Annotated in this window: 40 protein-coding genes, 1 other RNA gene and 1 pseudogene (1 of these 42 only partly in view); 32 read left to right on the plus strand and 10 right to left on the minus strand. The window is 70.4% G+C overall.

The window, feature by feature from the left end:
- From ACMW4R_RS17205 to ACMW4R_RS17225, 5 genes are all read left to right on the plus strand, one after another.
- Positions 1-411, plus strand: the end of a protein-coding gene (locus ACMW4R_RS17205; RefSeq protein ID WP_418300647.1) for an ROK family transcriptional regulator. 744 nt of this gene lie to the left of the window's left edge; the window shows 411 of its 1,155 coding nt (coding positions 745-1,155); the start codon falls outside the window, past its left edge; it ends in the stop codon at positions 409-411.
- Between the two features lie 137 nt (positions 412-548).
- Complete coding sequence (locus ACMW4R_RS17210) at positions 549-1,907, plus strand: extracellular solute-binding protein (RefSeq protein ID WP_418300517.1); 1,359 nt, start codon at positions 549-551, stop codon at positions 1,905-1,907.
- Positions 1,908-1,909: 2 nt separating this feature from the next.
- A complete protein-coding gene (locus ACMW4R_RS17215) occupies positions 1,910-2,842 on the plus strand; it encodes a carbohydrate ABC transporter permease (RefSeq protein ID WP_418300518.1) in 933 nt (310 codons plus the stop codon).
- A complete protein-coding gene (locus tag ACMW4R_RS17220) occupies positions 2,839-3,735 on the plus strand; it encodes a carbohydrate ABC transporter permease (protein WP_058597111.1) in 897 nt (298 codons plus the stop codon). Before ACMW4R_RS17215 ends, ACMW4R_RS17220 begins: the two co-directional genes overlap by 4 nt.
- 40 nt (positions 3,736-3,775) lie before the next feature.
- Positions 3,776-6,802 (plus strand): alpha-mannosidase, encoded by a 3,027-nt coding sequence (locus tag ACMW4R_RS17225; protein ID WP_418300519.1) that lies wholly within the window; start codon positions 3,776-3,778, stop codon positions 6,800-6,802.
- Positions 6,803-6,938: 136 nt separating this feature from the next.
- Here the strand turns inward: ACMW4R_RS17225 and ACMW4R_RS17230 are convergent, their stop codons facing one another.
- The 3 genes from ACMW4R_RS17230 to ACMW4R_RS17240 form a co-directional block, all read right to left on the minus strand.
- Entirely contained in the window at positions 6,939-7,427 is a 489-nt protein-coding gene (locus tag ACMW4R_RS17230) for a hypothetical protein (RefSeq protein ID WP_418300520.1), read from the minus strand.
- Between the two features lie 4 nt (positions 7,428-7,431).
- On the minus strand, positions 7,432-9,483 hold the full coding sequence (locus tag ACMW4R_RS17235) for a primary-amine oxidase (protein WP_418300521.1): 2,052 nt from the start codon (positions 9,481-9,483) through the stop codon (positions 7,432-7,434).
- A gap of 76 nt (positions 9,484-9,559) precedes the next feature.
- A complete protein-coding gene (locus ACMW4R_RS17240) occupies positions 9,560-11,035 on the minus strand; it encodes an APC family permease (protein ID WP_418300522.1) in 1,476 nt (491 codons plus the stop codon).
- 247 nt (positions 11,036-11,282) lie between these two features.
- Here ACMW4R_RS17240 and ACMW4R_RS17245 point away from each other — a divergent pair, with 247 nt between their 5' ends.
- The 3 genes from ACMW4R_RS17245 to ffs all read left to right on the plus strand — a co-directional run bounded on the left by ACMW4R_RS17245 (position 11,283) and on the right by ffs (position 13,590).
- Positions 11,283-12,782: an APC family permease gene (locus ACMW4R_RS17245; RefSeq protein WP_418300523.1), complete on the plus strand. Its 1,500-nt coding sequence runs from the start codon at positions 11,283-11,285 to the stop codon at positions 12,780-12,782.
- Positions 12,775-13,473 (plus strand): helix-turn-helix domain-containing protein, encoded by a 699-nt coding sequence (locus ACMW4R_RS17250; RefSeq protein WP_418300524.1) that lies wholly within the window; start codon positions 12,775-12,777, stop codon positions 13,471-13,473. The genes ACMW4R_RS17245 and ACMW4R_RS17250 overlap by 8 nt, the downstream gene beginning before the upstream one ends.
- 20 nt (positions 13,474-13,493) lie before the next feature.
- Positions 13,494-13,590, plus strand: an RNA gene (gene ffs / locus ACMW4R_RS17255) — signal recognition particle sRNA small type.
- A 99-nt stretch (positions 13,591-13,689) separates the two neighbouring features.
- Here the strand turns inward: ffs and ACMW4R_RS17260 are convergent.
- The 3 genes and pseudogenes from ACMW4R_RS17260 to ACMW4R_RS17270 all read right to left on the minus strand — a co-directional run.
- Positions 13,690-14,406: pseudogene (locus ACMW4R_RS17260) on the minus strand (hypothetical protein); the annotation flags it as partial.
- The gene (locus tag ACMW4R_RS17265; RefSeq protein ID WP_418300525.1) at positions 14,403-15,035 is read right to left on the minus strand and encodes a DedA family protein; all 633 of its coding nucleotides are present in this window, start codon (positions 15,033-15,035) and stop codon (positions 14,403-14,405) included. The pseudogene ACMW4R_RS17260 and the gene ACMW4R_RS17265, both read right to left, overlap by 4 nt.
- Before the next feature lie 134 nt (positions 15,036-15,169).
- The gene (locus ACMW4R_RS17270) at positions 15,170-15,841 is read right to left on the minus strand and encodes an NUDIX domain-containing protein (RefSeq protein ID WP_418300526.1); all 672 of its coding nucleotides are present in this window, start codon (positions 15,839-15,841) and stop codon (positions 15,170-15,172) included.
- 44 nt (positions 15,842-15,885) lie between these two features.
- On the opposite strand from ACMW4R_RS17270, the gene ACMW4R_RS17275 reads away from it, so the two are divergent.
- The 19 genes from ACMW4R_RS17275 to ACMW4R_RS17365 all read left to right on the plus strand — a co-directional run bounded on the left by ACMW4R_RS17275 (position 15,886) and on the right by ACMW4R_RS17365 (position 43,681).
- Positions 15,886-16,680, plus strand: a complete 795-nt coding sequence (locus ACMW4R_RS17275; RefSeq protein ID WP_058597966.1) for a DeoR/GlpR family DNA-binding transcription regulator — start codon at positions 15,886-15,888, stop codon at positions 16,678-16,680.
- 10 nt (positions 16,681-16,690) lie between these two features.
- On the plus strand, positions 16,691-18,835 hold the full coding sequence (gene pta, locus ACMW4R_RS17280) for a phosphate acetyltransferase (protein ID WP_418300527.1): 2,145 nt from the start codon (positions 16,691-16,693) through the stop codon (positions 18,833-18,835).
- Entirely contained in the window at positions 18,832-20,064 is a 1,233-nt protein-coding gene (locus ACMW4R_RS17285) for an acetate/propionate family kinase (protein ID WP_058597964.1), read from the plus strand. The genes pta and ACMW4R_RS17285 overlap by 4 nt, the downstream gene beginning before the upstream one ends.
- 62 nt (positions 20,065-20,126) lie before the next feature.
- Positions 20,127-20,861, plus strand: coding sequence for an HAD family hydrolase (locus ACMW4R_RS17290; RefSeq protein WP_418300528.1), 735 nt, complete (start codon positions 20,127-20,129; stop codon positions 20,859-20,861).
- 97 nt (positions 20,862-20,958) lie between these two features.
- A complete protein-coding gene (locus tag ACMW4R_RS17295) occupies positions 20,959-23,484 on the plus strand; it encodes a glycoside hydrolase family 65 protein (protein ID WP_418300529.1) in 2,526 nt (841 codons plus the stop codon).
- A 264-nt stretch (positions 23,485-23,748) separates the two neighbouring features.
- A complete protein-coding gene (locus ACMW4R_RS17300) occupies positions 23,749-26,574 on the plus strand; it encodes a DNA polymerase III subunit gamma and tau (RefSeq protein WP_418300530.1) in 2,826 nt (941 codons plus the stop codon).
- The gene (gene recR / locus ACMW4R_RS17305; protein ID WP_058232585.1) at positions 26,574-27,167 is read left to right on the plus strand and encodes a recombination mediator RecR; all 594 of its coding nucleotides are present in this window, start codon (positions 26,574-26,576) and stop codon (positions 27,165-27,167) included. Before ACMW4R_RS17300 ends, recR begins: the two co-directional genes overlap by 1 nt.
- 192 nt (positions 27,168-27,359) lie before the next feature.
- A complete protein-coding gene (locus ACMW4R_RS17310; RefSeq protein WP_058615255.1) occupies positions 27,360-27,896 on the plus strand; it encodes a hypothetical protein in 537 nt (178 codons plus the stop codon).
- 30 nt (positions 27,897-27,926) lie between these two features.
- On the plus strand, positions 27,927-29,627 hold the full coding sequence (locus tag ACMW4R_RS17315) for a protein kinase domain-containing protein (protein WP_418300531.1): 1,701 nt from the start codon (positions 27,927-27,929) through the stop codon (positions 29,625-29,627).
- Between the two features lie 318 nt (positions 29,628-29,945).
- On the plus strand, positions 29,946-30,962 hold the full coding sequence (pstC, locus tag ACMW4R_RS17320) for a phosphate ABC transporter permease subunit PstC (protein ID WP_058615253.1): 1,017 nt from the start codon (positions 29,946-29,948) through the stop codon (positions 30,960-30,962).
- Positions 30,962-32,275, plus strand: a complete 1,314-nt coding sequence (pstA, locus tag ACMW4R_RS17325; protein ID WP_058597899.1) for a phosphate ABC transporter permease PstA — start codon at positions 30,962-30,964, stop codon at positions 32,273-32,275. Before pstC ends, pstA begins: the two co-directional genes overlap by 1 nt.
- Positions 32,272-33,867 (plus strand): phosphate ABC transporter substrate-binding protein PstS, encoded by a 1,596-nt coding sequence (pstS, locus tag ACMW4R_RS17330; protein WP_153001474.1) that lies wholly within the window; start codon positions 32,272-32,274, stop codon positions 33,865-33,867. The genes pstA and pstS overlap by 4 nt, the downstream gene beginning before the upstream one ends.
- 136 nt (positions 33,868-34,003) lie before the next feature.
- Complete coding sequence (locus ACMW4R_RS17335; protein ID WP_418300532.1) at positions 34,004-36,670, plus strand: hypothetical protein; 2,667 nt, start codon at positions 34,004-34,006, stop codon at positions 36,668-36,670.
- A 91-nt stretch (positions 36,671-36,761) separates the two neighbouring features.
- On the plus strand, positions 36,762-37,862 hold the full coding sequence (locus tag ACMW4R_RS17340; RefSeq protein WP_058630341.1) for a hypothetical protein: 1,101 nt from the start codon (positions 36,762-36,764) through the stop codon (positions 37,860-37,862).
- A gap of 29 nt (positions 37,863-37,891) precedes the next feature.
- Positions 37,892-39,454 carry an Ig domain-containing protein gene (locus ACMW4R_RS17345; protein WP_058630342.1) on the plus strand — a complete coding sequence of 521 codons (1,563 nt, stop codon included), beginning with the start codon at positions 37,892-37,894 and terminating at the stop codon, positions 39,452-39,454.
- A gap of 116 nt (positions 39,455-39,570) precedes the next feature.
- Positions 39,571-40,707 (plus strand): hypothetical protein, encoded by a 1,137-nt coding sequence (locus ACMW4R_RS17350; protein ID WP_058598220.1) that lies wholly within the window; start codon positions 39,571-39,573, stop codon positions 40,705-40,707.
- A complete protein-coding gene (locus ACMW4R_RS17355) occupies positions 40,704-41,504 on the plus strand; it encodes a hypothetical protein (protein ID WP_418300533.1) in 801 nt (266 codons plus the stop codon). Before ACMW4R_RS17350 ends, ACMW4R_RS17355 begins: the two co-directional genes overlap by 4 nt.
- On the plus strand, positions 41,501-42,454 hold the full coding sequence (locus tag ACMW4R_RS17360) for a sortase (protein WP_418300534.1): 954 nt from the start codon (positions 41,501-41,503) through the stop codon (positions 42,452-42,454). Before ACMW4R_RS17355 ends, ACMW4R_RS17360 begins: the two co-directional genes overlap by 4 nt.
- Positions 42,455-42,916: 462 nt before the next feature.
- Positions 42,917-43,681 carry a phosphate ABC transporter ATP-binding protein gene (locus ACMW4R_RS17365; protein ID WP_241490578.1) on the plus strand — a complete coding sequence of 255 codons (765 nt, stop codon included), beginning with the start codon at positions 42,917-42,919 and terminating at the stop codon, positions 43,679-43,681.
- A gap of 15 nt (positions 43,682-43,696) precedes the next feature.
- On the opposite strand, the gene ACMW4R_RS17370 is transcribed toward ACMW4R_RS17365, so the two are convergent.
- A complete protein-coding gene (locus ACMW4R_RS17370; RefSeq protein WP_418300535.1) occupies positions 43,697-45,094 on the minus strand; it encodes a threonine/serine ThrE exporter family protein in 1,398 nt (465 codons plus the stop codon).
- A gap of 181 nt (positions 45,095-45,275) precedes the next feature.
- Between ACMW4R_RS17370 and ACMW4R_RS17375 the strand changes: the two genes are divergently transcribed.
- Positions 45,276-46,562 carry an aspartate kinase gene (locus ACMW4R_RS17375; RefSeq protein ID WP_058597211.1) on the plus strand — a complete coding sequence of 429 codons (1,287 nt, stop codon included), beginning with the start codon at positions 45,276-45,278 and terminating at the stop codon, positions 46,560-46,562.
- Between the two features lie 6 nt (positions 46,563-46,568).
- On the opposite strand, the gene ACMW4R_RS17380 is transcribed toward ACMW4R_RS17375, so the two are convergent.
- The 3 genes from ACMW4R_RS17380 to ACMW4R_RS17390 all read right to left on the minus strand — a co-directional run bounded on the left by ACMW4R_RS17380 (position 46,569) and on the right by ACMW4R_RS17390 (position 49,746).
- A complete protein-coding gene (locus ACMW4R_RS17380) occupies positions 46,569-47,339 on the minus strand; it encodes a FadR/GntR family transcriptional regulator (protein ID WP_058614597.1) in 771 nt (256 codons plus the stop codon).
- A gap of 69 nt (positions 47,340-47,408) precedes the next feature.
- Positions 47,409-48,908 carry an APC family permease gene (locus tag ACMW4R_RS17385; RefSeq protein WP_418300536.1) on the minus strand — a complete coding sequence of 500 codons (1,500 nt, stop codon included), beginning with the start codon at positions 48,906-48,908 and terminating at the stop codon, positions 47,409-47,411.
- Positions 48,892-49,746, minus strand: a complete 855-nt coding sequence (locus ACMW4R_RS17390; protein WP_418300537.1) for a carbon-nitrogen hydrolase family protein — start codon at positions 49,744-49,746, stop codon at positions 48,892-48,894. Before ACMW4R_RS17390 ends, ACMW4R_RS17385 begins: the two co-directional genes overlap by 17 nt.
- 130 nt (positions 49,747-49,876) lie before the next feature.
- On the opposite strand from ACMW4R_RS17390, the gene ACMW4R_RS17395 reads away from it, so the two are divergent.
- The 4 genes from ACMW4R_RS17395 to ACMW4R_RS17410 all read left to right on the plus strand — a co-directional run.
- Complete coding sequence (locus ACMW4R_RS17395; protein WP_058597212.1) at positions 49,877-50,947, plus strand: aspartate-semialdehyde dehydrogenase; 1,071 nt, start codon at positions 49,877-49,879, stop codon at positions 50,945-50,947.
- 101 nt (positions 50,948-51,048) lie between these two features.
- The gene (locus ACMW4R_RS17400; RefSeq protein ID WP_058597213.1) at positions 51,049-52,521 is read left to right on the plus strand and encodes a malate:quinone oxidoreductase; all 1,473 of its coding nucleotides are present in this window, start codon (positions 51,049-51,051) and stop codon (positions 52,519-52,521) included.
- A gap of 4 nt (positions 52,522-52,525) precedes the next feature.
- Entirely contained in the window at positions 52,526-53,131 is a 606-nt protein-coding gene (locus ACMW4R_RS17405; RefSeq protein ID WP_058597214.1) for a thymidine kinase, read from the plus strand.
- Between the two features lie 121 nt (positions 53,132-53,252).
- Positions 53,253-53,781 (plus strand): SDR family NAD(P)-dependent oxidoreductase (locus ACMW4R_RS17410; protein ID WP_418300538.1); only part of this gene is annotated, 529 nt, incomplete at its 3' end.

Consider the following 53,781-nt stretch of genomic DNA (forward strand, 5'->3'; position numbering starts at 1 on the left):
TCGATCGAGCCGCGGACGCTCCTCGCCGAAGCCGGGTACGTGCCCGCCGAGACGGGCGACACCCGTCCCGATCTCGACCGGTTGGTCCGGGATGCCGCGGCGGGCGGCACTCGCGCGGGCGACGTCCTGCGCCGCGCGGGGGAGCGGATCGCCCGAGCCCTGGTCGTGACGAACAACCTCCTCGACGTCGACGAGGTCGTGCTGGGAGGACCCGTGTGGGAGCGGCTCTCGGAGGTTCTGGTCGACACCGTGAGCGCGCGTGTCACGTCGGACCCGGTGTCGACCGCTACCCGCGCCATCACCATGCGGCTGTCGCGCGTGGGCGCCGATGTGGCCGCTGTCGGCGCGGCCTGCCTCATGCTGGACGGGGCCTTCGCGGCGCGCCCCGCCCGCATGATGATCGCGATCTGAGCGATCCCCGCGCCTCTCACAGCGTCCCGTGGCCTGATCGTTACCGCGTGTCGTGCGACACGACTTGCCGAGTTAGTCCATTTGATTTATAAAAGGTTCTGGCGACGCGGTGTCTCCACCCGAGCAAAGGAGCTTCCATGAAGAAATCGACGATGGTCGGCGGTCTCCTGACCGTGACGGCCCTGACCGTGGCCCTGGCCGGCTGCTCCGGCGGCAGCGGGGGATCGGGCGACGCGAACACCATTCGCGTGGCGTACCAGACCACGGCGACGTTCAACCAGATGCAGACGCTGATGGAGAACGCGAAGAAGGAGTACGAGGCGGCGCACAAGGGCGTGACCGTCGAGCTCGTCCCGATCCAGGCCGAGGGCGCCGACTACTACACGAAGCTCGCGCTGATGAACAAGTCGGCGAGCACCGCTCCCGACGTCCAGTACGAAGACACGTTCAAGATCCAGTCCGACGCGGCCGCCGGCTACCTCCTGCCTCTCGACGACTACCTCGCGAAGTGGGACGACTGGTCGCAGTTCGCGGAGGGCGCGAAGCAGGCCGGTCTCGGCCCCGACGGCAAGACGTACGGCGTCTCGCTCGGCACCGACACCCGTGGCCTCTGGTACAACAAGGAGATCTTCGCCAAGGCGGGAATCTCGGTGCCGTGGCAGCCCAAGACCTGGGCCGATGTGCTCTCGGCCGCCGAGAAGGTCAAGGCCGCCGACCCCGACGTCATCCCGATCAACGTCTACTCGGGCAAGACCGCGGGTGAGGCGGCATCCATGCAGGGGCTCGAGATGCTGCTGTACGGCACCGAGGACACCCTCTACGACACCGACAGCAAGAAGTGGGTCGTCGGCAGTCAGGGCTTCAAGGACTCGCTGCAGTTCGTCAGCGACGTCTACCAGGGCGGCCTCGGCCCGTCGCTGCAGCAGGCGCTCGACCCCAACATCTTCACCAGCGTGACCGCCGACTGGCTGCCCTCGAGCAAGCTGGCGATCGCCCTCGACGGTTCGTGGCAGTCGGCGGCGTGGGTCGACGGCGGCACCGCCGCGTGGCCCGCGTGGAGCGACACCCTCGGCATCGCCGCGATGCCGACGCAGAAGGGCCAGGCTCCCGGCACGACGAGCATGTCGGGCGGCTGGACGCTCGCGATCGGCAAGAACACCAAGAATGCCGACGCCGCGTGGGACTTCCTCTCCACCGCCGTCAACAAGGACAACGCCACGGCGTACAACATCGACAACAGCCAGATCGCCGTCCGCGCCGACGTGGCCGAGTCCAGCGAGTACCTCGACGCGAACCCGAGCTTCAAGACGTTCTCGAGCTTCGTCGACACGACGCACTTCCGCCCCGCGACCGAGGACTACGACAAGATCTCGAACCAGATCCAGGTCGCGATGGAAGCCGTCATGACCGGGCAGTCGAGCGTCGACGACGCGGCCGCCGCCTACGACCAGGCCGTCATCGGCATCGTCGGCGAAGAGAACACCCAGAAGGGCTGACCGTGACCGCCCTGGCTCAGACCGGGGCGACCGGAACCGGCCGGGGGTCGCGCGCGAGAACGCGCGGCCTCCGGTCGTCGGCCCGGGCGCTCCCTCTCCTGCCCGCAGCCCTGCTGCTGGCGATCTTCCTGCTCGGCCCGATCCTCGTGTCGCTGTGGGGCTCGCTCACCAATGCGACGCTCTCCGGCTCCACCGCCGTGGCGAGCGAGTTCATCGGCTTCGACAACTACACCCAGCTCTTCAAAGCGCCCGACTTCCCCGTCTCGGTGATCAACACGATCGTGTTCGTGTTCTTCTCCGCCGTGATCGGTCAGAACATCCTCGGCCTGACGCTCGCCCTCATGATGCGCTCGGGCAACCGCATCGTCACCGCGGTGGTCGGCACGATCGTCGTGACCGCCTGGGTCCTGCCCGAGATCGTCGCCGCGTTCGCGGCCTACGCCTTCTTCCGCGACAACGGCACGCTCAACGCGATCCTGGCCGTCTTCGGCCTCGAACCCGTCAGCTGGCTCTTCACGATGCCCGTGCTCATGGTCATCATCGCCAACATCTGGCGCGGCACCGCGTTCTCGATGATGGTCTACTCGGCCGCTCTCGCCGACGTGCCACCCGAGATCACCGAGGCCGCCGAGGTCGACGGGGCCAGCGGCGTCAAGCGCCTCATCTTCATCACGATCCCGATGATCCGCTCGACCATCGGCACCAACTCGATGATCGTCACCCTGCAGACCCTCTCGGTCTTCACGCTCATCTTCGTCATGACCGGCGGTGGCCCGGGCAACAAGAGCACGACGTTGCCGATCCTCGCCTACCAGCAGGGTCTGAAGTTCGGCGAGCTCGGCTACGGCACGGCGATCGCCACGATCATGCTGCTCATCGGCGCGATCTTCTCGTTCTTCTACGTCCGCGCCCTGCGCGAGGAGGTCTCGTCATGACCACCACGACCCTCCCCGAGGTGACCGGCCGCACGCGGGCCGCGAAGTCCCCGAAGGCGTCTCTGTCTTCGCCGCGAACCCGCGCCCTGCGCGTCCTGAGCAACACGCTGCTCATCGTCATCGGCATCCTGTTCGTCGTTCCGCTCATCTGGCTGGTGACGGCCTCGCTCGACGCGCAGCCGACGCTCGCGATCAAGATGCCCGAGGTCGTCACGCTCGACAACTTCGCCGCGGTGATGAAGCCCGATCTGCTCTTCCTGCCGCTCTGGAACAGCGTCCTGCTCGCGGGCGGCACGGCCGTCGCCACGGTGGTGCTCGCGTCGCTCGCGGCCTACCCGCTCTCGCGGTACAAGATGCGCGTCGGCAAGCCGTTCCTGTACGCGGTGCTGTTCGGCACGTGCCTGCCGATCACGGCGATCATGGTGCCGGTCTACAGCCTGTTCGTGCAGCTGAACCTCATCGACTCGATCGGCGGGACGATCCTCTTCCTCACCGCGAGCGCCCTGCCGATCGCGATCTGGATGATGAAGAATTTCATGGACGGCGTGCCCGTCGAGCTCGAGCACGCGGCCTGGATGGACGGTGCGGGATCGATGCGCACGCTCGTGCAGATCGTGCTCCCGCTCATGCGTCCCGGCATCGCGGTGGTGTTCATCTTCACGTTCATCCAGGCGTGGGGGAACTTCTTCGTGCCGTTCGTGCTGCTGCTCAGCCCCGACTACCAGCCGGCCGCGGTCAGCATCTTCAACTTCTTCGGGTCGTTCGGAGCCGTGGCCTACGGCCAGCTCGCGGCCTACTCGATCGTCTACTCCCTCCCCGTCCTCGGTCTGTACGTCCTCGTGCAGCGCGGGCTCGGCGGTACCTCGGCACTCGCCGGCGCCGTCAAGGGCTGACCCGTCCCCCCAGACGCCCCCAGACAAGGAAAAAACCGTCATGCACGACCGCACCGCGCTCATCGAGATGCGCATCGAACGCTTCATCCGAGAGCGTCTCGCCCCCGCCGTCTACCGCGCCCGCCAGCCGCTCGAGATCCAGGCGTGGGAGGCCCCGGGCGAGCCCGTGACCTTCGCCGAGGCTCGGGATGCCGATTACCGCCCCTTCGCCATCGGAACGCCCTGGGGCCGGGCGTGGGGGACGACCTGGTTCGCCGTGTCGGGCGAGATCCCCGCCGCGTGGCGCGGCACCGACGGCGCGCTGCCCGAGGGCACCGTCGCCGAACTCGTGATCGACCTGGGCTTCACCGCCGGCCAGAGCGGCTTCCAGTGCGAGGCCCTCGTCTGGAACCGCGCGGGCGCGCCGATCAAGGGCGTCTCGCCGTTCAACAACGCCACCCCCGCCGCCATCGACGCCGACGGTCGGGTCGATGTGCTCGTCGAGGCCGCCTCGAACCCCGACGTCGGCAGCCTCTTCACGTTCGAGCCGACGCACCTCGGCGACCTCGCCACCGCCGGCGACGCTCCTCTCTATACGCTGCGCGAGATGTCCATCGGCCTCCGCGACCTCGCGGTGTGGAACCTCCTGCAGGACTTCCGCCTCCTCCACGGCCTCATCGCCGAGCTCGACGCCACCTCCGCTCGCCGCGCGACCCTCGTCGAGGCGATGGATGCCGCGATCGACGCGGTCGATCCCCACGACGTCGCCGGTACTGCCCAGGCCGGCCGCGACGTGCTCGCCCCTCTGCTCGCCGCGCCCGCGGCATCCAGCGCTCACGTCCTCCACGCCGTCGGTCACGCGCACATCGACTCCGCGTGGCTGTGGCCGGTGCGCGAGACGGCGCGCAAGGTCTCGCGCACGTTCTCGAACGTGCTCTCGCTCATGGACGAGGACCCCGAGTTCGTCTTCGCGAGCTCGTCGGCGCAGCAGTTCGCGTGGATGAAGGAGCACTACCCGGCGCTGTGGGAGCGGCTCAAGGAGCGCGTCGCCGAGGGGCGCTTCGTGCCCGTAGGCGGCATGTGGGTCGAGTCCGACACGAACATGGTCGGCGGCGAGGCGATGGCCCGCCAGTTCCTCGAGGGCAAGACGTTCTTCCTCGAGGAGTTCGGCATCGACACCGAAGAGGTGTGGCTGCCCGACTCGTTCGGCTACAGCGGCGCGCTTCCGCAGATCATGAGAGCCGCCGGCGCGCGCTGGTTCCTCACGCAGAAGATCTCGTGGAACGAGACCAACCGCATCCCGCACCACACCTTCCGCTGGGAGGGCATCGACGGCTCGCGCATCTTCACGCACTTCCCGCCGGTCGACAAGTACAACTCCGAGGTCACCGCGGCCGACCTCGCGCACGCCGAGCGCAACTTCGCCGACAAGGGGCGCGCGCGCACCTCGCTGCTGCCCTACGGCTTCGGCGACGGCGGCGGCGGACCCACGCGGGAGATGACCGCGACGATCGCCCGCACGCACTCGCTCGAGGGTGCGCCGATCGTGAAGCACTCCACCCCGCGCGAGTTCTTCGAGACCGCCGAGGCAGAGTACGCCGACCCGGCCGTGTGGGCGGGGGAGCTGTACCTCGAGTTCCACCGCGGCACCTACACGAGCCAGCTGCGCACCAAGCAGGGCAACCGCCGCAGCGAGCACCTGCTGCGCGAGGCCGAGCTGTGGGCGGCGACCGCGACCGTCCGCACCGGAGCGGCGTACCCCGCCGAGACGTTCCAGCGCCTGTGGCGTCTGGTGCTGCTTCAGCAGTTCCACGACATCCTTCCCGGCACCTCGATCGCGTGGGTGCACCGGGACGCCGAGCGCAACTACGCCGCGATCGCGGCGGAGCTCGAGCAGGTCATCGAGGGAAGCCTCCGCGCGCTCGTGGGCACCGGCGACCGCGCGGTGGTGGCGAACGCCGCCCCGCACCGCCGCGGCGGTGCCCCCGCGCTGGGGATCGCGACGGCCTCGGCCACCCGCGACGTGGCTCCGCGCGTCGAGGGCGAGGGTTTCGTCCTCGACAACGGCATCGTGCACGCCGTGATCGACTCGCGGGGCCTCATCATCTCGCTCGTCGAGGTGGCATCCGGCCGCGAGGTCGTGCCGGAGGGGCAGACGGCCGGGCTGTTCGAGCTCTTCCGCGACACCCCGACGCAGTGGGACGCGTGGGACATCGACGAGACCTATCGCCGTCACGTCACGCCGCTGGATTCCGCCCAGGCGGTGCGCATCGAGGGCGACGCGATCGTGGTCGAGCGTGCCTTCGGCGACTCGCACCTGGTCACGCGCATCGCGCTCGCCGCGGGCGCGCGCGTCGTGCGGTTGTCGATCGACGTCGACTGGCACGAGCAGCAGAAGCTGCTCAAGCTCGGCGTCCCGGTCGACGTGCACACCGACCGCGCGGCATCCGAGATCCAGTTCGGGCACATCACCCGACCGACCCACACGAACACCTCGTGGGATGCCGCGCGCTTCGAGACGGCCGCGCACCGGTGGGTGCGAGTCGGCGAGCCCGGGTTCGGTGTCGCGGTGACGAACGACTCGACCTACGGCCACGACATCACGCGTCACGAGCGCGAGGCGGGCGGCACGTACTCGCTCGTCCGCCTGTCGATCATTCGCGGGGCGCTCTTCCCCGACCCGCAGCAGGACCAGGGCGCACACCACCTCGAGGTGGGCATCGTCGTGGGCGCCGAGGTCGAGGACGCGGTCGTCGAGGGTTACCGCACCAACCTCCCGCTCCGCGTCATCGAGGGCGTCGCCGAGGCCGAGGTGGCACCGCTCGTGGCGGTCGACACCGAGGGCGTGGTCGTCGAGGCGATCAAGCTCGCGCAGGACGGCTCGGGAGACGTCATCGTGCGCCTGTACGAAGCGCTCGGTCAGCGCGCCCACGCTCGGCTGGACGCCGGGTTCGAGGTCGCGGGTGCCATCGAGACCGATCTGCTCGAGCGCCCGGTCGACGCCGCCGCGGTGTCGAGCGTCTCGGGCGGCGCGGTCGAGCTCGACCTGCGGCCGTTCCAGCTGGTCACCCTGCGCCTGAAGCGCTGACCCGGGGCCGTACTCGCACGCGACGGAGAGAGGGCGAGGGGCGAGCGGAGGACGATCTCAGCGGATTCGTCCTCCCTTCGCCCCTCGCCCTCCGCTGGTCACGCGCCTCGCGCGGCGTCGGAACCCGCGACCGACATCACACCGCGGCCACGGCCATGAGGACGACGGATGCCGCCATCGCGCCGATCTGCGCCCGATCGAGCCGCGCGGGCATCCGGCGCATCGCCACGCTCGAGAAGACGGCGTACCCCACCGCCGCACCGACCATCAGCGGGCCCAGAGCGACTCCGTGCGTGTGCGTCGGGGAATGCCCGCCCATCGCGACCTGCAGCCCCGCCATCACGACCATCCCGAGCGTGGTGTGCACCGTCATGAGCGCCGGCACACGCGGCGCCCGACGCTGGCGCGGGCGTCGCCAGACCGCGAGACCAACGGCCGCCACGATCAGCAGAGCCGTCCAGTACACCGGTGCGATCAGCCCGAACACGGCGGCATCCAGCATCGTGAGCAGCATCAGCACGGATGCCGCGACCTCGGGCGGCCGCACCCGCGCGCGATCGGCTGCCAGACAGCAGGCGCCGACCGCGGCGGGGGCGACCGCCCAGGCGTGGAGGATCTCGCTCATCGGTTCAACAGTGGTGCGCGTCGCCGTGCCCGTCGTGACCGTGCGCGCTGTGGTCATGACCGTGCGCGCCGACCGCCTCATCCGCGTGCGGGCCGTGGCCGTGGCCGTCGGCGTGCGCCGTCGGCGCGCAGTGCGTGTTCGCCGGCGCGGGGACGTTCAGGACGGGGTTCCGCTCGAAGAAGTTGTACGGCTTGAGCGTGAACTTGGCGTAGTCCATCGGCATGACCGGCCAATCCTCGTTGCGCGGGAAGTGCGTGAGTCCGAACGTGTGCCAGAGCACGAGGTCCTCGCCGACGAGCGGCTCATCGCCCGCGATGAAGGCCGGGATGCCGGCGCCACCGGGGTGCTGATTGACGAAGTCGCCCGCGGCGTAGCGCTCATCGGGGTCGTACTTCGTCACGAACAGGTTCTTCGTGGCGAACGCCGCGCGCGCGGCGATCGAAGAGTCGTCATCGGCCAGCAGAACCGGGGTCTCGGTCGGGAACAGCATGTACGACGTCGCCTGTCCGCGCTCCGTCGTCTTTTCGGTCGAGGCGATCTGCCACACGCGGTTCACGGCGCCGTCGGCGACGCGGCCCGACACCTTCTCCGACGTGATCGGCGTCACCTTCTTCGTGAAGGCGTTCCCGGCGGGGTTCTCGGCCGAGATCGGCACGCGCACCGCGTCGATCTCATTGACGACGTTCGCGACCCCGTCGACGGTCATGTCGAGCCGCGCCGAGAACAGGTGCTGGTGGTACGGCGCCCCGAGTCCCGGCGCGACCTCCGAGGCGTACGGGTAGCCTTCGCCCGGGTAGGCGGAGGTGAACAGGATGCCGGTGAGCTTGGCCTCGCACTCGATCGTGCCGTCGAGGTAGAGGTACCAGTAGAACCCGTAGTCGTAGTTGCCCACGGTGGTGAAGAACGAGATCACCAGGCGCCGCGAGCGGCGCACTTCGCTCGACCCGGTGAAGATGTCGGTGTGCTTCCAGAGGGTGCCGAAGTCCTCCTCGTGCATGCACACCGCGTTGCGGACGGTGCGCGGCATCCCGTTCTCGTCCGACAGCACGGCGTCGACGTAGGTGATGTCGCCGACGCAGTCGCAGCCGAGCTCGAGTTCGTTCGTGTACCGGCCGAAGAGGTACTCGCCGGTGTCGAAGTAGTTCTGCCAGAAGCGGTTGGGCGCGGGGTCGGCGTAGGGGACGACCATCTCGCTGATCGAGCCGCGGTACATGACGGGGCGCCCGGCGAACGAGAGCTGGCGCAGGATCAGTCCCTCGCGCGTGTCGAAGCCGATGCGGAGGTCCCACTCGCCCCAGGTCACGTGCTCGTCGTCGACGGTGAAGCTCGCGCCCTCGGGCTGGGTGATCACGATCGGCTTGAGCCCCTCCAGCGGCGGGCCCTGCAGCTCGGGGTCGTCGAAGTTGCCGTGCGTCTCGGGGACGGTGAACCCGGGGGTGTCGACGATCTCGATGATTCTCCGGTCGGCGACGTCGATATAGGCGGTGAGGCCGTCGACGGGGTGCGCCCACGGGTGGTCGGCGGGGTGGTCCTGACGGAACGCGAAGGTGCGCAGCACCCGGCGCCCCACCTCGTTCTCGTAGCCGTAGTGGCCGGCTGAGAGCGGCACGAGCACGACGTCGGCGGTCGTGAGGCCGCGCGCGGCGAGGGCGGCGACCCACTCGGCGCTCTCGTTCGCGATGACGCCGACCTCCTCGAACTCGGCATCGAGGATCGGCAGCTGGCCGTCGGATCCGTCGAGCTCGGTGGAGCGGAGCACCTCGCCGGTGACGAGCGAGACGACGAGGTCGAGCGAGTGGGCGGTGCGCAGGTTCAGCAGCTGCACGCGGGCGCGGCGCGCGGGGAAGGCGGCCTCGCCGCGCTCCCACGCGAGCACCTCGCCCTTGGGTGTTTCCTCGAGCCCGACGTAGGCGAAGCGGGTCGCCTCGTCGATGCCCTCGAGCGTGGTGACGATCGCGTGGACGGCGGTGATCTCTTCGGGGGAGAGGGATGCCAGAGGGTGGGCGGGCGCCAGGGGGGCGACGAAGGCGGTCGAGGTCGGGTCGGTGAGCGTCATGGTGTCTCTCTCGGGGTGTGGCGGGTGGGGCGAAAAGGTGACGGATGCCGCGGCGCCGAGGCCGCGGCATCCGGAATCACCCGGCGATGGCGTCGGTGAGCTTGGCGTAGGCGGCGGGCCGGCGACGGCGGATCCAGGCGGCCTGGACGTACCCGAACGCGGGGACGGCGACCACGAGGGCGAGCAGGGCCCATGTGACGGCGCCGAAGGTGGGTGCACCCTCGGCATCGACGTCGCCGACCATCACGGGGAAGTACGCGACGATCACGACGGCCGAGATCGCGAGCCCGGCGAAGCCCAGGGCCGGAGCGATCACCGTGTTCCACGGGCGCCGGTCCTGCCGATTGCGGGTGAAGTAGACGATCACGGCGATCGAGGTCACCGCCATCAGCACGACGATGGCGACGGTGGCGACGCCGGAGAGCCAGGTGAACACCTGCAGCAGGGGGTCGAGTCCGAGCAGGGCGAACGCCGCGAGGAGGACGCCCGCGGTGGCGGTCTGCACGAGCGAGGACACGTGCGGCGAGAGGTGGCGCGCGTGCACACCGGACACCGAGTCGGGGAGGACTCCGGCGGTCGACATCGCGTGCTGGTAGCGCGTCAGGACGTTGTGGAACGACAGCACGCACGCGAACATCGACGTCAGCAGCAGCACGTTCACGACGACTTCGCCGACCGTGCCGAGGTAGATCGCCACGGTGCGCAGCATCAGGGTCGCGGGGTTCTCCGCGGCGGCGGCCAGGACGCCGTTCGGACCCCAGGCCATCACGAGCCCCCAGGTCGAGAGCGTGTAGAACACTCCGATGCCGATGACCGCGCCGTAGGTCGCCCGGGGGATCGTGCGGTCGGGGTCGCGCGCCTCGTCGCGGAAGATCGCGGTGGCCTCGAAGCCGATGAACGCGGCGATCGCGAACATCAGCCCCACGCCGGGCGAGCCGCTCGCGATGTTCGCGGGCTCGAAGGGCGCGAGGCTCAGTCCTTCCGGACCTCCGTTCACGACCACCGCGCCGACGAGGACGAGGACGATCGCGACCTCCGCGATGAGGAGGATGCCGAGCACCTTGCTGGACAGGTCGATGTGGCGGTACCCCAGCACCCCGACCAGGACGACGGTGGCGAGCGCGTACAGCCACCACGGGAGGTCGGGTCCGCCCACCGACACGACGGTGATCTCGAGCAGGTAGCCGACGTACCCGTACACCGCGACCTGGATCGTCGTGTAGGTCAGGATGGCGGTCCATGCCGCAGCCAGGCCGGACGGGCGTCCCAGCCCGTAGCCGATGTAGGTGAAGAAGGCGCCGGGGCGGGGCACGTGCCGCGTCATGGCTGCAAGCCCGACGGCGAACAGCAGCAGGATGACGGCGCTGACGGCGTACAGAGCGGGGTAACCCACCCCGTTTCCGATCAGGATGCCGAGGGGCCCGGCGCCGCCGACGACGGTGAGCGGCGAGGCGGCGGCGACCACCATGAAGATGATCGCCGTGACACCGAGGGAGCCCTGCAACGTCCGCTTCGCCGACGTCGCCACTCCCTTCGACTCGAGCTGGGTCATGTGGGTTCCTCCGGGATTCGGGTGGGACGGGGTTCGGGTGGGACGGGATTCGGGTGCGAGTGCGCGGTTCGTGAGTCGAGGCTCCCGCGCGGCCGTTGCCGGGTCGTGTTGTCGTCGTGAAGGTGTGACCTCGCCGACTGAGACGCGCGCGGGGGCTCGTCTCAGTCGGGGTCACGAGCACGAAACATGCGGGTCTCCCGGGTGCAACGCCCGGCGCGTACGGTCGTCAGCACCCGACGGAGACCACGTGACTGCACTCGCCCGCGCCATCGCGCGCCCCGATCCCGTCGCCGGTTTCGGCGACCGTTCCCCCCTGCACGGACTCGACCGACGCCGCATCGGCGTCGTCGATCTCGCGGCGCAGTCGGTCGCGGCGGTCGCGCCGGCGGCGGCGGCCACGACGGTCGTGCTGCTCGTGGCGGGCTTCGCGCCGGGGGCGACGGTCACCGCGATCGTGGCCGCGGCGATCCTGAGCCTCGGGGTCGCCCGCACGGTCTCGCAGTTCGCTCGCCGCTTCGCCGCCACGGGCGCCCTCTACACCTACACGGCGCGCGGTCTCGGCACGCGTGCCGGCCTCGCCGCCGGTGCGGCGATCCTGACGGGGTACGGCGCGGTGGCCATGTTCGCGTTGCTCGGCGGCGCGTACTACGCCACCTACCTCGTGGCGGGACTGTGGCCGTCGATCGATCGAGCGCTCGTGACCGCGCTCTTCGTCGTGGGGCAGGGCGTTCTCGTCGCCTTCGTGCTCGTCCGCGGCATCCGGATCTCCGCTCGTGCGGCGCTCGTCGTCGAGACGCTGTCGGTGGCCCTGATCGTGGTCCTCCTCATCGTCCTCCTGGTGAAGATCGGACCCGTCGACCCGGCGAGGATCGCGGGAATCGGCGGGCCCGACCTCGATCCGACCGCGTTCGCGGCGGCCGCGGTGATCGCGTTGACGGCCTTCGTCGGGTTCGAGTCCGCGGCCACGCTGAGCGTCGAATCGGTGTCGCCGCTGCGCAACGTCCCCCGTGCGATCACCGGCACCGTGGTGTTGTCGGGACTCCTCTACGTCCTCGCCGCCGTGACCCAGGTCGCGGGCTTCGATGCGCTGGGCGCCGATCTCGCAGCCAGCGCCTCACCGGTGAACGAGCTCGCCGAAGCGTACGGCCTCGGCGGCTGGGGTGTCGTCGCCGACCTCGGCATCGCGGCATCCTTCCTGGCGTGCGCGATCGGCACGACCACCGCGCTCGTGCGGGTGCTCTTCGCGCTGAGCCGTGACGGGGTGCTGCCCGCCTCGATCGGTCGCACCCAGCGGCGATTCGGAACCCCGGCGGCTGCGGTCGCCGCCGCCCTGCCGCTCATCACGGCGGTGCCGGTCATCGTCGTCGCCGCGGGCATCGACACGCGCGACGCGATGCACGTGACCATCGGGGTGGGAGCCGCGGGCTACATCTCGGCCTACATCCTCGTGTGCGTCGCCGCGCCCGTCTTCCTCCGTCGCATCGGCGAGTGGACGGTCGGCGTCACGGTGGTGGCGGCGGTCTCGGCGCTCGCGCTCGCCGCCGCGCTGGTGTCGTTCTTCGTCGACGACCTCGCGTCCGGTGGAGCGATCGTGGCGGTCGTCGCGGCGCTGACCGTCGTGTCCGCGGTCGTCATCGCGCTCCTGCGTCGACGACACGGACCCGGTGCGCTCGGGGTCTACGACGAGCCCGTCGCGGCGGAGGTGCTCGGGGGAGTGGTCTCGCCGCGGCATCCCGACGATGCGTGAGCAGCCGGCGCTTTCCGCGCGTCAGCCCGGCGCCGTGCACTCCGCGCTCGCCGTGCTCGAGGCCGTCGCCCAGCTGGGCGCCGGTGTCAGCGCCCAGCGCCTCTCGGCCGAACTCGGTCTGCCGCGCGCGACGACGTATCGCCTCGTGAATCTGCTGGTGGAGGACGAGTACCTCGTGCGCACCCCCGATCTCGCGGGGTTCGCGCTCGGCGCGAAGGTCGCCCAACTCGCGGCGGTCGTGGCTCCGCCCGCGCGGCTGTCGTCCGCTGCCCGAGCGGTGCTCGCCGAGGCGCGTTCGACCCTGCGCGGGGGAGTGCACGTGGCGCTCTTCGTCGACGGGCGGATCGCGGTCGTGGATGCCGACCCGGACTTCCCCCTGTCGGACGAGGCGCGCCTCGCCCGCGAACCCGCCCGCTATGCGCTCGGTCGGCTCATGCTTCTGTCGCAGGGCGACGCGGGCACTCCCGAGCTCGACCGCGCGCGCGACGACCTCGCTCGCTGGGGTGCGACACGCCAGAGCGGCGAGCTGATCGCCACCGCCGGCTGCCTCGCGGTTCCGATCGTCGACGCGAGCGGACTGGCCGCGGGAGCCGTGGCTTTCTCGGGTCCGCGGCATCGCGTCGATGAGCCCGGCGACGTGCTTTCGGCGCTGCGCCCGGCGGCCGACGCCCTGGCCCCGCTGATGGTGTGACGCGGATCGGGTAAGCTGTTCACGGCTCTCCGCGTGGCGGCATCCAGGCCAACTCCCCCAGGACGGAAACGTAGCAAGGGTAACCAGGCTCTACCGGGTGCGCGGAGAGTCTTTTCTTTGCCCGGAAGCGGGTCGGCGCGCCATGCTCGCGCCCCGTGCGCTCGGATCCTTGGATGCAGGGCCGGCGGCGGAGGGGCGCCCCGACCGGTCGCGTACGCTCAACGCCGACACCAGCAGCACGATGATCACGAGGGCGATGCCCCCGACCGTGCCGGAGCCGAACCCGAGGCCCCCGCGCGTCGGCTCCACGCCGAGCCAGTCCGCGATCGACGCCCCGAGCGGGCGCGTGACGACGTATGCGGCCCAGAACCCGACGACCGGGCCGACGAGCCGCGCGGAGCGCAGGCCCACGATCACGGCCATGATGGCGGCGAAGAAGACCGCGCCGCCGAGATAGCCGAGGTCGGCGGTCGAGGCGAGCAGATCACCTGCGGCGGTCCCCGCCGCGAACGTGGTGATCACCGCCGCCCAGTAGAGCAGCTCGCGCCGATCGGTCGTGACGGTGTGCACATCGACCGACCCCTCCGCGCGGCGCCAGACGACGAAGACGGCGGCCAGCGCGAGCAGGAACACGGGCGTCGACACCGCATACGGGATGTCGAGGGCGACGTGGACGACGTCGGCGGCCATGGTGCCGAAGACGCCCACCATCGACACCGCCGCCCAGTACATGGCCGGCACGTAGCGATGCAGGCGCAGTTGCGCCCCCAGGACCACGACGAAGACGACCGCGGTCAGCAGGACGGTCGGGACGGGGTCGAAGCGCGTCACGAGGAAGTCGGACACCGCCTCGCCCATCCCGGTCGTGAGCACCTTCACGAGCCAGAACGACGCGGTGGGTTCGGGAACGCGCGAGCGCGTGTCCGCCCTCATGCCCCGGTTTCCTCTGCCGTGCGCGAGGCGCGTCGTCGACGGCGCACGGCCGCGATGACGACCGGCAGGACCGACACCGCGACGATCACGATCACGAGCACGTCGATGTTGTGGGCGATGAACGGGATGCCACCCAGCAGCACTCCCATGAGCGTCATCGAGCACGACCATCCCACCGCGCCGACGGCATTCCAGAGCAGGAAGCGGCGATAGGGCATGTCGGCCGCGCCGGCCACGAGCGGCACGTAGGTGCGGACGATCGGGACGAAGCGGCCGATCACCAGCGACGCGCCGCCCCACCGGGCGAAGAATGCCTCGGCTTCCCTGAGCCGTGCGGTGGTCAGCAGTCGTGCGTCGTCGCGGAACAGGCGTCGACCGAAACGGCGGCCGAGCCAGAAGCCGACCTGGTCGCCCGCCAGCGCCGCGAGCGAGGCGACGAGCGCCACCTGCCACGGTGCGATGCCGAGCGGTCCGCTGAGGATCGCTGCCGTCACCAGCAGCGAGTCACCGGGGAGGAAGGGGAAGAGCACCCCCGACTCGATGAACACCAACAACGCGATGCCGACGAGGACGAACGGGCCGAAGGCTTGGAGTACGGATGCCGCGTCGAAGGGATTCAGGGCGGTCATGGGCGATCCTCCGATCGTCGGCGGTGTCCGCCGCGGCCGTCGGCGCACGCCGACCGGGCGATCGTAAAGACCGCTCGCCCAGACAGCGCCAAGAATTCGCGGCGTGGCGCATGCGTGAACGGACCCGTGGAAGCTCAGCTGCGCCGGGCGAACGGTCCGTCGAGCACCGCCCACTGCAGCAGCATGATGGTCTTGGCATCCTGGATCTCGCCGTCGCGGATGCGCTGGAGCGCGTCGTCGATGCCGAATTCGAGGATCTCGATCTCCTCGCCCTCCTCCTCGAGGCCGCCCCGATCGCCCACGCGTGTCGAGCCGTCGTACGCCGCGGCGAAGAAGTGCAGGCGCTCGGTGACCGAGCCGGGGCTCATGTACACGTCGAACACGTGCTGGACCTCGTCGACGCGGACGCCCGTCTCCTCTTCGGCCTCGCGGCGGATCGCGGTGAGCGGATCGTCGTCGTCGAGGAGGCCCGCCGCGGTCTCGATGAGCATGCCGTCGGGGTGGTCGTTGACGTAGACGGGGTAGCGGAACTGCCGCGTGAGCAGCACGGTCCGCCGCGCGGGGTCGTAGAGCAGGATCGTCGCGCCGTTGCCGCGGTCGTACGTCTCGCGTTTCTGTGTGACCCACTCGCCGTCGTCGCCGCGGTACCGGAAGGTCGTCGCGCGCAGCACGTGCCATCCGGCGGCGAGGAGCTCGACGTCGGTCACCTCGACGCGGGGATTGCGGTCGAGGTCGCGGCCGGTGAGGTGCAGGCCGGTGCGACCACGGTGGTCGGGGACGGTGGTGCCGGGGAGCGGATCGTTCATGATTCGGAACGATAGTGCAGAAACGTGCAAGAATGTGAAGCGTGATGCTCGCCGCCGCCCGGAAAGACGCCCTGCTCGAGCGACTACATCGCGACGGTCGCCTCGTCGTGAAAGACGTCGCGCTCGAACTCGGTCTTTCCGAAGACAGCATCCGTCGTGACCTCCGAGAACTGGATGCCGCCGGCCTCGCCGTCCGCGTCTACGGCGGGGCTCTTCCGGCCTCGCCGGCGGTCGCCGACTACGACGCGCGGGGGAGGGTGGCGCGATCGAGCAAGGCCCGCGTCGCCGCGGCCGCGGCCGAGCTGATCGAACCCGGTGCCACAGTGCTCCTCGACGGCGGAACGACCACTCTGGCGCTCGTGGACGCGCTGCCCCGCTCGTTCGCCGGCACCGTGATCACGCACTCGCCGACCATCGCCGCCGCCCTCCTGCACCACGACGCCGAGGTCGTCGTGATCGGCGGCCGGGTGTTCAAGCACTCCGCGGTCGCGTGCGGCTCCGCGGCGGTCGAGGCCGCCCAGAGGATCAGCGCCGACATCTTCTTCCTGGGCGTGACGGGCGTACACCCCGCGGCGGGGTTGACGACGGGGGATGCCGACGAGGCGGCGATGAAGCGCGTCCTCGCCGAGCGGGCCGCCGAGACATTCGTGCTCGCGAGCGAGGAGAAGCTGGGTGCGGCCTCGCGCTTCGGCATCCTTCCCCTCGACGGAGTGACGGGAATCGTCGCCGACCTCGACCCGGCGACCCCGTTGGCGGCCGATCTCGAGGCGGCGGGCGCGCACCTGAGGTATCCCTCGACGCCGAAGCAACCACGGAGCGATGTCGGGGCTCCGCAATAGGCTGGAACACGTGACGCAGAGCATCTACATCACGTCGGCCGAGGGGCACTCGGGCAAATCCACCGTGGCTCTGGGTGTCCTCGACGCCCTCAGTCGCGTCACCCCGCGCGTGGGGGTGTTCCGCCCGATCGCCCGATCCACGGCCGAGCGCGACTACGTGCTCGAGATGCTGCTCGATCACGACGGCGTCGACCTCGCCTACGACGACTGCGTCGGCGTGACCTACGACGACGTCCGCGACGACGCCGACGCGGCCCTCGGTCGCATCGTCGAGCGCTATAAGGCCGTCGAGGCGCAGTGCGACGCGGTGGTCGTCATCGGCAGTGACTACACCGACGTCGGCAGCCCCGCCGAGCTCGCCTACAACGCGCGGATCGCGGCCAATCTCGGTGCCCCGGTGCTTCTCGTCCTCGGCGGTCGTGCCCAGCAGGGTCAGGGCGAGACGCTCGGCCTGTCGGTCGCGCGGACCCCGCACGAGGTCGGTCAGATCGCGTCGCTCGCGGTCGCCGAACTCCTGCACGAGCGCGCCGAAGTGTTCGCCGTCATCGTGAACCGCGCCGACCCCGAACGGCTCGACGGTGTCGTGGCATCCGTTCGTCAGGTCATCGACACCGTTCCCGTCACCCCGTCGGCCGAGCGTCGGCCCGTGCCGGTGTGGGCTCTCCCCGAAGACCGCTTCCTCATCGCCCCGTCCATGCGCGGCGTCCTGCGCTCGGTCAAGGGTGAACTCATCAAGGGCGACCCCGAGCTGCTCACCCGTGAGGTGCTCGGGGTGGTCGTGGCCGGGATGTCGATGGTCAACGTCCTCCCGCGGCTCAAAGAGTCGGCCGTCATCGTCATCCCCGCCGACCGCAGTGAGGTCCTGCTCGCCACGCTCCTCGCCAACGCCTCGGGGACGTTCCCGTCGCTCGCCGGCATCGTCCTCAACGGCGGGTTCGAGCTGCCCGATCCGATCGTCCGGCTCATCGACGGCCTCGGCTCGCCCCTGCCGATCATCGCCACCGACCTCGGCACCTACGACACGGCCGTCCGCATCATGAACACGCGCGGTCGCCTCGCCGCCGACTCGCAGCGTCGTTACGACACCGCGCTCGCGATGTTCGAGCGGCACGTCGACACCGCACTGCTCACCCGCGAACTCGGCGTCGCCCGCCCCAGCGTCGTCACCCCGCTGATGTTCGAGTACGGCCTCGTCGACCGGGCGCGCACCGACCGGCGCCGCATCGTGCTGCCCGAGGGCACCGACGACCGTGTGCTCCGGGCGGCGGCCACCGTGCTCTCGCGGGGTATCGCCGACCTCACGATCCTCGGCGAGCCGATCGAGGTCCGCGGGCGCGCGATCGAGCTCGGCATCGACATCCGCGATGCCGAGGTGCTCAGCCCCTTCGATGCCGTGCACGTCGACAAGTTCGCGACCGAGTACGCCCGTCTCCGTGCGCACAAGGGCGTCACGTACGCCCAGGCAGCCGACACCGTCACGGACGTGTCGTATTTCGGCACGCTCATGGTGCACCTCGGCCTCGCCGACGGCATGGTCTCGGGCGCCGCCCACACGACGGCCCACACCATCCGCCCCGCCTTCGAGATCATCAAGACGGCCCCGGGCGTCTCGGTCGTCTCGAGCGTCTTCCTCATGGCCCTCGCCGACCGCGTCCTCGTCTACGGCGACTGCGCTGTCATCCCCGACCCGACCAGTGAGCAGCTGGCCGACATCGCGGTGTCGTCCGCGGCCACGGCCGAGCAGTTCGGCATCGAGCCGCGCGTGGCGATGCTCTCGTACTCGACGGGCGAATCGGGCACCGGCGCCGACGTCGAGAAGGTCCGTGCCGCGACAGCCCTCGTCCGCGAACGCGCGCCGGAGCTCCTCGTCGAAGGTCCGATCCAGTACGACGCCGCGGCCGACGCGGCCGTGGCGAAGGCGAAGATGCCGGGCTCGGAGGTCGCCGGTCGCGCCACGGTCTTCGTCTTCCCCGATCTCAACACCGGCAACAACACCTACAAGGCCGTGCAGCGCTCGGCCGGAGCCGTCGCCATCGGGCCGGTCCTCCAGGGGTTGAACAAGCCGATCAACGACCTGTCCCGCGGCGCCCTCGTCGACGACATCGTCAACACCATCGCGATCACCGCGATCCAGGCGCAGGGGAGCAGCAAGTGAGCGTGGTGCTCGTCGTCAACAGCGGGTCGTCGTCATTCAAGTACCAGCTGCTCGACATGGACCGCGAACAGGTCCTGGCTTCGGGGCTCGTCGAGCGCATCGGTGAGGGTACCGGCGTCGCGAAGCACACCGTCGCCGCCGCAGCCCTGGCCGCCCCCGATGACCCCGCGCCGACGGTGACGGAGGCCACGTACACGATCGAGCGCGAGATCCCCGACCACACCGCGGGATTCGCCGTCATGCTCGACGCATTCGCCGCGCACGGCCCCTCGCTCGACGAGCATTCGCCCGTCGCCGTCGGTCACCGCGTGGTCCACGGCGGGGCGCGGTTCTTCGAGCCCACCGTCGTGACGCCGCTCGTCGAGATCAACATCGACGAGCTCTCGGTGCTCGCCCCCCTGCACAACCCGGCGAACCTCGCCGGCATCGTTGCGGCGAAGAAGGCTTTCCCCGACGTGCCGCACGTCGCCGTCTTCGACACCGCGTTCCACCAGTCGCTCGCTCCCGAGGCCTACACCTACGCGATCGATCGCGAGATCGCCGAGGCCCACCGCATCCGCCGGTACGGCTTCCACGGCACGAGCCACAAGTTCGTCAGCGAGGCCGCCGCGGCCTTCGTCGGGCGCCCGCTCGGCGAGCTGAAGCAGATCGTCTTCCACCTCGGGAACGGTGCCTCGGTCGCCGCCATCGAGGGCGGTCGGTCGGTCGACACGTCGATGGGCCTCACGCCGCTCGAGGGACTCGTCATGGGTACGCGCTCGGGCGACCTCGACCCCGCCGTGCTGTTCCAGCTCGCCCGCCGCGCCGACATGTCGATCGCCGACCTCGACACGCTGCTCAATAAGCGCTCCGGGCTCCTGGGCCTCGCGGGCGTGAGCGACATGCGCGACATCGGTGAGCGGAGGGACGCCGGAGACCCGGCGGCGCAACTCGCCTTCGACGTCTACGTCCACCGGCTCCGCGCCTACGCGGGGGCGTACCTCGCCCAGCTCGACGGGGTCGACGTGATCTCCTTCACCGCCGGGGTGGGGGAGAACTCGATCCGCGTGCGCGAGGAGGCCATGGCGACCCTCGGCTTCGCGGGCGTCGAGATCGACCCCGACCGCAATGCGACGCGGGAACGCGGCATCCGCCGGATCTCGTCCGACTCCTCGCGTGTCGAGGTGCTCGTGGTTCCCACGAACGAGGAGCTCGAGATCGCCCGTCAGACGCTGTCGGTCACCTCGTGAGTCACCCCTCGCCACTACGCTGAGCACGTCTCGCCGACCATTCCGCCGACCGGGAGCATGCCGTGACCGACACCCCCGCCCTGCCCGACCTCACCTCGTACGAGGGCGTGCTGTTCGATCTCGACGGCGTGCTGACGCCGACCGCCGAGGTCCACATGCGGGCCTGGAAAGAGATGTTCGACGAGCTCTTCGCGGCGTGGAACATCGAGCCGCGGTACACCGATCGCGACTACTTCGAGTACGTCGACGGCAAGAAGCGCTACGACGGCGTCGCGAGCCTGCTGCGCAGCCGCGACGTCGAGGTGCCGTGGGGCGATCCGTCTGACGACCCGTCCGAAGACACCGTCTGCGGTGTCGGCAACCGCAAGAACACCGTGTTCTCGCGCATCCTCCGCGCCGAGGGCATCGCGCCGTACCCGGGATCCGTCGCCCTGCTCGACGTCCTTCAGGCCGCGGGCACTCCGATCGCCGTCGTGTCGAGTTCGAAGAACGCCGTCGAGGTGCTCGAGGCCGCGGGGCTGCGCGACCGCTTCCCCGTCGTCATGGACGGGGTCATCGCCGAGCGCGACCACCTGGCCTCCAAGCCGGCTCCCGACGTGTTCGCCGAAGCGGCCCGCCTGCTGGGCGTCGATCCCGCGCGATCGGTCGCCGTCGAAGACGCGCTGAGCGGCGTGCGTTCCGCGGCCGCAGCCGGGTACGCGGTGGTCGTGGGCGTGGATCGCGGCGTCGGAGCCGACGATCTCACGGCGGCGGGTGCCACGGTGGTCGTCGACGACCTCGCGGCGTTCGTAGACTGAGCCGTCGCCTCGCGGCATCCTGAGCTCCATCCCTCGCGCGCACACCCGAGTCCCGCGCGCGAGCTGACCCGTACCTCGCCACTGGAAGGCACGCCCGATGATCGATCGCGATCGTTTCCCCATCGACGAATGGCGCCTCATCGAGACCGAGTTCTCGGTCGACGACGTGGGTGTCACCGAAACCCTCTTCTCGGTCGGCAACGGCTACCTCGGCCTGCGCGGAAATCCCATCGAGGGGCGTTTCGCGCACGAGCAGGGCACGTTCATCAACGGCTTCCACGAGACGTTCCCGATCCGTCACGCGGAGCAGGCGTACGGCTTCGCCGAGGTCGGCCAGACGATCATCAACGCACCGGATGCCAAGGTCATGCGCGTCTACGTCGACGACGAGCCGCTCTCGCTCGACGTCGCCGACGTGCGCGAGTACGAGCGCGTGCTCGACATGCGTCAGGGCATCCTGCGCCGGAGCCTGCTGTGGGTCACGCCCGCGGGCAAGCACGTGCGGATCGAGGACGAGCGGTTCGTCTCGTTCGACGAGAAGCACCTCGCGGTGCTGCGACTCACCGTCACGGTGCTCGATTCGGATGCACCCGTCTCGGTGAGCAGCCAGCTACTGAACCGGCAGGACGGCGAGGGGATCTACGGCGGTTCGCCGATGGCATCCAAGCAGGCCGGATTCGACCCGCGGAAGACCGAGAAGCTCAGCGACCGCGTGCTCCAGCCGCGCGAGTACTGGCAGGACGGCGACCGTTCCGCGCTGAGCTACGAGGTGACCGAGTCGGGGATGACGCTCGCCGTCGTCGCCGATCACCTCGTCGACACCGCGAACGAGTGGACCTCGCGTCAGCTCATCGAGCCCGACATCGCGAAGAACGTCTTCCGCGTCGACGCGCGGGCCGGCGTCCCGACGACCATCACCAAGCTCGTGAGCTACCACACCTCCCGGGGCGTGCCCACGGGTGAGCTTCTGGACCGGTGCCGTCGCACGCTCGACCGCGCGCGCGAGACCGGGGTCGAGGGTCTCGTCGAGCAGCAGATCGCCTGGTACGCGGCGTTCTGGGACCGCTCGGACGTGCGCATCGGCGGCCACGGCGATCTGCAGCAGGCCACGCGCTGGTGTCTCTTCCAGCTCGCGCAGGCCGCGGCCCGCGCCGACGGCCAGGGCGTTCCCGCCAAGGGCGTCACCGGCTCCGGCTACAGCGGCCACTACTTCTGGGACACCGAGGTCTACGTCCTGCCGTTCCTCGCGTACACCTCGCCGCTGTGGGCACGGAACGCGCTGCGCATGCGCTATCTCATGCTCCCGGCAGCCCGGAAGCGCGCGCACCAGCTCAATGAGGCCGGCGCGCTGTTCCCCTGGCGCACGATCAACGGCGAAGAGGCCTCGGCCTATTACGCCGCCGGCACCGCGCAGTACCACATCAACGCCGACGTCTCCTTCGCTCTGGCGAAGTACGTGCGCGCCACCGGCGACGAGGAGTTCCTCGCCCGCGAGGGCGTCGACATCGCGGTGGACACGGCGCGACTGTGGTCGACGCTCGGCTTCTGGCGCTCGAGCGACGGCGGCGAGGAGCACGACTCGTTCCACATCCACGGCGTGACCGGTCCCGACGAGTACACCACGGTCGTCAATGACAACCTGTTCACGAACGTCATGGCGCGCTTCAACCTGCGCTTCGCCGCGCGTACCGTGCGCGAGCTCGCCGAGAACAACCCCGACGCGTACGCCCATATGGCCGACCGCATGAACCTCGACCCGTCCGAGCCCGAGCGCTGGGACCGGGCGGCCGAGGCGATGCACATCCCGTTCAGCCCGGCGCTCGGCATCCATCCCCAGGACGCGGTCTTCCTCGAGCGCGAGATCTGGGACCTCGAGAACACCCCGCCCGACCAGCGTCCCCTCCTGCTGCACTTCCACCCGCTGGTGATCTACCGCTACCAGGTGCTCAAGCAGGCGGATGTCGTGCTGGCGCTGTTCCTGCAGGGGAATCACTTCACGGATGCCGAGAAGCTCGCCGATTTCGAGTACTACGACCCGCTCACCACGGGCGACTCGACGCTGTCCGCGGTCGTGCAGTCGATCCTCGCGGCCGAGGTGGGATACCAGGACCTCGCCCTCGAGTACTTCCGTCAGGCCGCGTTCGTCGACCTCGGCGACCTGCACCACAATGCCTCCGACGGCGTGCACGTGGCGTCGGCCGGCGGTGTCTGGACGGCGCTCGTCAGCGGCTTCGGCGGCATGCGCGACCACTTCGGGCGCTTGACCTTCGACCCGCGCCTGCCGGCGGACTGGCCCGAGCTGTCGTACGTGTTGCACTGGCACGGCACGCGACTGGACGTGACCCTGACCGCGACCGCTCTGACGCTGCACGCGAGCGGCGACGGCGAGCCCGTCGAGTTCGCCGTGCGCGACGTGGAGTACACGGTCGCCCCCGGCGAGTCGGTGCGCGTCGCCCTGCACGGGCAGGGACCCGTGCGGCCGGGGCGCCCCTCGATCCGACAGCTCGAGGGGTCGGTGCGCGAGGACGGCACGCTGCTGCTCGCTTCCGTGCCGATCGTCACGGCATCCATCCCCGTCGTGGGTGACGACGACGAGCCGGTCGCGGTCGGTCTCGACGTCTGACGTCACTTCTCGAACGCGGCGGTGCCTTTCGAGGTGCCGCCGCGTTCTGTTTTTCCTGCGGTCGGGTTTCCGAGGCGGGGACCGGTGACGAGCGGAGGGCGAGGGAGGAAGGGAGGATGCTAAGGACCTCAGCGTCCTCCCCTCCTCCCTGATCCGCCCCTCATCACGCGGTGCGGCGATGGCCGGCGTACGCGGACGCGGTGCGCAGCCGCCGGAGGGCCGGACGGCGGACGCGATGTCGGAGGGACGCCGTAGGCTGGTCGGGTGACGACAGCCCTGTACCGCCGATACCGCCCGCAGGCGTTCGGCGAGATGATCGGGCAGTCCCAGGTGACCGAGCCCCTGATGACCGCCCTGCGTAGCGATCGCGTCGGCCACGCCTACCTTTTCTCGGGTCCGCGCGGCTGCGGAAAGACCACGTCGGCGCGCATCCTGGCCCGGTGCCTCAACTGCGCCGCCGGCCCGACCGACACCCCCTGCGGAACGTGCGACAGCTGCATCGAGCTGGGGCGCGGCGGAAGCGGATCGCTCGACGTGGTCGAGATCGACGCCGCCAGCCACAACGGTGTCGACGATGCGCGCGATCTGCGCGAGCGCGCGATCTTCGCCCCCGCGCGCGACCGGTTCAAGATCTTCATCCTCGACGAGGCGCACATGGTGACGCAGCAGGGCTTCAACGCCCTGCTGAAGCTCGTCGAAGAGCCCCCGGCGCACGTGAAGTTCATCTTCGCGACCACCGAGCCCGAGAAGGTCCTCGGCACGATCCGTTCGCGGACGCACCACTACCCGTTCCGGCTCGTTCCGCCGGCCGCCATGCTCGAGTACGTCCAAGAGCTCTGCGAGAGCGAGAACGTCGGAGTCGAAGCCGGCGTGCTGCCGCTCGTCGTGCGCGCCGGCGGGGGCTCGCCGCGTGACACGCTGTCGCTGCTCGATCAGCTCATCGCCGGCAGCGACGCGGATGCCGCGGGCCACGTGCTCGTGCGGTACGAGCGTGCCGTGGCCCTCCTGGGATACACCCACTCCGAGCTCCTCGACGAGGTGGTCGACGCTTTCGCGGCGAACGACGGCGCCGGGGCGTTCGCCGCGGTCGACCGCGTGGTGCAGACCGGGCAAGACCCGCGTCGCTTCGTCGACGATCTGCTCGAGCGCCTGCGCGACCTCATCGTGGTCGCGGCGACCGGTGCCGGCGCCTCCGCCGTCCTGCGCGGCGTTCCCGACGACGAGCTCGAGCGGATGGCCCGGCAGGCCATGGCGTTCGGGGTGGCGCGCCTATCGCGGACCGCCGACCTCGTTGTGGCCGCCCTCGACGAGATGACGGGTGCCACCTCGCCGCGTCTGCAGCTCGAGCTGCTCGTCGCCCGCGTGCTCACCCATGCCGGGGTGTCGCAGGGCTCGTCCCCGGCGACGATCCACGACCTCGACGCTGCCCGTGCGACGGCACCCGCGACCCCGGTCGCCACCGGGCGGCCCGCGTCTCCCGCGGCCGACATCGCACCGGGGGGCGTCAGCGCTCCGCGCGTTGCGGCTCCGTCGACGCCACGCATCGCGTCTCCGGGGTCGGCGACCCCGGAGAGCGGTTCTGCCGCACCGGCCGTCGCGTCACCGGCCGTCGCGTCGCCGGGAATCGCTTCGCCGGGCATCGCGGCGCCGGGAATCGCGTCGCCGCGGGTTGCCGCGCCGAACGCGGTCCCGCCCGTTGCTGCGCCGACGGTCGCGGCGCCGACTGCTGCTCCGAACGTCGCGGCGCCCGTGGCGGCTCCGGACGTTGCGAGGCCGATCGCCTCGCCGAGCGTCGCGGCCCCCGATGTCGCGGCGCCCGACGTCGCGCCGCCGGTTGCGGGTCAGAGCGCCCCCGCGCCGAGCGCTACCGCGCCGAGTGCCACCGGGCCGAGCGCCGCGTCTCCTGCCGCGCCGAGCGCCGCTCCCGCCGACGAAGACGACGCGCCCCCGCCGTTCACCGACGATGACGCGCCGCCGCTCGACGACGAGCCCCGTCCCGTCGATGCCGCGCCCGAGCAGAGCGCCCCGGCGCGAGAAGCGGCTCCGAGCGCCGCCGCCGGCTCCCACGACGAGGCGCATCCGTTCGACACCGCCCCCACCGCCGACGGCACCGCCGCTGACGCCGACCGTGCGAGCGCGACGCGCGCAAGCAATGCTCCCGCGCCGACGGCAGCCCCGACGGCTGCCCCCGGCCGGCCGGCCGCCCCCACCCCGGAAGCAGCCCCCGCGTCGGACACCCTCGTGTCCGACTCCGGCACCGACCCCGACCCTTCCCCGCTCGAGCCGGTCGCTCCGACCCCGCCGGCGATCCCCGTCGGGCCCATCGAGCTCGGACACGTGCGCGACGCGTGGCCCGAGATCCTGGCTCAGCTCGAGGTCGCCAGTCGGCCGTCGTGGCTGATCGTCTCGACGGCGACGGTCGCCGCCTTCGACGACGACGTGCTGACGCTCCTCTTCCGCACGGGGAGCGACCTGACGGCGTTCAAGACGCGGTCGGCCGACGGCGGTCCGAGCGAAGACCTCCGTCAAGCGATCCTCGCCGTGCTCGGCGTGCGCGTGAAATATCTCGCGCGCCTCGACGGCGACGGCCCGGGTGGCCCCGGTCCGGGGGGCCCGCGCGGCAACGGGTCCGGCTCGCCGGCCGCCCCGCCCCGCGTGGGAGCGACCGCAGCCGCTCCCGCGCGGTCCTCGGCACCGTACTCGGCGAGCGTGACCGACTGGGCGGTGGCGCCGATCCCCGGTGCCGCCCCGACGGTCGCATCTCCCGCCGCGGCCCTGGCCGTCGACGACGAACCCGAAGAGGCCCGTCCGACGGTCGCGCCCGCGGCTGCCTCGGCCGTCCGCGAGGGTGGCGTGCTTCCCTCGACCGAGGTCTCCCGGTCGGTGCCGGCGCCCGACGAGGTCGACGACGACGACGTGATCCCGCCCGCCGACGAAGCGCCCGATGCGCCCGTTCCTCCGGTCGTGGTTCCGCGCATGCCCCCGCTTCGCGGCGGGGTCCAGCGATACGGTGAGGCCGTCGTCCGCCAGATGCTCGGCGCGACGTACCTGCGCGACGAGCCCTACGAGCCCCCGGCGAGGTTCACCTGATGTACGACGGCATCGTCCAAGACCTGATCGACGAGTTCGGCCGCCTCCCGGGAATCGGTCCGAAGTCGGCTCAGCGCATCGCATTCCACATCCTGCAGTCGCCGAGCTTCGACGTGTCCCGCCTGTCGACGCTGCTCGGCGAGATCCGCGACAAGGTGAAGTTCTGTGAGATCTGCGGCAACGTCTCCGAACAGGAGCGGTGCTCGATCTGCCGTGACCCCCGCCGCAACCCGGCCCTCATCTGCGTGGTCGAAGACGCGAAAGACGTCGCCGCGATCGAGCGCACACGCGAGTTCCGCGGTCTCTACCACGTGCTCGGCGGGGCGATCAGCCCCATCGCGGGCATCGGCCCCGACGACCTCCGCGTCGCCCAGCTCATGCAGCGTCTGGCCGACGGCACCGTCCAAGAAGTGATCCTCGCGACCAATCCGAACCTCGAGGGCGAGGCCACGGCCACCTACCTCAGCCGCTTGCTGCACACCCTCGAGATCCGCGTCACGCGCTTGGCATCCGGTCTCCCGGTGGGCGGCGACCTCGAGTACGCCGATGAGGTCACCCTCGGCCGCGCCTTCGAGGGTCGACGCACCCTCTGAACGTCCTCCGCGCCCGCGCGGACAGTTCACCCGGCAGGTGATGACGCGCGGCGTCGAGCGTTGCCACGTCGTAACCCGTCCGTTCACCCCCTGCTCGCGCAGCGGCTACGGCAGGACGGCACTTTCTGTTCTGCGGAACAGCTCGAGACGACCCGAAAGTCCGACGCTCAGTCCGTCAGACAGGGGCTTTCCGTGAGCGATCGACTCGACGTCGCGCGCGCCCGCACCGGGCGCGTGATCTTCGACACCTTCCGTTCTCACTACGACCCGCGCCTCGCCGCGTGGTTGTTGCTGCGTTCGTACTTCCTCCCGGAGATGGCCGCGGTGCACCTCGAAGCCCAGGTCGCGACGCCGAGCGAGAACATCGTCTCGCTGGGTGTCTTCGGCGTGTGGCGGTTACTCGCGACCAACAACCGTGAACTCGCGCGATGTGCCGCGGTCTATACCTCTCCGGCGGCGGCCGTCGCAGCCGCCCGGCGCGAGCAGAGCCGCGCCGCTGACCTGCAGTTGACGGCCGTCCGGGGTCCCGGGTCGACCAAGCACGGTTGGATCCTGCGCAGCGCGGGGGTGCCGGTCGTGACGACGGCCCGATGGTACGAGTCGGCGGGGGAGGCCATGGCAGCCGGTCGGACGGCGGTGAACGTCTTCGCCTCGGCGCAGGTGGTCGACGGAGTGAGCATCGGCACCCCCTCCGGCCGACGTTCCCGCGTGCTGGACAGGACGACGTGACACGCGGTCCCCGCGCCCCCGGGCGTCGCCGTGGGTGACGGGGAGCGGGCGGGGGTCATCGCCGGCCGCTTCCGTCTCGGTGGGCTCCTCGGCTCGGGCGGTACCGCGTCGGTGTTCTCGGCGGAGGACACGGTCACCGGGCGCCGGGTCGCCGTGAAGCTCCTCCATCCGCACCTGTCCGAGAGTCCCGAGGTCCGCGCGGCCTTCCTCGACGAGGCGAAGCGCATCGCCACCCTCTCGCACCCCTGCGTCGTCACGATCGTCGACCTCGGCACCTTCCTCGACGGTGACACACCGATCGCGTGGATCGCACAGCAGCTCGTGGAGGGACGGACGCTCGCCGAGTACGTGCGCGTCGAGGGCGTGCTCTCCCCGGCCGAGGCCGTCGATGTGGGCTCGGACGTCCTGTCCGGACTCGCCGCCGCCCATCGTGCCGAACTGATCCATCGCGACGTGTCGCCCGCGAACGTGCTCGTACGTCGCGTCGACGGGGGACTCCGGGCGACGCTGCTCGACTTCGGTCTCGCCGATGCCGCGGGCCGCACGGCTCACGGCGACGACGTGCTGCGCAGCTCCGTCACCACGGCCACGGCCGGGGTCGTCGGCAACGCCCATTTCGCCTCTCCGGAGCAGTTGTCCGGGGGCGCGGTCGGCCCCGCGGGCGACCTCTATCAGGTGGGCGGGCTGCTCTACTTCGCCCTGACGGGGCGAGCTCCCTTCGAGGGCGGCGACCGAGCAGCCGTCGTGCGCGGGCACCTGAACGCGCCTCCACCGGTCCCGTCGGTGCGGCGACGCGGGATCCCGCAGGCGATCGACAGGGTCGTGGTCCGCGCGCTGCTGAAGGATCCCTTGCTTCGGTACACGGATGCCGACGAGATGCGCCGCGCCCTCCTCGCGGCGCTGCCTCCCGACGCCCCGCAGCCGGCACCTCCGGCGGCCGCGACGGCGAGGACCGCAGCGACGCGGGCACTGGCACCCGCACCGGCACCGGCATCCGCGCCTCCCGCCACCGAGACACCGCCCCCCGTCGAGGAGCAGCCCCCGCGCGAGCGCCGCGCCGCCGGATGGGGCCTCGTCATCGCGATCATCGCCGTGCTCGTCGCCACCGCCACGGCCGTGCCGTTGCTCTCGGGCGCCGGACGCACGGCGCCCCCCGCCGAGACCGTCACCCCCGACGACGCCGCGACCCCGTCCGCCACGGCCGCGACCACGCCGGGGACGGCGGCGCCCTCCGCCTCGATCGCGGCGGCGGTCGTCCCGGCCCTCACCACCGTCGCCGACGCGAACTCGACCCTCGCGGCGACCGGTCTCCGCCTGGGGGACGTGCGCACGCGCGACGACGTCGCGCCCGCGGGAACCGTCCTCGAGTCCGACCCCGCGGCGGGCACGACCGTCGTGCGGGGATCGATCGTCCGTCTCACGGTGGCATCCGGCTCGAACGCGGTTCCCGACGTCACCGGCATGGATGCGGCGGCGGCGGACGCGCACCTGCGAGCGGCCGGCTTCACGTCGACCACAGTGACCGTCGTCTCGGAGCGGCCCCCCGGGCTCGTCCTGGGGAGCGAACCCGCCGCGGGCAGTTCGGTGGCGCTCGGAAGCGCCGTCCGCGTGCTCGTCGCCGCGGCACCGCTGCCGAGCCCCACGGTCTCGCCGCCCGCCCCCACGTCGACGCCGAGTCCGTCGCCCACGGCGACGGTCGTTCCGACTTCGTCCCCCACGCCGGCGCGCTGATCCCGCGCGTGGGAGGAGTGCGCCCGGGTGGCGCGAGACCACGGCATGCTCCGGCGTTGCGTGCGGTGCACCGGCGCCATCGACGTCCGTCGTTCACCTTCGCGCGTCCAGCGTTCACCCGTCGGCCAGGGCGTGTGGCGGGGTGAGGTCGGCCGCGTTCACTGCCCGCTCATAGCGTCTCGCATGCCGGTTACCCGAGCCGGCTCCCGGCGGACGAGCGAGACGCATCGCCGTTCGCACAGCCGCCCGCCGCCGCCCGCCACCACCCGTCATCGGCGGGAACGAGTGTCTGCGGCGGCCGCGATCCCTGGAGCATGAATGACCGATCTGACCACCGAGGTGCTGCCGTCGCGCCCGGCGGGACCGCCGGAGCCCCGGTCCCTGCGGAGTGCCCCCGTCGTGGGCGACCGGGTCTTCCGCGGCGGAGCCTACGCGGCCGGCATCATCACCGTGGCGGTCATGCTCGCCGTCGGCGTGTTCCTGACGGCGCGGGCGGGTGACGCGCTCGTCGTCGCCGGTCCCTCGTTCCTCACCACGCAGGAGTGGTCGCCCGAGACGGGGACGTTCGGTGTCGCCGCCGTCCTGTTCGGCACCGTGACGATCGCGCTCGTCGCGATGGCGATCTCCGTCCCACTGGCTCTCGGGACGGCGCTGCTCATCAGCGAGATCGTCCCGCCCCGGCTGCGGTCGTTCCTGATCACCATGGTCGATCTCATGGCGGCCGTCCCCAGCGTCGTGTTCGGGCTGTGGGGGGTGTTCTTCCTGCAGGCCAACGTCATCCCGGTCGCCGAGTGGATCTCGACCTACTTCGGCTGGATTCCGATCTTCGACGTGACGGATGCCGCGGGCACCCGACTCACGGAGGCGGGGGCGTTCACCTCGTCCGCGTTCATCGCCGGCATCGTGGTCGCGCTCATGGTGGTGCCCACCCAGACCTCGGTCATGCGCGAGGCGTTCTCGCAGGCGCCGCTGGGGGAGCGCGAGGGGGCGCTGGCGCTCGGATCGACGCGCTGGGGAATGATCCGCGCGGTCGTCCTGCCCTTCGGCCGCGGCGGGATCATCGGCGGAACCATGCTGGGCCTCGGGCGTGCGCTCGGCGAGACGATCGCGGTGGTCATGATCATCTCCCCGATCTTCACCATCAACACCCAACTGCTGAAGACGGGAACGAACTCGGTGTCGGCCCTCATCGCCCTGCGCTACGGCGAGGCGAGTCAGTTCGGTCTGTCTGCGCTCATGGCGGCGGGCCTGGTGCTGTTCATCATCACGCTCATCGTGAACTTCACGGCGTCCACGATCGTGGCTCGCAGTCGATCCGGGGCGGAGAGCACCTGATGGCGATCGTCACCCCCGAGGCGCCCACCGCCGACGAGGGCGTGCCGCGTGAGCCGATCCGCACGACGATTCCCCTCCGAGACGGTCACGTGGGAGAGCGCCGCGACCTGCGCACCGTGCCCTTCGGCGATCGGTTCGACCTGCTCGGCAGCATGGCCGCGAGCCTCGCGCTCTCGTCGCTGCTGTTCGGCTGGCTCACCCCGATGACGGGCGGCATCGGCTGGGCGGTGCTGTCGTTCATCGCGTTCCTCGGCATCTACGCGGTCATGTCCTCGCTGAGGGCCGACCGCCTCGCGGTGCGCGAGCGCATCGTGACGGCGCTGTTCTACTCGGCCGGGATCCTGCTGCTCGGAGCGCTGACGTTCGTGCTCTTCTTCACGCTGATCCGGGGATCCTCGGCGCTGTTCCACGGCAACTTCTTCGTCGAGACCATGACGACGGCGGGCCCGCTCGACCCCCTGACCGTGGGCGGTATCGCCCACGCCGTGGTGGGGACGCTCATCCAGATCGGTATCGCGCTCGTCATCACCATTCCCCTGGGCGTGATGACCGCCGTGTTCCTCAACGAGGTCGGCGGACCCTTCGCGCGCTTCGTGCGGACGGTGTCGGATGCCATGACGGCACTGCCCTCGATCGTGGCGGGCCTGTTCGTCTATGCGGCCGTCGTCACCCTCATCACCCACGAGCGCTCGGGCTTCGCGGCATCCATCGCCATCAGCGTGATGATGCTGCCCATCATCATCCGCGCCTCCGACGTGGTGCTGCGCCTGGTTCCCCACAATCTCCGCGAGGCCTCGTACGCCCTCGGGTCGAGTCGCTGGCGCACCGTGTGGAACGTCGTGCTGCCGACGTCGCGCTCGGGACTGGTCACCGCGGTGATCCTCGGGACGGCCCGAGGGATCGGCGAGACTTCGCCCGTGCTGCTGACCTCCGGCGTCACGGCGCAGATGAACCTCAACCCCTTCTCGGGGCCGATGATCTCGCTTCCGCTGCAGGTCTTCGACTTCGTCAAGTCGCCCGAGCCGAACATGATCGCCCGCGGCTTCGGTGCGGCGGCGACCCTCGTCCTGCTCGTCCTGACGCTTTTCATCATCGCCCGCCTCATCGGCGGACGTGGTCCGGGTCAGCTCTCGGACCGTCAGCGTCGCGCCGCGATGGCCGCGTCGGCGCGAGACCTGCGTCGCATCAGCGCGGATCCCGCGCAGCACTCGCGGGCCGTGCGGCGCTTGTCCACGGCATCCCGTGTCCCGTTCTTCGGCGGGCGCGCAGCCCCCGCCGCTCGTCCCCGATCCCCCGAGGAGAACCCGTCGTGAACCTTCGTCGCCGCCTGGGCCGCACCGCGGCCATCCTCGCGGTCGTGACGCTCGTGGCTCTGGTGCCCGTTCCCGCTCAGGCCGACGGCTACGTCCCCATCTCGGGTTCGGGGTCGACCTGGTCGCAGAACGCGCTCGATCAGTGGCGCAAGAACGTCGCGAACAACTACGGCATGACCGTGAACTACTCGGGGACCGGTTCGTCGGCGGGGCGGAACGACTTCATCAATCAGACGGTGGACTTCGCCGTCAGCGAGATCCCCTTCCAGAGTCAGCCCGAGGACAACTCCCCGCCCGAGAACCCCACGAGCGGGTACGCGTACATGCCGATCGTCGCCGGCGGCACCTCGCTCATGTACAACCTCAAGATCGGCGGCAAGCGGGTCACCAACCTGCGTCTTTCGGGCGAGGTCATCACGAAGATCTTCGCGGGCCAGATCGCGAAATGGAACGACCCGGCCATCCAGGCCGACAACCCGGCGCTCGCGATGCCCGATGTCTCGATCACGCCGGTGTACCGCTCCGACGGGTCGGGCACGAGCGCGCAGTTCACGCTGTGGATGTCGAAGCAGTTCGGGAGCATCTGGACCTACGGCATGCGGTCGCAGTTCCCGCAGGTCACCGACGCCTTCAAGGGGCAGAACGGTTCGCTGGGCGTGGCGGGCTACGTGAGCCAGAACTACGGCGAGGGAGCGATCACCTATGTCGAGTACTCGTACGCGATGAAGTCCGGCTTCCCCGTCGTCAAGATGCTCAACAACGCCGGGTACTACGTCGAACCGACCTACCAGTCCGTCGCGGTCGCGTTGATGTCGGCCCAGATCAACAACGATCTGACGCAGAACCTCGATGGGGTCTACAACAGCAACGATCCGCGCGCGTATCCCATGTCGAGCTACTCGTACATGATCGTGCCGACCGAGACCAACAAGGTGTTCACGCCCGAGAAGGGCCGCACCCTGAGCCGCTTCGCCACGTACATGCTGTGCGAGGGGCAGCAGCAGGCGTCCGCCCTGGGGTACTCGCCGCTGCCGATGAACCTCGTCCAGGCCGGATCCGACGTGCTCAAGAGGATCCCCGGCACCGAGGGCGGCGTCGACTTCAACAACTGCAACAACCCGACCTTCAAGCCCGGCGACTCCCCGGAGAACAACCAGCTGGCGCTCACCGCGCCGGCACCGCCCGAGTGCGACCGCAAGGGTGCGACGCAGTGCGTCGAGGGCACCGGCGGTGCGCAGGAGGAGACGCCGACCACCGGAACGGGCGGGGTGAGCGGCGGCGCGAACAGCGCGGACGCCGCGGCGGGCACCGCGGGCACGACGGGCGGTGGAACCGACGCGGGTGCGGCCGGCACGGCACCGGGGACGACCGGCGGCACGGCGGCCGATCCGGTGTACGACGCGAACGGCAACCTCGTCTCGGCGGCAGCGGGAGGGACGTCGGCCGCCGTCTCGGCCCCCTTCTCGCTCGCCGAGAACGGGTGGGGGACGCCCCAGATCATCATGCTCGCGGCGGGGCTGCTCGTGGTCGCCGCGATCCTCATCCCGCCCGTCGTCGGCCGTCGATCCCGCGGAGGAAAAAGGCCACTCTGATCGGGGATTTTGCAACGTTCAAGCGTTGCAGCCACCGCGGCGGTGCCTCGTTGACACCGCGTTCATCCCGCCGTCACCCGCCGCCCGTCCACTTGTCTCGACGCTTCTTCGAGAAGCACTCTGCAAAGGAAACCTCGTGTCTGAACACCGTGAGCGGCGAACCGCTGCGTCCCGCTCCGCGGGACGACGCACACGGATGGCATCCGGTGCCCGGGCCGCGGACCGTGTCGTGTCGCGCGGGCGCCGGGCCCTGGCATCCGTCGTCGTCGGCACTCTCGCGGGTCTGACGATCTTCGCCCTGTCCGGTGGGACCGGCGCGCTGTCCGCGATCGCTCCGTCGGCCGTGGCGGACGACTCCTCCGCGGTGACCGTCACGGCGAAGGATCAAGACCTCGACGTCGAGAACGCCCCGTTCCCCGACCTCTCGGTGACCGTCTCGCAGACGCGGGCGTTGGAGTCGCAGGGCATCGTCGTGTCGTGGACGGGGGGAAAGCCCTCGACCGTGCCGAGCTCGCAGATCGGCGGGGCCGACTTCCTGCAGGTCTTCCAGTGCTGGGGCGACGATCCGGCGCATCCGGGCACCCCCGACCGGACGACCTGCCAGTACGGACTCGGGGGCGTCCCCGGCTCGCACCGCGACGATCCCCGCGACACCGATGCCTCGGTCGCCGCGGAGGACAAGCCCTACACGGTCTTCGGCGACGGGTTCGCCACCCCGACCTACACGTCCATTCCCTTCCGGGGGGCGAACGGCCGCACCGTCGCCAATGTCGTCGACGGTGCCTACTCGTACACCAAGGACGCCGACGGCAAAGACGTCCTGGCCGACATGAACACGAACGAGTTCTTCTCGAAGTACACGACCAACATGGTGTCGTGGGCGGGGTCCGGCGGTGACGGCTCCGGGTCGGTGAAGTTCGAGGTCCAGACCGCGCTGCAGTCGCAGGGTCTCGGCTGCGGTTCACCCGTGACGGCTGCCGACGGCAGCGTGTCCGGTTCGAGCTGCTGGCTGGTCATCCTGCCCCGCGGGCAGCAGGACGGCGGGGCCTCCTTCATCACGAAGTCGGGGCTCTTCTGGGACGCGTGGAAGCACCGCATCGCGGTCAAGCTCGACTTCAAACCCCTGGGCGTCCGGTGCCCCATCGGCGCGGCCGAGCGGCAGCTCGCGGGAAGCGAGCTGATCAGCCGGGCGGTCTCGTCGTGGCAGCCCGTGGTGTGCAACCAGTCGGGCGGCTCGGTCTACTCGGCCATCACCGGGGCGGAGTCCGACGCGGCGCGCGCGGCGAACGGCACCGCACCGGCGCCGCTGGCCCTGACCTCGCGCCCCCTGGATCCGAGCCTCGGCACCGACTCGCTGCGGTACGCCCCCGTGGCCATCACGGGAGCGGCGATCTCGTTCGCGATCGACCGGAACCCGCGCCCCGGAGACGACACCGTTCCCGAGGACGTCCAGAAGCGCGTCGGACTGCCCTTCACCTCTCTCCGGTTGACCCCGCGACTCGTGGCGAAGCTGCTCACGAACTCGTACCTGGACTCGCTGCCGACTTTCGCCGATCGCGACCATCTGAGTCACAAGGACGGCGATGAGCGCGTGTACAACCCGCGCAACCTCGTCAGCGACCCCGACTTCCTCGCGATCAACGATCCCGAGTGGAAGTACCAGGCGCTCGCCGCGGCCTCTCTCGCCGACGCGCTGGTCCCGCAGGGGCGCTCCGACGCCGCGTGGGCGATCTGGCAGTACGTGATGAGTGACGAATCGGCTCGTCAGTTCCTCGCCGGCACCCCGGACGAATGGGGGATGACGGTCAATCCGTGGAGCTCGACGGATGCCGAGAAGAACCCCACGAAGGCCGCGCTGACCCTGCCGCGCGAAGACTTCCCCAAGGCCGACCCGGTCGAGCAGGCCGAGACGCCGTCGGCGGGACCGGTCAACCTCGTGACCTGGCGTCCCTACGTCAATGATCTCGATTCCGGCGCGTACAACACGCTGCGCGGCGACGGTCTGACGCTCGGGGCGTGGGATCCGATCGCCGTGCCGCCGAAGTACGGGAAAGCCGACCGGAGCCTGCCCGGGCGTCAGGCGGTCGTGGCGGTGACCGACACGGCATCCGCGGCCCGGTACCAGATCGTCACCGCGTCGTTGAAGAATCCGGCGGGGGAGTTCGTCGGGGCGACGACGGATGCCATGGCCGCCGCGGCCGCGGCCATGACGCCGACCGCCGGACAGGCGCAGGTCGTGTCGTTCGACCCCACCTCCCCGAGTGCGATCGCCGCGCGCGGCGCGTACCCGCTCACGATGCCCGTCTACGCGGCCGTCAACCCGAAGTCCTCCGACGCGGAGCTCCGCAAGAGCTATGCCGCGTTCATCCGCTTCGCCGCGAAAGACGGGCAGCGTCCGGGAACGGCCCCCGGGCAGCTGCCGCAGGGATTCGTTCCGCTCCCCGAAGGATGGCAGACCCTCGCCCTCACGGCCGCGGACGATATCGAGGCGGGACGGATGCCGACCCTCGGCGGCACACCGACCCCCACGGCGAACGGCCCCGCGGCGGGCGTGCCCTTCCCCAGCGGCGGTGTCGTCGGCAGCGCCCCGGCCGCAGCCGCCCCCGCACCCGCTGCCCCGGCGCAGGCTTCCGCCCCGGACCCCGTGGCATCCGGTTCCGCCGCCCCCGCTCGGACGGGTGGCACCACACCCGACGATCCGGACATGGGCGCCCTGCCGGCCGCGCTCCCGGCCAGCGTCGCGGGCGGGCTCGCCGCCGCCTTCGCCGTGCCCCTCCTCGGACGACTGCGCCGACGGCTCTGACGCCGCGCCGGTCTCCGTTCCCCAGACCCGTCCTCTCGCAACTGAACACCCGAATCACATCTGTGCACCACACCAATCGAAAGGCATTGAGTTGAAGCTCAAGAAGCTGGCCGCCATGGGCGCGGCTTGCGGTATCGCGATCGCCGGCCTCGGCGTCGCCTCCATGGCCTCGGCCGAGCCGGTCTCGAACAGCTACTCGCTGGTCGGTTCCGACACGCTGCAGGACGCGGCCAACGCGATCACGAACGGAACTACCCTCACGGGCTCGCTCGTCCGTGTGACCTCCACCAACAAGACGCTCGGCAGCTTCGACGCGTTCGGTTCCACGGCCATCCAGACCAAGCAGGGCGGTCCGTTCTTCGGCCGTCCCGCCGGTTCGGGCGCGGGTGTCACGGCGCTCCGCGCCTCGATCACCGGTGCCGCCTACTCGGGCAACAAGGGGGTCCCCGCCCGCACGATCACCGGTCAGGTCGACATCGCGCGCTCCTCGAGCGGCCCGGGCACCAACGCGAACGCCAACGGTCTGCTCGCCTACATCCCCTTCGGGCGCGACGCCGTGGGCTTCGCGTACAAGGGCGGCGACTCGTCGTGGGCCACGCTGAGCCCCGCGCAGCTGAAGTCGATCTACGAATGCAGCACCACCTCGGTCGGCGGCGTCGCGGTCAACCCGCGCCTGCCGCAGAACGGCTCGGGCACGCGCTCGTTCTTCCTGGGCGCGATCGGAAACCCGACCCTCGGCTCGTGCGTCACCGACGCCAACGGCACCACGCCCGAGAACGACGCGTCGGTGCTCGGGACGAACGACCTCATCCCGTTCAGCGCCGCCAGCTGGATCGCCCAGGCCAACGGCGCCACCGGAGTCAACACCACGACGACCTCCGGTGTGAAGTTCGGCTCGCCCGTCAACCAGGAGCCCGCCTTCACGGGCACCGCGCCCAACCTCGTCCCCAACATCGACTTCTACAAGGACGCGACCTTCGGCCGCGACACCTACCTGGTCGTCGAGTACGCCCGCATCGTTCCGAGTGACGACAAGTACGACGCGGGCCTGGCCAACCTCGTCAACCCGTCGGTCACCAACAGCCTCACCAGCTTCGGTTCGCTGCCGACCTCCGTCGGCGCGGTGAAGAAGAAGTTCGGCTTCCTCGCCCCCTCCACCACCACCATCCAGCGCGCGTTCGCGACGCTGTGACCTCTGAGAACGGAAAAGGACTCCACCTCATGAACATCAAGAAGTTCGGGACGATCGTCGCCGCGGCGACGGCGGTCTCGCTTCTCGCGGGCGGCTTCTCGGCCACCGCGGCGAACGCGGCCACGGGTACGCCGCAGTTCTACCTCCTCGACGGCGGCGACGGTCACCTCCTCCCCGACGACACCGTCCTGCACTGGGATTCGCAGATCCTCGCGACGCCCGGACCGACCGTCGACGACATCTCGGTGCTGTTCCCCGGCACGGCCGACGCGACCGGTGTCGCGTACTTCATCGCCCCCCAGGGCAAGGAGACCACCATGTCGGCCTGGACGGCGTCCAGCGACGGCGCCCTGACCCCCGGCACGGTCGACATCATGGCCCCGAACCTGACGCTCTCGGGCTTCCTGTTCGGCAACTGGGCCCAGGTCAAGGCGAACGGCGGTGACTTCAGCCTCGGCTTCGCGTGGACCCGCAACAACGGTCTGAACATCGCGGATGCCGGCGTGAAGTACGTGGGCATCCACGTCAAGCCCGGCGGCGACTGGACGTTCGACCCGCAGAGCTCCGGCCCCTCGGCCACGGCTCCGACCATCACGACCACCGCTCTCGACTCGGCCAAGGTCGGTGCGGCGTTCTCGCAGACGCTCACCGCCGACGGCACCGCCCCGATCACGTGGTCGATCAAGGACGGTGGGGCCCTTCCCGCCGGTCTGACCCTCGACAGCGCGACCGGTGTCGTGTCGGGCACGCCCACCACGGCCGGTTCCTACAGCTTCACCGTCGTGGCCACCAACAGCGCGGGCAGCAACGAGAAGGCGTTCACCGGCACGGTGGACGCGGCCGCTCCGACCGCGCCGACGAAGCCCTCGGGCTCCTCGGCGAACAAGGTCGACGTGGCCGACCCCGCCAAGGGCGCGAAGACGATCACCGTTCCCGCGGGGGCCGCCAACAAGGGCAAGACCCTCGAGGCGTGGGCCTGGTCCGACCCGACCGACCTCGGTCAGGTCACCGACGACGGCAACGGCAACTTCTCGGTGGACATCTCGAGCCTGCCGGGCGGCGAGCACACCATCGCCCTGGTGGCCCCCGGCGACGCGACGTACACCGTCCTGGCCTGGGACACCTTCACCAAGCAGTCCGCTGCCGGTGACACCACCACCGACGCCGTCGACCTGTCGGCCGCGGTCACCGCGAGCGACCTGTGGTCGCTGAACGCCGAGGCCACCAAGGTCGACTTCGGCAGCGTGGCGCGCGACAAGAGCGTCACGAAGTCGCTCGGCAAGGTCACCGTCATCGACGACCGCAACGTTCTCAAGGGTTGGGACCTCACCGCCGCGTGGACCCCCTTCAAGAACGGCGCGGGCGACGAGATCCCCGCCACCGCGCTCGCCGTGGCGCCCAAGGCCTACACCGGCTACACCCCCATCACGGGCGTGACCGTCGGCACGGGTTCGAAGATCGCCTCCAGCACGGCCGTCACGACGCTCACCACCGGTGCGCTCTTCGACGCCGACCTCACCTTCACCGCCCCGAAGGACGCGCAGACGGGCGACTACACGTCGACCCTGACGGTCACGCTCACCTCCAAGTGAGCTGACCGGCGCCGGTGGCACGGGGGGATCCTCGCGATCCCCCCGTGCTGCCACACCATCAGCCCTCGTTTACCTCGGCGACACGCTCGTGTCGCCCCCACCTGCGGAGATAGAGCGTGTTCTCTTCGACCCTGCGGCACCGCCTCCCGGCTCTGGGTGCCGTATCCCTCGTCACCGCGGCGATGATCGCCGGCCTCGGGATGCCGTCCGCCGCGATGGCTGCCCCCGGCACCGCCGTCCTCGCGACCGACGATGCGCCCGCCGCCGAGAGCGAGTCGGCCGTCACCGTCGGCGTCGCCACCCGCCCGGCCGGAGAGGACGGGCGCCCCGACGGGCGGTCGCGCTTCACCTTCGCCGCCGACCCGGGCCAGACGGTCACCGATCGCGTGCTCGTCGGCAACACCGGTACGGCCCGCCAGGATTTCACCGTCTACGCCACCGACGCGTTCAACGACGACGCCGGCGAGCTCTCCCTGCTCCCGACGGATGCCACTCCCACCTCGGTCGGGTCGTGGATCCGCTTCGACGACGGCAGCGACCGCGTGACGTTCGGCCTCGAGCCGCAGGAAGTGCGCCTGCTGACCTTCACCGTCGCGGTACCGGCGGACGCGACCCCGGGCGATCACGTCGGCGGGGTCGTGGCATCCGTCCTCGAGTCGGGCGCGCAGGTCACCGTCGACCGCCGCGTCGCGACTTCGGTCTTCGCGCGGGTCGCCGGTGACCTCCAACCGCAGCTGTCGCTCACGAGCTACGAGGCGTCGTATCAGGGGGACTGGTGGAACCCGTTCTCCGGGCACGTCCAGCTCCACTACACCGTGAGCAACCCCGGCAATGTCGCTCTCGCCGCGAACCTCACGTCGGGCACGCGAACGTGGCTCGGCATCCCGGTGACGGGGGAGCAGGGCGGCAAGGTTCCCGTCGTGCTGCCGGGCAACAGCGCGTCGTACGAGTCGACGGTCGACGGTGTCGGCCAATGGCTGTACCTGAACCCGTTCACGACCCTCAGCCCCTTCGTGGAGTCGCCCGACGCGTCGATGCAGGTGGTGGTGACGCCGATCACGCGTGACGCGGTGGCGTTTGCGGTTCCGTGGACGGTGCTGATCCTGGGAGTGCTGGCGGCGCTCGCGGTCCTGTTCTCGCGCTGGCGCCGGCGTCGCGACGAGGTGCGTGCCCGTGAGTGGATGGACTTCGTCGCCGAGACCGCGGCCGCGGACGCGGCGGCGCTCGCGGGAACTCGGGCGGACGGTTCATGACGCGTCCCCGGCGATCGGCGCCGCGCGGGGCGATGCCCCCGGTCGCGTCGCGACGCGTCGCCGCCGCGGGGATCGCGCTCGCCCTCGTCGTGCTCGCGGGTTCGGGTGCGGCGAGCGCCTCGGCTTCCCCGACGGATGACCCCGGCACCCTGTCCGTGACGATCACCGACGGATCGACGGCGACACCGTCTCCTCCCGTGTCGCCGGCGGCGACCGGGGGGTCGAGCGTTCCGGGCGGGTCGGTTCCCGCCGGCGGCACGAGGCCGGTGCCCCTGCCCGCCACGGGCTCGAGCGGCTCCGGCGGCGGGGGCGTCGCCCCCGCGAGCGAGGTCAGCGTGGCCGGCATGGTCTACGTCGGGGGACTGAACGCCTCCGCGTTCCCCGAGCCCGATCCCACCGCCGGGATCGTCGACGTGTGGTTCACGGTGCGCAACGCCGCCTCGACCCCGATCGACGCGACGGCGGACTTCTGGATGGATGCCGGGATGTTCTCGCAGCGTCTGGATGCCGTCGACGGCGTCCAGGTGACCGCTCTGCAGCCGGGCGAGAGCCGGGTCGTCTCGGCTCGCCTCCGCCACGGGGGCCAGTGGACGCTGCTGTCGACCCACGTGACGCTCACCCCGCCGGAGAGCGTCGACGGCGTCGCCCTGACGCCGGTGACCCGTGACGCCCTCACCCTGCTCTTCCCGTGGGTGATCGCGGCCGCCGTCCTCCTCGGCGGTCTCGTCCTCCTCGTCGTGCAGATCGTCCGGGTGAGCGGTCGGGGCGAAGCGACTCCCGTGGCGGCGACGACGTGACCCTCCTCAATCGTCCCGCGGGCGCCGGAGCCGGCACCGCCCCGCGCCGTCCGCCCCGCCCGCCGCGCCGTCCGCCCCGCCCTCGTCCGACCTACGCACCGCTGTCGCCGGCGCAGGTGTTCCTGCGCGGGATGCTCGTGTCGGTATCGGTGCTCGTGCTGGTCTTCCTGCTCAACCTTCTCGTGATCAGTCACGTCTCGCACTTCGCCGCGCAGCAGCAGCTGCGCGACACGTTCCGCGCGCAGCTCGCCGCGGGCACGGCACCCGTCAGCGAGGGTGACTTCGAGGATCACCTCCTTGCGGACGGGGCCCCGGTGGGCATCCTGTCCGTCCCGCAGCTCGGCATCGACGAGGTCATCTCCGAGGGGACGACGTCCGGCGTGCTGATGCACGGCCCCGGTCACCGCCGCGACACCGTGCTGCCCGGTCAGGCGGGGGTGAGTGTGGTCATGGGACGCGCCGCGGCCTTCGGCGGCCCTTTCGGTCGCCTGCAGGCGCTGCAGCCGGGCGAGACCTTCACCGTGCGGACGGGGCAGGGCGAGCAGACATTCGCGGTGCTCGGCGTGCGCTACGCCGGCGACCCGACCCCACCGGCCCCCGTGCGCGGTGAGAGCCGCCTCATCCTCATCACGGCCCGGGGCGGCCCGTACCTGCCGACCGGGATCGCCTACGTCGACGCGCGGGCGACAGGCCCTGCGGTGCCGGCGGGTGCGCGCCAGACGACGTCGATGACCCTGCCGCCCGAGGCCAAGCCGCTCGCCACCGACATGACCACGGTCTGGGCGCTCATCTTCGCGCTGCAGTTCCTCGTCGTCGCCGAGTTCGTGGCCGTCTGGGCGTATCGCCGCGTCGGATGGCAGAAGACGTGGATCGTCTTCGCCCCCGTCCTCCTGCTGGCGAGCGTGTTCGTCGCCGACCAGCTCGTCCGCCTTCTTCCCAACCTTCTCTGAGCGGTATCGATCATGACCTCCACCCCCGAAGCCAACGATCCGGCCTCCGACGCCCCCGACGGTGTCCGCGAGAGTCCGCGCGCCGATCTCCCGCGCCCCGACGCGCGCCCCGACCTCGAGTACACGGAGGTCGTGCCGCTCGACACGGTCTCACCCGCGTCCGACCCCTACATGACGGATGTGCTCACCGCCGACGAGGCGCGCATCATCGCCGAGATCGAGCTCGAGAACCTCAGCGCGGGCATGGCGGGTGTGCCCGGGGCCGACGCCCCCTCCACCCGCCGCGCGGGTCGAACGGCCCCCCGTGCCGTCGGTGCCGAGAACCCTGCGCTAGTCACCACCGCGTCCCCGATCGACGCGCACACGGCGGTGCTGGTCCCGCCGTCCTCCGCTCCTCTCGGTGAGGCCGCGGCATCCGTTCGACCCGCTCCGATCGATCCGCCCGCGAGCCCGCTCTCCGAACTGGATGCGCGATCGATCTCGGCGTGGTTCGGCGATCACCAGGTGCTCCTCGACGTGTCGCTGACCATGCCCGCCGGACAGGTGACCGCCCTCATCGGTCCGTCCGGCTGCGGCAAGTCCACGTTCCTTCGCATCCTCAACCGGATGCACGAGCTCGTCCCCTCGGCGGCCCTCGCCGGGGAGGTGCTGCTCGACGGTGACGACATCTACGACGCGGGGCATCGACTCATCGACGCGCGCAAGAACATCGGCATGGTGTTCCAGAAGCCCAACCCCTTCCCGGCGATGTCGATCTACGACAACGTCATCGCGGGGCTCAAGCTCACCGGTAAACGCGCCGCGCGCGACGAGAAGGACCACCTCGTCGAGACGTCACTGCAGAGCGCCGGGCTGTGGAAAGAGGTCAAGGACAGGCTGCGGGCCCCCGGCGGCGGCCTGTCGGGCGGTCAGCAGCAGCGCCTGTGCATCGCCCGTTCGCTCGCGATCAAGCCCAAGGTGCTGCTGATGGACGAGCCGTGCTCGGCCCTGGATCCCACGTCCACGCGCGTCATCGAGGAGACGATGGGCGAACTGCAGAAAGAGCTGACGATCGTGATCGTCACGCACAACATGCAGCAGGCGCAGCGGGTGTCGCAGCAGTGCGCCTTCTTTCTGGCATCCCAGGGGCAGCCCGGCCACATCGTGGAGCACGGCGACACGGATGCCATGTTCGACTCGCCCATCGACCCGCGCACCTACGACTACGTCAACGGTCGCTTCGGGTAGGGCTCGGTCGCGCGCTCAGCGCCGCGTGCGCGCCCGTGTCCGCACCACGCTCGACAGCGTCGCCCGGACGGGCTGACCGAGGTAGATGCCGAGCGACGCCCCGACCGCGAGCGCGATCCCGATGGTCGCCGCCCCCGTGAGTGTCGTGACGCCGGTCATGAGCACCGCCGGGTCGTCGCCCGACTCCACGATCCCCAGCAGTCCGCGGAACACCGCCGCTCCCGGGACCATGGGCAGGATCGCCGCGGTCGTGATCGCCACCGACGGCACGTGCAGGCGGTACGCGACGACGATGCCGGCGAAGCTGCCGATGAACGCGCCCACGCCGCTCGCCGCGGCGACCTCGAAGCCGAGCGATGAGGCGCCGACGTAGCCCGCCCAGGCGACAAGGCTCAGCGCCGCGCTGACGACGATGATCCGTGCTCCCGCGCCGTTGATCGCGGCGACGGCGATCGCGATGACCGCAGCGCCGATGAACTGCACGCTCACCGGCCCGAGCGGTAAGGCGTTCGAGGGAGGCGACATCCCCATTCCCAGCACGCGCACGGTCTCGAGCCCCGCGAGGATCCCGAGCACCACGCCCAACGTCTGCGTGGTCAGCTCGAGGATGCGGCCCGTCGCGGTGAGCGCGAAGCCGTCGATGGCATCCTGAGCCGCCCCGACGACGGTCAGCCCCGCGAGCATGAGGACGATCCCGGATGCCACGATCACCGACGGTCGGATCGCGGCGGCCGCCTCGATTCCGGTGTATCGGAGCAGCGGAGACAGCGCCGCCACGACGGTCAGCACGAAGCCACCCGCGATCTGTGCGAAGAAGTACGGCACGCGCGCCCGGGCCAGGACGTGCTGCGTGGTCGCGGCGAGGCCCGCGGCGATGAACGACAGCACCAGCGCGAGCCAGTTGGCGCCGAACATGATCGCGACCCCCACGGCGAGGCCGGCTTGAGCGGCGATGACGATCGCCGGGCGGTAGCGGAACGGGAGCCTCCGGATCGCCCGGCATCGCGCGATGGCGTCGTCGAGCGCGAGCCCGCCGGCGATCTCGGCGACGAGGGCTTGCAGTCGCTGGAGCTTGGCGTGGTCGGGCACCGACCCCCGCACGACGCGCAGGAGCGTGGTGGGGTGTGAGGCCCCCGGGCGGCTGTGCGCGATCGTGATCGAGTTGTAGGTCACGTCGACGTGCACCGGATCCAGGCCATAGGCGCCGCAGACCCGCACGATCGTCAGTGTCACCTCGCTCGCCGGTGCCCCGACGACGAGCATCGTCTCGCCGATGCGGATCGCGAGATCGAGGATGCGGGCGGAGAACGCCTCGTCGATGACGGGAAGCAGGTGCGTGTCGGGGGAGCCGGAGTCCTCGGTGTGCACGAGACGGCGCAACGACGACAGCAGTCGGCGCGGGGTGGGGGACAACCGCGAGCCTCCAGGGGCAGAGAACCGGGTGGGGAAGGCTCGATCCTATCCGCGCGGGCTGACCGGGCTCCGCGCATGACGGGGGCGGCATACCCGCGCCCCTAGGATGGACCCTCGGGTGCGGCATCCGAGCGCCCCGTCGTGGCATCCCGACGCTCGTCCCTCCCCGGGAGTTCTCCTTATGGCGCTGATCGTCCAGAAGTACGGCGGTTCGTCCGTCGCCGACGCCGAGAGTATCAAGCGCGTCGCCAAGCGCATCGTCGACACGCGTCGCGCGGGGCACGAGGTCGTCGTCGCCGTCAGCGCGATGGGCGACACGACCGACGAGCTGCTCGACCTCGCGGGTCAGGTCGCCCCGATCCCCGCTCCGCGCGAGCTCGACATGCTGCTCTCCAGCGGGGAGCGCATCTCGATGGCGCTGCTGGCCATGGCGATCCACTCGATGGGCTTCGAGGCCCGCTCCTTCACCGGCAGCCAGGCGGGAATGATCACGGATGCCACACACGGCGCCGCCCGCATCGTCGACGTCACGCCCGTGCGTCTGCGCGAAGCGCTCGACGAGGGCGCGATCGTCATCGTCGCCGGCTTCCAGGGCTTCAACCGCGACACCCGCGACATCACGACGCTCGGCCGCGGCGGCTCCGACACCACCGCCGTCGCGCTCGCCGCGGCCCTGAAGGCCGATGTCTGCGAGATCTACAGCGACGTCGACGGCATCTTCACCGCTGACCCCCGCGTCGTGCCCCTGGCCCGCAAGCTCGACCGTGTCGGCAGCGAAGAGATGCTCGAGCTCGCCGCCAACGGCGCGAAGGTCCTCTACATCCGCGCCGTCGAGTACGCGCGCCGCCACGGCGTGCTGATCCACGCGCGATCCACGTTCAGCTCGGGCGAGGGCACGTGGGTGCTCGACGCCTCCAAGTCCTCCCCCCTCGTCCCCGAAAGTGAAGCCATGGAAGAGCCCATCGTCGCCGGCGTCGCCACCGACCTCAGCCAGGCGAAGATCACCGTCATCGGCGTCCCCGACGTCCCCGGCAAGGCCGCCGACATCTTCAAGATCGTCGCCAAGTCCGGCGCGAACGTCGACATGATCGTGCAGAACGTCTCGGCCGCCGCGACCGGCCGCACCGACATCTCGTTCACGCTGCCCAAGACCGATGCCACGACGGCGCTGAAGGCGCTCGCCGGTGAGCAGGCCGAGGTCGGATTCGAGAGCCTCGTGCACGACGACCAGATCGGCAAGCTGTCGGTCGTGGGTGCGGGCATGCGCACGCACTCGGGCGTCTCGGCGACGCTGTTCGAAGCGTTGAGCATGGCGGGCGTCAACATCGAGATGATCTCGACCTCCGAGATCCGCATCTCGGTGGTCGTGCGCGGTGTCGACCTCGCCGAGGCCGCGCGTCTCGTGCACACCGCTTACGGTCTGGACGGCGAGGCCGAGGCCACCGTCCACGCCGGCACCGGGCGCTGATCCGCCCTATCGCCCCGATCCGCTGGGCCGCTGCGAGATGAACATCGACTCGCGGAGTTCGCGCACGTGCGCGAGCGCTTCCCGGGCAGCGATCCGCGCCTCGCCGCGGTCTATCGCCTCGAGGACGGCGCGGTGCTGGGCGTTGCTCTCGCGCAGGTAGGCGATCGGATACGGAACGAAGTAGGCGTAGAGCGCGTCGGCGACCGCCTGGTGCTGTGCCAACGCCCAGTCGTGCCCGGATGCCGCCGCCACGGCGCGGTGGAAGCGCACGTCCGCCGCGTGGAACTCGGTCCAGTCCTCTGCTGCCTCCGCGGCGGCGATCGCCTCGCGCGCATCGTCCAGATGGGCCGCGGTGGCCGGGTCTCCGTGTCGCCACGCCGCCTCCGCCGCGAGGGCGGATTCGATGAGAGCGCGTTCGTCGATCAGTGCCCGGACGGTCGGGGCTTCGTCTCGGAAGCGCTGCACCGCGGGGTCTTCCGCCCACCGCGTCGGGTCGACGTCCGCTGCGACGAACGTGCCGCCGTGGCGGCCGCGCTTGCGCGTGAGCACGTTCTCCTCGGTGAGAGCACCGAAGGCCCGGCGGATCGTGGCGACGCTGACGTCCAGCGCCTCGGCCGACCTCGCGTCGGAGGGCAGGCGGTCACCGGCTTTCAGCAGACCGAGCTCGATCGCCAGATACAGTCGCGCGCGCACCGCGTCGAACATCGACAGGGGCGCGACCCCCGACAGCGCCGGCGCGACGAAGTGCTCGTCCGCGCCGGCGCTCTTCGAGGTCATCCCTCGATCATGTCATCGTGCGTTCGCCGGCGTGGTGTCACGTCGAGGCGGTCTCACGCCGGGGCGGTCTCACGCTGCGGCGTTGTCCTCCTGCTCGAGTTTGTCGATGGCGCCGGTCGGGGTGGCATCCGGGATCTGGATCTCACCGATGCGGTGGCGGCCACCCAGGAGCGCGCCGAGCACTCCCGCGGCGACGGGGACGAGGGCGAGCACGATCGACAGCTCGACGCTGCCGCCCGTGATGAGCGTGAAGTTCGACAGAACGAGCCAGAGCGAGACGGCCAGTCCGATCACCGCGGCGATCGGCGCCACCACCGCGCGGCCGATGAGCCCCGCGCGGACGCGGGCGTTCCGGCGGAAGAACACGAAGACGGCGACCGAGGTGAGGAGCATCAGCAGGACCATGCCGACAGTCGCCACACCCGCCATCGATCCGAAGACGCCGATGAGGGGGTCGACGTCGAACACCGCGAACGCACCCACCAGGATCGCGGCGGTGACGCTCTGCACGACCGATGAGAAGGCGGGGGAGTGGTGTGCGCCGTGGACGGAAGCCAGCCGCCGCGGGACGACACCGCGACCCGCCAGCGTGAACTGGTAGCGCGCGATCACGTTGTGGAACGACAGCACGCAGGCGAAGAGGCTCGTGACGAGCAGGACCTGCACGATGTCCTGGAAGATCGGGCCGAGGTAACGCCCGGTCAGGTCGATGAGCATGTTCGCGTCGCCCGCGAGGGTCGCCTGCGCGAGAGCCACGGCCCCCGACGCTCCGGCGCCGGTGACGAGAGCCCAGCAGGAGATGGCGTAGAACACGCCGATGATCAGCACAGCGAGGTAGGTGGCGCGCGGAATGGTGCGCGCCGGGTCGCGGGCTTCGTCGCGGAACACGGCCGTGGCCTCGAAGCCGATGAACCCCGTCAGGGCGAAGAGCACCGACACGGCAAGACCCGGCGAGAAGACGTTCTCAGGCGCGAATGTCGACCACACGATGCCCTCGGCGCCTCCGGTGGCGAACACCACGGAGTCGAGGACGACCACCACGGCGATCTCGGCGACGAGGGCGACACCGAGGACGCGCGAGGACAGGTCGATGTGTCGATAGCCGAGGACGGCCACGAGGAGGAGGGCGATGAAGGAGTAGACGCCCCAGTGCAGCTCCGGCCCGCCGAAGAAGGTGACCAGGCCGCCGAACGCCCAGCCGAGGTACCCGTACACGCCCACCTGGATGGCGGTGTAGGCGACGAGCGCGACGAAGGCGGCCGCGAGGCCGGCGCGCGGGCCCATTCCCGCGGCCGCGTAGGAGAAGAAGGCCCCCGCGTCGCGGACGTACGGCGTCATCGTCACGAAGCCGACGGCGAAGACGAGCAGCACGACCGCCGCGAGGATGAACCCCACCGGGGCGCCTGCGCCGTTGCCTGCGCCGACGGCGATCGGGACGTTGCCTCCGATGACCGTGAGGGGTGCCGCCGCGGCGATCACCATGAAGACGATGGAGCCGGTTCCCAGGCGGCCGGTCAGCCTCTTCTGCCCGCTCGAGCGCGGGGTCTGTGTCTCATCGGATGCGGTCATGTGAATCGTCCTCCTCGGGAAGCGGATTGGTGCGGGGAACGGGGGAGACAGCCAGGTCGGGACGTCGATCCGAGAGGTAGGGGTTGCGAGAGCGTGAGCGCTCGACGGCCCCGGCGTCGATCGTCGCGAAGAGGAGGTCCTCCTCGGCGGCACCGGCGTGGGCGAGGACCGATCCGTCGGCGTCCACGATGCTGCTGCGCCCGACGTAGTGGAGGTGCCCCTCGGAGCCGACCCGATTCGCGTACGCGATCGCGATCTGGTTCTCCCACGCCCGGACGCGCAGCAGGTGTTCCGCGATGAACTCGTAGGGCTCCATCTGCGCGGTGGGTACGATCACGAGCTGCGCGCCGGCCAGCGCGAGCGCCCGGACGTTCTCGGGGAACTCCACGTCGTAGCAGATGAGCATCGCCAGACGCACGCCGCGGAAGGAGATCACCGGGCCGAGCGTGTCGCCGGCGGCGAACAGTGCCCGGTCGAGGGCACCGAAGAGATGAGTCTTGTCGTACCGGGCGATCAGGGAGCCGTCGGCGTCGATGAGGAGCACGCTGTTGGCGATGCCGTCGGGCCGTCGGACTCCCGTGCCGACGGCCGCCGCCAGACCGCTGTCGCGCACCGCCGTCCGGATCCGATCGGACAGGTCGTCGGTGACGACGGCGTCGAGGCGCTCCCCGATGTTGTAGCCGGTGACGAACATCTCCGGCGTGATGAGCAGGTCCGCCCCGAGTGAGCGGGCCCGTCCGGCCGCTGCGGCCAGCGTCCGCAGATTGCCCTCGACATCGCCCTCGATGCCGGCGCTCTGCAGAACGGCGATTCGGAGAGAGGAGTTCAAAGTGCTCATTTTGAACACTATAGAGAGCGTGTTGTTTCCGCCGTATGACTTTCTTTTGCGGCCATCGTGGATCGCGGGTCCGGCCGCGGGTTCGCGCATCGGTAGAATTCCGGAAACCCGAAATGAATGAGGCTCCCGCATGACCCGCATCTCCGATTCCGGAATCTCCCTCGCCGTCGTCGGCGCCACCGGCCAGGTCGGCACCGTCATGCTCGAGATCCTCGCCGAGCGGTCGTTCCCGATTCGCGAGCTGCGCCTCTTCGCCACGGCCCGCTCCGCCGGCACCTCGATCGACTTCGGTGGCCACTCGGTCGTCGTCGAAGACGTCGCCACGGCCGATCCCGCCGGCGTCGAGGTCGCGCTGTTCTCGGCCGGTGCCACCGGTTCGCGCGCGCACGCTCCCCGCTTCGCCGAGGCCGGCGCCCTCGTCATCGACAACTCGAGCGCGTGGCGCATGGACCCCGAGGTTCCGCTCGTCGTGAGCGAGGTCAACCCGCACGCGATCGATGAGGCCGTCAAGGGCATCGTCGCGAACCCCAACTGCACGACCATGGCCGCGATGCCGGTGCTGAAGGTGCTCGACACCGAGGCCGGGCTCGAGCGCCTGATCGTCAGCACCTACCAGGCGGTCTCCGGCTCCGGCCTCGCGGGCGCCCAGGAGCTCCTCGGCCAGGTCGAGGGCGTTCTCGCGCAGGGCGACGTGGAGCGGCTCGTCCGCGACGGCTCGGCCCTCGACTTCCCGCAGCCCGAGAAGTACGTCGCCCCCATCGCCTTCGACGTCATCCCCTTCGCGGGCAACCTCGTCGACGACGGCCTCAACGAGACCGACGAAGAGAAGAAGCTTCGCAACGAGAGCCGCAAGATCCTCGAGCTGCCCGACCTCCGTGTCGCGGGCACGTGCGTGCGCGTTCCCGTCTTCACGGGCCACTCGCTCAGCATCAACGCCGAGTTCGCGCGCGACCTCTCGCCCGAGCGTGCGCGCGAGCTCCTCGCCGACGCTCCCGGGGTGAAGCTCGAAGAGGTCCCCACGCCGCTCCAGGCGGCCGGCACCGACCCGAGCTACGTCGGGCGCATCCGTGCGGACCAGTCCGCTCCCGAGGGCAAGGGGCTCGTGCTGTTCATCAGCAACGACAACCTGCGCAAGGGTGCCGCGCTCAACGCCGTGCAGATCGCCGAGATCGTCGCGCAGAAGCTCGCCGCGCGCGTCTGAGTCGGCGGCATCCGGATGCCGTGAGCCGGGGTTGTCTCGACATCGAACCGACCGATCTCTCGATGTCGAGAGACCTTGCGGCCCGCGCCTAGAATCGTCGGGTGACTGAAAACGTCGATGTTCTCCTCATCGGTGGCGGCATCATGTCCGCCACTCTCGGCACGTTGCTGAAAGACCTCCAGCCCGATCTGAAGATCGCGGTCATGGAGCGCTTGAGCGACGTCGCGCAGGAGAGCTCGAACGCCTGGAACAACGCGGGCACCGGTCACGCGGCGCTCTGCGAGCTCAACTACACGCCCGAGGCGAAAGACGGGTCGATCGACCCCGCCAAAGCGATCACGATCAACGAGCAGTTCCAGCAGAGCCGACAGCTCTGGGCCTCGCTGGTCGCCGAGGGCGTGCTCGACGAGCCGTCGACGTTCATCAACGCGACCCCGCACATGACCTTCGTCCGCGGAGAGAAAGACGTCGCGTTCCTCCGCAAGCGTTACGAGGTCCTCAAGGAGCAGCCGCTGTTCGCGGGCATCGAGTACACCGAGGACTCGCGGGTCATCAACCAATGGGCGCCGCTGCTCATGCAGAAGCGCCGCAAGGGCGAGCCCTTCGCGGCCACGCGCGTCCCCGCCGGCACCGACGTCGACTTCGGCTCGCTCACGCGACAGCTCTTCGCGAACCTGCGCGAGAAGGGCGTCGAGGTCGTCACCAACCACGACGTCAAGAAGCTGAAGAAGCAGAAGGACGGCTCCTGGGAGGTCTCGTACCGCCACGTGATCGGCGGCACCCCCGGTTCGATCAACGCGAAGTTCGTCTTCGTCGGTGCGGGCGGCTGGGCGCTCAAGCTCCTGCAGCGTTCCGGCATCCCCGAGATCAAGGGCTACGGCGTCTTCCCGATCGGCGGGCAGTGGCTCAAGACCTCCAACCCCGACATCGTCGCGAAGCACCGCGCGAAGGTCTACTCGCAGGCGTCGGTCGGTGCCCCGCCGATGTCGGTTCCGCACCTCGACACGCGCGTGATCGACGGGGAGTCCTCGCTGCTCTTCGGTCCTTTCGCCACGTTCAGCCCGAAGTTCCTCAAGAACGGCTCGATGCTCGACATCGTGACGCAGGTGCGCCCGCACAACCTGCTGCCCATGCTGAAGGTCGCCGTCGACAACCCGGGTCTCATCAAGTACCTGATCAGCGAACTCCTGAAGACGCACGCGAAGAAGGTCGACAGCCTCCGCGACTTCATGCCGACGGCGAAGGCCGAGGACTGGGAGCTGCTCGACGCGGGTCAGCGCGCTCAGGTGATGAAGAAAGACAAAGACAAGGGCGGTGTGCTCCAGTTCGGCACCGAGGTCATCACGGCCTCCGACCGATCGATCGCCGGTCTTCTCGGTGCCTCTCCGGGTGCCTCGACCGCGGTGTCAATCATGCTCGGCCTGATCAAGACGTGCTTCCCCGAGCGCATGCCCGAGTGGGAGCCGCGGCTTCGCGAGCTCATCCCGAGCTACGGCGAGTCGCTCAACACCCACCCCGAGGCGGCGCGCCGAGAACTGGATGCCACGGCCCAGGCGCTGAAGATCAACCCCTGATCCCGTGGCGAAGCTGTACTTCCGCTACGGAGCGATGAACTCGGGCAAGTCGACGGCCCTGCTGCAGGCGGCGTACAACTACGAGGAGCGCGGGCAACGCGTCCTTCTCGCCAAGCCCGAGATCGACACGAAGGGCGCCGATCAGATCGAGAGTCGCCTGGGCGTGAACCGACGGGTCGACTTCCTCGTGGGGCCGGACGACGACCTGCGCGCGGTCTTCGCGGCCGCAGCAGGTCCCGAGCCCGTCGCCTCGCTCCTGGTCGACGAGGCGCAGTTCTTCACCCCCACCCAGGTCGATGATCTGCTCCGCATCGCGGTGCTCGACGACGTGCCGGTGCTCGCCTACGGCATCCGTACCGATTTCCGCACGGAGGCGTTCCCGGGGTCGGCGCGGCTGATGGAGATCGCGCACAGCCTCGAAGAGCTCAAGACCATCTGCCGGTGCGGTCGTAAGGCGATCTTCAACGCGAGGTTGGTGGGCGGCCGCTTCGTCTTCGACGGCGATCAGGTGGCGATCGACGAGGCTCAGATCCAGGGCGAGGTCACGTACGAGTCGATGTGCGCCGCGTGCTACCTGCGCGAGTCCGGCGGCCGCCTCGACGGTCGCTGAGACCGCTCGCCCTCCCCGTGAGGCCTCCCACATGACTTACGGCGTACGTACGCGCGGACTGTGGTTGGGCGTGCATCCGGCGCGAGTCAGCGGCGACCTTGCCGAACGATAGCCTGGGAGTATGCGCGTACTCCTGGCCGGCGGTGCCGGTTACATCGGAACCCACACGGCCGTCGCCCTCCTCGAAGCCGGTCACGATGTCGTCCTGCTCGACGACCTGTCCGGCACGCACGAGGTCGCCGCGGAGCGCGTGGAGCGCATCACGGGAAAGCCCGCACCGCTCGTCATCGGCGACGCGGCCGACGACGCGGTCGTCTCCGCCGCCTTCGAGGCCCACGGCCCCATCGACGCGATAATCCACCTCGCCGCCTTCAAAGCGGTGGGGGAGTCCACGCAGAAGCCCTTGGAGTACTACTCCAACAACCTCGACACCACGTTCGCGCTCCTTCGCGTGGGCCTGGCGCACGGCATCCGGTCGTTCGTGTTCTCGTCCACCGGGACCGTGTACTCCGACCCGGCCGACCTGCCGTTCACCGAAGAGTCGACGACGAGCATCGACCTCTCGAACGCGTACAGCAAGTCCAAGCGCATGAATGAGGTCGTGCTCGCCGACGTCGCCCGCGTGAACCCCGAGCTCAACGTGACGGTGC

Origin of the sequence: Microbacterium sp. S1037 (genome assembly GCF_048381605.1) — a bacterium.
GTDB classification, from domain to species: Bacteria; Actinomycetota; Actinomycetes; order Actinomycetales; family Microbacteriaceae; genus Microbacterium; species Microbacterium testaceum_B.

Coding starts and splice junctions, on each gene's coding strand:
- ACMW4R_RS17210 (WP_418300517.1), top strand. CDS start 549: ATGAAGAAATCGACGATGGTCGGCGGTCTCCTGACCGTGACGGCCCTG.
- ACMW4R_RS17220 (WP_058597111.1), top strand. CDS start 2,839: ATGACCACCACGACCCTCCCCGAGGTGACCGGCCGCACGCGGGCCGCG.
- ACMW4R_RS17225 (WP_418300519.1), top strand. CDS start 3,776: ATGCACGACCGCACCGCGCTCATCGAGATGCGCATCGAACGCTTCATC.
- ACMW4R_RS17230 (WP_418300520.1), bottom strand. CDS start 7,427: ATGAGCGAGATCCTCCACGCCTGGGCGGTCGCCCCCGCCGCGGTCGGC.
- ACMW4R_RS17235 (WP_418300521.1), bottom strand. CDS start 9,483: ATGACGCTCACCGACCCGACCTCGACCGCCTTCGTCGCCCCCCTGGCG.
- ACMW4R_RS17240 (WP_418300522.1), bottom strand. CDS start 11,035: ATGACCCAGCTCGAGTCGAAGGGAGTGGCGACGTCGGCGAAGCGGACG.
- ACMW4R_RS17250 (WP_418300524.1), top strand. CDS start 12,775: ATGCGTGAGCAGCCGGCGCTTTCCGCGCGTCAGCCCGGCGCCGTGCAC.
- ACMW4R_RS17265 (WP_418300525.1), bottom strand. CDS start 15,035: ATGACCGCCCTGAATCCCTTCGACGCGGCATCCGTACTCCAAGCCTTC.
- ACMW4R_RS17270 (WP_418300526.1), bottom strand. CDS start 15,841: ATGAACGATCCGCTCCCCGGCACCACCGTCCCCGACCACCGTGGTCGC.
- ACMW4R_RS17275 (WP_058597966.1), top strand. CDS start 15,886: ATGCTCGCCGCCGCCCGGAAAGACGCCCTGCTCGAGCGACTACATCGC.
- ACMW4R_RS17295 (WP_418300529.1), top strand. CDS start 20,959: ATGATCGATCGCGATCGTTTCCCCATCGACGAATGGCGCCTCATCGAG.
- recR (WP_058232585.1), top strand. CDS start 26,574: ATGTACGACGGCATCGTCCAAGACCTGATCGACGAGTTCGGCCGCCTC.
- pstC (WP_058615253.1), top strand. CDS start 29,946: ATGACCGATCTGACCACCGAGGTGCTGCCGTCGCGCCCGGCGGGACCG.
- pstA (WP_058597899.1), top strand. CDS start 30,962: ATGGCGATCGTCACCCCCGAGGCGCCCACCGCCGACGAGGGCGTGCCG.
- ACMW4R_RS17345 (WP_058630342.1), top strand. CDS start 37,892: ATGAACATCAAGAAGTTCGGGACGATCGTCGCCGCGGCGACGGCGGTC.
- ACMW4R_RS17355 (WP_418300533.1), top strand. CDS start 40,704: ATGACGCGTCCCCGGCGATCGGCGCCGCGCGGGGCGATGCCCCCGGTC.
- ACMW4R_RS17375 (WP_058597211.1), top strand. CDS start 45,276: ATGGCGCTGATCGTCCAGAAGTACGGCGGTTCGTCCGTCGCCGACGCC.
- ACMW4R_RS17380 (WP_058614597.1), bottom strand. CDS start 47,339: ATGACCTCGAAGAGCGCCGGCGCGGACGAGCACTTCGTCGCGCCGGCG.
- ACMW4R_RS17385 (WP_418300536.1), bottom strand. CDS start 48,908: ATGACCGCATCCGATGAGACACAGACCCCGCGCTCGAGCGGGCAGAAG.
- ACMW4R_RS17390 (WP_418300537.1), bottom strand. CDS start 49,746: ATGAGCACTTTGAACTCCTCTCTCCGAATCGCCGTTCTGCAGAGCGCC.
- ACMW4R_RS17395 (WP_058597212.1), top strand. CDS start 49,877: ATGACCCGCATCTCCGATTCCGGAATCTCCCTCGCCGTCGTCGGCGCC.